Source organism: Tolypothrix campylonemoides VB511288_2, assembly GCF_045999855.1.
Classification (GTDB): Bacteria; Cyanobacteriota; Cyanobacteriia; order Cyanobacteriales; family Nostocaceae; genus Scytonema; species Scytonema bouteillei_A.
This window is the reverse complement of the sequence record NZ_JBFPMW010000004.1, coordinates 824833-882503: the sequence shown is the minus strand read 5'-3', so window position 1 is coordinate 882503 and position 57671 is coordinate 824833. Positions and strand designations below refer to the sequence as shown.

Below are 57671 nucleotides of genomic sequence, written 5' to 3'. Positions count from 1 at the left end.
CCACCCTCCCACTAGCGTAAGCGCAACTACCACAGCAAGCATGATGAAGCCGTTGACCTTGAACGCTGGAAATTCCTTGATTTTCTGTTCCATAGTTTTTATCAAATCAAATTTATATCAAAATGATATCATATTAGTATTAAGTCTCCAAAAGTACCAAACCTGCTAGTAAGATTGATGTCATAATTGTATAAATTTATGCATAATTGCGGGCGATCGCGCTTCTGCTCTCTGCAATCTGCCTTGCCCGAAGGGCTGGTCAAGAAACTTATTGCTATCCCGTCAATCAAAAACGAGTTTCTAGAGATCCTGCCTATCACCCTCGTGCTTACACTGATAGCTACCGCCAGGGACTTGCTAGTGGCCGAAAAGAGGAAGCTTACAAACCACGTACCTCTGGTGGTGAATTTGCTCGCGGTTTTGAGGACGGTTACTTTGGTAACCCATGGTTCTACACGCACTATCCGCTATGATGACTGAGGAATTTCCAACAAATCAATCTATATGACACAACTAACGCTGGTCATCGGCAACAAAAACTATTCGTCTTGGTCATTGCGTCCCTGGTTGGCTATGAGGCAATTCGGATTGGAGTTTAACGAAATTCGCATTCCTCTTGACACACCAGAGACGGCAGCACAAATGCAGAAATACTCTCCAACAAGAAGAGTTCCAGTGTTAATGCATGGAGATTTGACCGTGTGGGATTCTCTTGCCATCTGTGAATATTTGGCAGAAGAGTATCCCAATCTGCATTTATGGCCTCAAAAAAAAGCTGCACGAGCAATAGCCCGTTGTATCTGTGCGGAAATGCACTCCGGTTTTCCAAACTTACGGCAAAAGATGCCAATGAATTGTCGGAGTCGATTTCCTGGCAAGGGAATGACTTCTGAAGTGCTAAAGGATATTGACAGAATTAACAATATCTGGCGGGAATGCCGTCAAAATTTTGGAGCAGGGGGAAATATGCTGTTTGGCAACTTTACCATTGCTGATGCTATGTATGCTCCTGTCGTTTCGCGCTTCATAACTTACGGTGTGGAGTTAGATGCTGTTTGCAAAACCTATATGGAAGCCGTGTTAGCCCTACCTGCAATGCAGGAGTGGCTGAAAGCGGCTTCATTTGAGACGGAAATTATTCATGCTGAGGAGATTTATCAATAAGGATGAAACAAGGAATGAGATAATCAAACAAAGTGTAAGACTATGGACATTTTTTTTGAGATTTATAAAGACTTGCCGAGACAAGGACCGGGTAATAACGAATCAACTCGAAAGATGTTTTCACTGCTAACAGATTTACCACCCAGTCCATCTATTTTAGATGTTGGCTGTGGAACTGGTATGCAAACCATTGAATTAGCTAAATTGATAGATGGTAACATCACAGCTGTAGATAACCATCAACCCTATTTAGAACAATTAAACAACCAAGCTCTTGCTCAAGGATTGTCAGAGAAAGTTTTGACTGTTAATGCATCAATGTTTTCTCTGGAGTTTGAAGAGAAAAGTTTTGACGTTATTTGGTCAGAAGGTGCTATTTATATTATTGGTTTTGAAAAGGGGCTTCAAACTTGGCAGCCTCTTTTAAAAGCTAAAGGGTATTTGGTAGTATCGGAAATTTCTTGGTTGAAGTCCAATCCTCCTATTGAAGTTCAGAAATATTGGCAAGCTAATTATCCCAATATACAAACAATTGAAAGCAATCTGAGGATTGTGGAAGATTTAGGATACACAAAAGTTGGACATTTTGTTCTTCCTGAGTCTGGATGGTGGGATAGTTACTATACACCTTTAGAAACAAGAATAAGGTTGTTACGAGAGCAATACAAAGACAATGAAGCAATGAATAAGGAATTAGATAACTCTTTATTAGAAATAAAATTTTATCGCAAGTATTCTGACTGGTATGGATATGTTTTTTATTTAATACAAGTTCCTTAACTTGTGTTGGCAATTCTGTAAAATAAATCCCCAATCTGAATCTTTCCTTTAATGCCAACAGTTATACGACAAGGACAACAGAAAATTGACATCGACTTTAATTTAATTCCATATTATGGTGAGCCATCACCATTAGAAGCACCATATATTTATAGAAGTCAAGCGAAAAATGGTACTTGTTCTTTCTATGCTTATATTTTTAGAGATAGCCAAAGTTTTCGGTCTACTGACATTACCGAGAGCGCACTTTGAAAAACTTGAAGAAAAAAGCTCAGGCTCTTGGTTTAGAACTCATTCCTATTTCCCACTCCACCGAATGTGTTTCTTGAGAGTTAACAAGAAGTTACCGAATAGGAAGAATAATCTCAAATTCTGTTTGCTCTGATGGCTGAGATCGCACAGTTAAAGTACCGCCATGTTGTTGGATAATCGAATAGCTAACAAATAAACCCAGACCAGCACCACGACCGATGGGTTTTGTCGTAAAGAATGGGTCAAAAATACGTTCTTGAAGGCTTTTAGGAATCGTACTATCTGTATTAGAAATGGCAATTCGTAACCGTTCGGTATCCATAACTTTAGTGCGTATCTGAATTTGTGGGTTTTCACTACGTTTAGGATTATCTCGAATGGCATCAATCGCATTATTGATGATATTTAGGAAAACTTGATTCAACTGGCTAGGAGAACAAGTCACCAGAGGTAGGTTGCCATACTCCTTAACCACACGGACTTCAGGTTGATTTTCAGAGGCTTGCAAGCGATGTTGCAAAATTAACAATGTACTTTCAATGCCACTGTGTAAGTTTACAGCTTTCAATTCTGCTTCATCCAAGCGAGAAAAGTTGCGTAAACTCAAGACAATCTGACTGATGCGATCGCTGCCTACTTTCATTGATTCTAAAATTTGATTAACATCCTCAAACAGAAAATTCAGGTCAATTTCTTCCTTCTTAGCTTGAATAACTACACTAGGTTGGGGATATTCTTGGTGATACAATGTCAACAAACTCATCATGTCTGCAATATAACTTTTTGTATGGGTGATATTACCCTTGATAAAATTGACTGGATTGTTAATTTCATGAGCAATACCAGCTACGAGTTGTCCTATTGATGACATTTTCTCGCTGTGTATCAATTGCGCTTGAGTTTGTTGCAATTTTTTCAAGGTTTGCTCTAAATCTTGGGCTTTTTGGTTAAGAGCGTGGGTTTTTAGCTCTACCTCTGCTTCTAGAGTATGGGAATAGTTTTCGATTTGTTGATACAAACGGGCATTTTCTACAGAGATGGCGGCTTGGCTGGTGAGAAGTTGTAGAATCTCGATGCGCTCGCTACTAAAAGCACCCACAGCTAAGTTATTTTCTAAGTATAAAATCCCGACGAGTTTTCCTTGGCGACTAATGGGAGTACACAAAACTGATTTGGGATGGTGAGTTATGACATAGCGATCGCCTGCAAATTGTGGTGAATCACTTAAGTTTTCAAACACAGCTGTTTGTTGAATCCGCGCTACTGTATAAATCAAACTCTGGGGGATTTCTTGGTATTCAGCCAGGGGAATTTCTAAAGTTTTTGCTTGTTCTCCATCGGCTTGAGCGACGGCTATCAATTGTTCGTCTCGGCAAAGGATGAAATGACCGATTTGTGCGCCGGCATTAGCGATGGCAATCTGCATTAAGGTTGTTAACAGCTTTTCTAATTCAATTTCTTGGGAGATGGCTTGTGCCGCTTTCATCACCGTGGGAAAATCTAACCATACATTTTGGTTGCTATTGCTTTTAGTTACACCTCGCATCACAGTTGAGGCGATGGTTCCTTCGGATGTAATGGCAAAGTTAGTCGGTTCCAGAATAGCTGCCAGTAGTTGCGGATATTGTTGTTCTAAATGGGCAACTTTCGCTTTTGCACCCCAACGGGCGTAGCAGTAGTAGGCTTCCTGCATATAGCCTGAGGCCACCTTTTCCTTACCCCAAGCCAGGTAAAACTTAGCAGCGAGTTCGTTAGCTAAAGCTTCTTCTTGGATATATTCGTTAGCTTTAGCTCCAGAGATAGCCTTGTCGTATAGCTCAATAGCTTCTGTTTTCTGTCCTAATACCCGACATTTTTCGGCAGCAACCAAATCAACCTTGTGTTGATGATTCATAGGCGCGTAATTCGCCCAGTGCTGTAATTTATTTTGGTTTTGTTCCACGCGCTCGAAAACCTCTAAAGTCTCCTTTGATTCTGAATTTAAAAGTGCTAGATCTGCTAAAGAATCATAGAAGTAAAACCCAGTTTCAGCAACATGTCCAGTAGTAGATATTAAATAGTGTCTGGCTTTAAAGGCATTGTTTTGAGCTGATTCAATTTCTCCGAATAGATAGCAAAGTATCAGTTTATAAAAATAGAATAAACACAATAGAAAATGATTATTCTCAGCCAATAACAAAGTCAGTAATTCAGATTCTTGGAAAGCTTCTCCAGAAAATGTACAAGGATGGGCTGCACCACCAAGTAAATTTAAAAGTAATTGCCCAAGAGACCGACATCCCTGAGCTGACGTTAATTGGTTTAATTGCAGCAACCCATCACAATAAGTACGAGTCTCTTGTTCCAAGGTTACAAGAGGGTGACCGCACCAAAAAGAGTGGAGACAAAAACTGTAGATGCTATATCCTGCATACTCGTAATTTCCAACTTCTAGAGCAATTGTATAAGCCTCTTGCAGAAGTGAGAGGGTTTCTTTGAGGTGGAATTTGCGGTGTATGATAAATAATCCCGTCGTATGTAACACCACCGGCTTGATAGTTTTGGCATCGAGTTTGGAGACAACCTGAAGTGCCAATTGACCAAACTCGATCCCTGTTTTCACATCTTGCCGTATATTACAGCAAATGATGCCATAGCACGAATATGCAATGGCTGAAACGGATATATTCCCGTATTGAATAGATAGTTTGGCTGACAACAAAACCAATAATAGAAACAATAAAGGATCGGTGAAGTGCGCGACTGGTATGATGCTACTGATAATCTGCAAAATAGCGATTTTTTCTGCATCCGTCATCATCGGTAGGTTAATCAAATCCTGAATTTCCCTGCCTGCAATCAATTTTTCAACTTCTGCAATACTTTCTTGAATATCATTTTGTATAGGTGCTTGAGGAAAAGTTATTCCCAATTGTTGCAAAACTTTTTGAGCAATAGCAATGGCTTCAGTATTTTTCTTCCAGGAGACATTTGATTGAATCTTAATTCGATAAACATTGACCTGTTCTAATAAAGTTCGCGCTTGTTTAATGGTTGTCTCAATTAACTGTTCCATCGCCTCAAGATCACCGCATAAGCAAGCTAATTCAGCTGCTAATTCATGAAGTTCAAGAGTCATTTTATATCGCTGCTGCCAAGCATTTCCTCCTAGCAAAGCTAACCCGATATTGGCATATTCACGACCTGCTTGATAAGCAGTAGCAGTTCTGGCTTTATGACAGGCAATCAAATTAAGTTCGGCTAATTCATCTCGTTGTTTTTGTTCGGTAATTAAAGCAGTTCCATAGTTTAATTGATTGACTAGTTCAAAAATTCTGTCAACTCTTGACTCTGGGGATACTGTTTCGAGCAGTAGTTTTCCTATCTGGTAATGGGTTATTTGTTTTTGGTCATCAGCAATCAAAGAATAGGCAGCTTGTTGGACGCGATCGTGCAAAAATCGATAGGTTACATTTTCAATGTTGCTAGTATTTGCATCTACTCCATCAGAACTAAGATAAAATTTATACAATTGACTTTGCGGCAGAATTAGCCCTTCTTGTAAAGCCTTCCACAAAGCCGCCGCCGTATCTGTTTGCGAGCGCTCGCAAACAATACTCAAGGTTGCTAAGTCAAATTGATTGCCGATACAAGCAGCTAATTTCAGTATTTGTTGCGTTTCTTTTGGCAATTTCTGCAATTGCTGCGCCATAAACTCGACCACATCATCAGTGAGAGACAGCGTATTGATTTGAGCAATATCACATTCCCAATATCCTTGATTGCGATTGAAAGTAATCTGACCGTCTTCGTATAATGCTTTGAGAAACTGGGTGATAAAAAACGGATTTCCTTGAGTTTTGCGCTCAATTAATTGTGTCAGAGGACGCGCTCGCTGTGTCGTACAATGCAATGTATCTGCAATTAACTGATTTGTATCATTCAAGGCAAGAGGCGAAAGCGTAATTGTATTAACAGTCTTCTGGGCTTTCTTGAGTTCTGCCACCGTCAAGATGAATGGATGTGTCGGCGACACTTCATTGTCTCGATAAGCCCCCAACAAAAGTAAATAGCTGTTCTCCTGCATCAGGAGTTTAATTAACGCCAGCGAAGCTGAATCTGCCCACTGTAAATCATCCAGAAACATGACTAACGGATGTTCTTTTGTAGTAAAGACTGCAAGAAATTTTTGGAACAATAGATTAAAGCGATTTTGTGCCGCAGTTGGCGATATTTCTAACACAGAAGGTTGCTGACCAATAATTCGTTCTAGTTCGGGAATTACCTCAATCAAAATTTGTCCATTGTCGCCTACAGCTTGGAGAATCTTGGTTTTCCATTGTGCTAATTGTGCGTCTGATTCTGACAATAATTGTGTCATTAAATCTCGTAAGACTTGCACAAAAGCTGATAGAGGAATATTACGATTAAATTGGTCAAATTTTCCTTTGATGAAATACCCTTGCTGACGAGTAATTGGTTTGTGAACTTCATTGACTACCGCAGTTTTACCAATCCCTGAAAATCCTGCTACCAACATCATTTCAGATGTGCCGTTGGCGACGCGCTCAAAGGCATCGAGTAAAGTTTGGACTTCTGCTTCACGTCCATAAAGTTTTTCTTCGATCAGAAAGCGATCGTATACATCCCTCTGACCAATTTGAAAATTTATAATTTTACCAGTATCTTTAAGTTGAGATAAACAATTTTCTAAATCGTGTTTTAATCCTAAAGCACTCTGATATCTATCTTCGGCGTTTTTCGCCATTAATTTCATGACAATATCTGAAATTACCTGCGGAATATCTTCTCTATTACCTAATGCTTTTGGCATTTTGGCAATATGACAATGTACCAATTTTATCGGATCGTCACAAATAAATGGTAGCTCTTTTGTTAATAATTCATAGAATGTTACCCCCAGAGAATAAAAATCACTGCGGTAATCTATGCCTCGGTTCATCCTTCCAGTTTGTTCGGGTGAAATATAAGCGAGCGTTCCTTCTAAAATATTGGGACTTTTAATTTCTTGGGTTTCTTTAGGCAACAGAGAAGCGATACTAAAGTCGATGAGTTGAATTTGTTTTGTTTGGGGATGAATCAGAATGTTTGCCGGTTTGATGTCTTTGTGAATCACACAGTTTTGGTGTAAACCGTGGATAATATTGGTTAATTGGATAGCGATCGCTAAAAATTCACTCAAACACAGAGTAGTAGTTTTAATATATTCTCGTAAAGAAATTTCCCCTTTATCCTCCATTACTAAGATATAACCATTTCTGTAGGTTTCTAACGATAAAGGATGAATAATCCCAGGAATGTTAAGATTTTTGCTAATGGTGTATTGATTGCGAAATTGTAATAATTCGTTGAAGCTGGGATATTTAGATGTCAGAAGTTTAATGACTACTGCGAGCGGTTCTTGCTCTCGAATAGCTCGATATACTGAGGTTCTGGAGCCTGCATACAGTTGAGAGCTAATTTGATATCCGGGAATAAGAGGAATCTGGCTCGCAATAATCATTTATACTTAACCTTATGCTACAGTCTTATTTTTGCTTGTTAAAACTAGTATTCCCACAGAGTATCTTAGTTTTTAAGTAAATGCGGAAAATCAGTTTTCAACAGCAAAACATAAGCTGTTGTGCATTTTAGTTGGGTATTTACCCCTCTTCTGTTACTCTCCGAAAACATTTGCTATTTCTGAATTCTAGAGCTTTTGTATAACAAGCGATGTCTACGACGGGCTACGCCTACGTGCGATTCTTTTCTAATAACAAATACAACACCAATTTTTTTCTAATAGGGTAGTTTGTATTGATTGCCTCATGAGGCTTGTAGCAATCGCTTTTCCGGAAAGTGACAGAAGAAGGGTATGCAAGTGCGATGAATCTGCGTTTGGCTGCCCCTTTTAATTGTTGTGCAGTTTCTTTCAACAAGTGTTTAACTATACGTTTTTGTCACAAAAACGTAAAATCAAGCTTATTAGCCTGCGCAGGCAGGCTTTGTTTGTATAGCCTCACCCTTTTAGGGTGTAGGTGCAAGATGTAAGTTAGCTGATTTTCCCAGTAAAAACTCGCTCAGCAGGTCCGGTCATGTAAACCCGTTGGTCTAGTTCTGACCATTCGATTTCCAATGGTCCTCCGGGAAGTTCCACAGTCGCTATGCGATCGCATTTTCCTGTCAGTACCCCAGCCACCAATGATGCACAAGCACCCGTCCCGCAAGCTAAAGTTATACCCGCTCCGCGTTCCCAGACTCGCATTTTCACGTAGTCGCGACGGACCACTTCAATAAATTCTGTGTTTGTGCGTCGGGGAAATAGGGGGTGGTTTTCAAACTGAGGACCGATAACTTCCAGAGGAACAGCCGCAACATCTTCTACAAAAGTAATGCAGTGAGGGTTACCCATACTAACACAGGTCACATTCCAAGTTTTTCCTGCAACTTGTATCGGTCGATCGATAACTTTTTCATCATCGGGAGCGAGAGTCGTAGGAATTTCACCAGCCAGTAATTTTGGCAGCCCCATATCTACTCTAACTTGACCATCTAACATCAGTTGGGGCGTCATTACGCCAGCTAACGTCTCGATGGCATATTTGTCGCTTTTTCTCTGAGTTCCTTCCAAATCAGCGAGGAAAGCCGCCAAACAGCGAATACCATTACCACACATTTCTGGTTCTGAACCATCGGAGTTGAAAATCCGCATGGTATAGTCATTACCCTTTTCGCCAGGTAGTGCAAAAATGACACCGTCAGCACCGATACCAAAGTGGCGATCGCATAACTGAATTGCTTGTTCTGGTGTAATGGCGGGAGTGGATGACGAGCGATTGTCAATCAAGATAAAGTCATTACCCAAACCATGATACTTAGTAAATTCAATTGCCATTTTTAAAATCCTTGAATTATAAACGAAGGGTAAAGGATACAGGCTGAAGGATCGAGGATGAAAAATTTAATAAATCTCATCCTTCATACTTCATCCTTCTGACTTGATACTTCATACTTTAGATGACTATGATTACTGAATTTGATACCTCTCTCCCTAGTATTCGACAAGTACAAAACCTAATTAAGGAAGGTGCTGCTATCCAAATCAAACTGCTAACTGGTGACCTACTTACCGGGAAAATGATATGGCAAGACGTGCAGTGTTTGTGTTGTGTAGACGACCATAACCAGCACGTAACCGTTTGGAAGCAAGCGATCGCTTATATCAAACCCATGTAGAGACCGAGCATGGCTGGTCTTTACAGCACGTTTTTACAGCTTAATCCAGCAAGCTATCCATGGGAAGAAACTCCTTAAGTGCGTCAGCTTCACCAGCTTTTACCATTGGTACAGCCAAAGGCACTATAGTTTCCGGTGCAAGCAACTGCACGAGTTGATTGACAGCAACTAAGCTACCACATACTAAAACTTGGTCGCGAGCTTGTAAGTCCATACTGTCATTAGGAAAACGGATAAATTTTCCATCTCGTCGCATTGCCTGCACTTTGACTCCATACTGGTTGTGGATGTCCAAATCACCCAAAGTTTTACCAACCATTGAAGAATCCGTACTCACCGTAACCCATTGGCATGCGCTGTTTTCACCGGGAACAGCAACGTTTCCTTTGGCAAATTCATCCAATGCAGCAAACTCGCCATCAGAACCGACAATCAACAAGCGATCGCCCTCTTGCAATTTGGTTTCGACAGAAGGAAAGTCAATTTCTTCACCTCCTTCGCGGCGAATAGCCATCAAACTCACTCCCGTTAAGTAGCGCATATCGGCTTCTTCCAAGGACATACCAATGAGAGGCGAACCTGATGGTAGGGGATACCAGCGCTTGTTGAGGTCTTGAGTTGCTTGTTGCAAATCGCGAGAAACCTCTGAAGCAGTACGCGTGGGTCTGAGGTCTAAATAATGACTGTTGCGAATTTCTTGCATTTGTTGCTGCACGAGTGCAGGTGATAAGCCCACTTCTGTAAGAATGTAGGTTACCATTTCCAAACTCGCCTCAAACTCTGGTTGCACAACTTCTCGTGCGCCAAGTTGGTAGAGGACTTCAATGCTTTTATCATTAGTCGCACGAACAACCACATTGAGATCGGGAGATAATTCCAAAGCCCGTTTTAAGCAAAGACGAGTGCTCATGGGGTCGGGAAGTGCGATCGCCATTCCTCGTGCAGTATTTACCCCAGCTGTTTCTAAAACGTGAAGACTGACACAATTGCCGTAGACATAAGGAATTCCCGCATCCCGCAATTGCTGAATTCTTGTTTCCGACTGGTCAATGACAACAATAGGTAACTCGCGAGAAAGCAGTAACTTAACTAAATTTCGTCCCACTCGCCCATAGCCGCAAACCACTACATGATCTTTCAATGATAATTCTTTGGTAACTTCTAAAGGCTGACCCTCATCACTTAAAAACGTCTTTAGCCAAGGGACTGACTCTATCCAATCAAATAAAATCGGAACCGAACGCAGCACAAATGGGGTAAGTACCAGTGTCACCGCTGTTGTTCCCAATATCAATAAATATATTCGTCGGGAAACCAGCCCCAATGCTTGTCCTTCACTAGCAAGCACAAAGGAAAATTCCCCAATTTGAGCCAATCCCAATCCAGCAATTAACGCCGTTTTTAATGGATAACGGAACAATCTTACCAATGGTGTTATAATTATCAGCTTACCTACAAATACCAGTGCTACTAACCCCAGAATCAGTTCCAGATTGTTCCATAAAAATACTGGATCGATTAACATCCCGATGGAAGCAAAGAACAAACTGGCAAAAATATCTCTCAGTGGCTCCACGTATGATAAAGTTTGGTCGGCATATTCTACCTCCGAAATCATCAAACCTGCAACAAATGCTCCCATTTCGATAGAAAGCCCCAAGTACTCTGTAAGTAGGGCAATGCCCAAACACAGCGCCACCACTCCTAACAAAAATAATTCGCGACTTTCCGTGCGGGCTAGCAATTGTAACAAAGGTGGGATGAGCCAAATTCCAGCAACAACAGCACCAGCAGCAAATAACCCAATCTTTAACAGTGCCAGGAGTACCGCCACACCGATAGCTTCCCCTGGTTGATGAAGCGCTGGTAAGACCGCCAACATCAGCCCCAATGCCAAGTCCTGTACGATCAAAATACCCAGCATCACTTGCCCGTGGGGCGTTTCTGTTTCATTACGCTCCATCAAGCATTTTAGGACAACTGCTGTGGAAGAGAGAGACAAAATTGCCCCCAGAAATATACCTTTAGCCGGCAAAGTTGCCCAAGCCCCAGTCACCCCGCAAACCATAACGGTGACCAAAATTGTCAGGGCTATTTGTAGCCCACCACCCCCAAGAGCTATGTTTTGAACTTTTCTAAGTTCCGAAAACGAAAACTCCACACCTAGGGCAAATAATAGAAAGGCGACTCCGAACTGAGCCAAAGTTTCTACTTGAATGACTTCTTTGATCAGTCCCAGTCCGGCTGGTCCGACGACCATTCCGCCAATTAGATACCCCAATAAAACGGGTTGTCGCAAAAGCGCCGCCAGCAGACCGCCACAAGCAGCCACGGCGAAAACCGAAACTAAATCAACTATCAGCCTAAAATCTTCCTGCACAAGTTTTGAGACACACTGTTAAGACCTATTAACATTAAGGATACAAAGTTTTCTATCAGCCTGGATAGTTAATTGATGAAAGAGAAACTAGGGGCTCGGACAAGGGGGACAAGGTAGACAAGGGGGACAAGAAAGAATAATTTATCCCCAATCCCCACTGCTGATATAAATGCTGGCAATGGAGCTAGTACAAATTTACGTGCTCTGATGTGTCCTTTGTACGGGCTGAACGATTGAAAAAAACCAAGCGCGATCCTTATTTTTCTAAGATTTTCTATGCTAGAAACAACATGGAAGATAGGGAACTCCCTTTCTTTATAAGTTAGTCTGTTTCTCAACAGAACTATCCAAGTTGTTTTTCTCTTTGACAATGACCGTGTATAGCGTTAGCCATTTTCAGAACAAATCAAAAATCAACAGCCTTGTAACCAATGCTCTTGTTGGCATTTTTGCTGCTTTACCTGTTGTGTTTACCTCACCTGCACGGGCTTTACAAGTACAAGTTAGCCCGGAATCTCCTCAATTAGGAGACACCATATCGGTTATGGTCAATTTAGAGAATGCAGATCCCAGTAACAATGTAACCGTTACAAGTGGGGATGATAAGTACCCAGTATATGAAATTGCACCAAATCAGTATCGTGCTTTCATCCCTACGACACCATTGGAAACTCCTGGGAATAGAACTATCCAAGTGTCGGGAGAAGGGCAGGTGCAGAACTTGACATTACAAGTACGATCTCGCAAATTTCCCGTACAACGAATCAATTTACCTCCCGGAAAAGCAGGAGTCAACGCCACAGAACACGAACTTCAACGTGTTGCGGCTTTTAAAGCGTTGCAAACACCGGAAAAATATTGGCAAGGTCCTTTCCTAGCACCAAACAGAGGACGAGTTAGCACAATTTATGGCATACGTCGCTACTATAATGGTAAATTTGCTAAGGACTACTACCATCGGGGACTTGACTATGCAGGAGGCGCAGGTTCACCTGTTGTGGCTCCGGCTGCGGGCCGAGTCTCCTTGGTGGGTAGAGTCTCTGAAGGATTTCGAGTCCACGGTAATGTAGTTGGTATCGATCACGGGCAAGGTGTAACTAGCGTTTTTTTGCACTTGAGCCGCATCAATGTAAAGGAGGGCGATTTTGTTCAACCCGGTCAACTCATTGGTGCAGTCGGTTCAACAGGCGCTTCCACGGGACCCCATCTCCACTGGGGTTTGTACGTCAATGGTAAATCTATTGACCCAGTACCCTGGCGAAAACAAGAAGTTAAATAATAATTTCTCAAATGGTAACTTTTTGCGTACTATTGGCTCTTATTCGGGCAGAATAAGTAGGATTGGTACCGTCCCAACCTTGCTTGGATGGCTTATAAGATGATTAACATTATGAGTATAGAAAAAATTGTGGAACAAGCTCTCCAGGATGGTTATCTTACACCAGCAATGGAAGCAGAAGTCGGGCGAATTTGTGATAACGCTAGCGAACTGTCAATCGAAGAGTACATGGCGTTGGACCGACTGATGGGATCGCTTTTAACTGGCGAGGTCATGGCGGTACCGCGCAAACAGTTTATCAACGTCATGGAAGAATTGGTACTCACCGAGGCGATCGCTCGCGTCGCAGAAATTGAAGCGACTAGCGAAAGTTCTCTGGATGTCGGGGATATCGCCGCTTATGCCCTCAACCGCCTACCACCCCTGTACGCTACCACAGAAGAAGGTGCTACCTACCAGCGCCAACGGGCTAGAGCACAACTTCAGGAATTAATTGCTCAACAAGTTAATGAAGCAATTGCTCGCAGTCTCGATCGACCTACTGTTGGCAACACGCCGGTAGGAACTAGAAACACAAGCAATGAAGTTTTGCGACAGGTGAGCGCTTTACTTGAATCTTACGCACCCCAATTTGAGCAAAAAGGATGAAGTATGAAGTATAAAGTATAAAAAACTATTTCATACTTTATACTTCATACTTTCATTGCCTGACTTCTACTGGTGTTCCCAAGGCGACTTGTTTGTAGAGCAAGCGAACATCAGGATTACGCATACGCAAACAGCCATGAGATATGGCACTGCCTATAACTTGAGCGTCTGGGGTTCCGTGAAAGCCAATTTGATTTCGCCCATCTGTCCAAAAACCGATCCATCGGTCTCCTAATGGGCTATCAGTACCAGACGCAAAAATTTTACCCGTGATGGGGTGTTGCCAGATAGGATTGCGTTGTTTGTGCAAGATTTGAAACGAACCAGTGGGAGTTTCCCAACCTCTCTTACCAACACCTATTGGGTAACTCGCTATTACAGTCTCCCCACTATAGACGTAGACGCGGCGATCGCTTAAATCAACGACGAGTTGTCTGTTTTGAGATGCAGGATTTGTCGTTTGCTTTGAGGGCGCAAATGCGGACAGCAAAGTTATGCGATTTTGGCCATCTGCCTTTTGTCCTTGACCCTCTGTTCTCAAAGCTGTTTTGGATGTCTTTGCTAAATTGGATTGAGGGGTTGTAGAAGTTGTGATGCGCCAATGGACAACGAGAGATAGAAATGCCGTCCCAAAACAAAGAAGCATCACTATGCGCGTTAAAGAATCATTTTTTGCCATTGCCATTGTTTACCTTCTCCACCACATTCAACTCTTCGATTTTGCTGTGCATTAACCCCAGTCTAGCTTGAACTATCAAATCTCTTTATTAGTAAATTACACAGAAATACTGACAAATTTTTTATACGTTCATTCTATAGTTACAAAAAATTTATAAATAATTATCAGTTCCCTCATGAATTTCGCAATAGTCCTGGGCAAACTAGGGCTATGGAAAAGATTGTGCCACTGCTTCTATTTGAAAAACGTTGTTGAGAGAACTTTCACTCCCTGGAACTCTTTCAAAATGCAGCCATCAATCATTATTAGGTGTGGGTGGGAGAAAAGCTATGTTAGAAAAATTATTCTTAGCGGTTACAATTACTTTCTCTTTAAATCTGTTTTTGCAAGTTCACGTCCCGGACAGAAGCAGTTCACAGACTAATTACCAACAGCAAACAGAGACAACGCCAAACCTCGTAGTCAGGTTACCAAGGAAATAGGGATTGGGTATTGGGTAAGCTGTGTGCTACCTTTAAGTTTCTCAGGTTTACCGAGAGGGGGAAACCGGAGAGTGGGGGAGGGTTTGACTGATTTTTCCCCAGTTAAAAGGGTGCAATTTATATGCATGACAGCTTACCGGGGGTTGTAGGGGCTCGGACTCTTTGGTTTCGATGTTGGTGGGCAATGACCACCCAGCCCTTTTAACAAGAACAAATGAACTACTGGAACCCATCGTTAGATGTTGGTGCATTGCCCAGCCAAGGGCTCTACTAACTCCCAATCCCTAGTTCGCTCTTGGTTGGCAATGCCCACTCTATCGGTTACCAGTCACTGAAGTGTTACAGTCATAAATCCGTCACTCGCTCAGGGAACATCTTACCAATTAGAAGGTCTAATAGAAAGGGAAGATTTAAAGCCAGTGCGATCTATGAGTCAATCGATTCCTTTATCCTGGTCAACGGTTGATGCGAGGCTTCCTGAAGCGTCAGTGCAAGTTGACAAACTCTCAAATCACGACCTAATTCTGCGCTGTCAAGCTGGACTACGTCCGGATCGTGCTGCGTTTGCGGAATTGCTGCGTCGCTATCAATCTCAAGTTGACCGGGTATTATACCATTTGGCTCCTGATTGGCCCGATCGGGCTGATTTGGCTCAAGAGGTTTGGATTCGCGTTTATCGGAATATTAACCGATTACAAGAACCATCCAAATTCCGGGGCTGGTTGAGCCGCATTGCTACCAACTTGTTTTACGATGAGTTGCGGAAACGCAAGCGGGTTGTCAGTCCCCTGTCGCTGGACGCTCCCCGAGCGGTAGACGATGGCGAGATGGATTGGGAAATTGCAGGAGATACTCCCGGACCGGAAGAAGAACTGACCACTAGAGAATTTTACGAACAACTGCGTGAAGCGATCGCCGATTTGCCTGAGGTGTTCCGCACAACGATTGTTCTTAGAGAAATCGAGGGTTTGGCATACGAAGAAATTGCCGAAATCACCGGGGTCTCTTTGGGAACAGTCAAGTCCAGAATTGCTAGAGCAAGAGCGAGATTGCAATCTCAGTTGCAAAATTATCTAGATGCATAACCTTTGCACGGTTTGTCTTTTGGAAAATGACAAATCTCAAGATTTATTACGAAATGTAAAGATAGTCCAGAGAAAGTCAGTCAGCAGGGAAGAGTTGAGTAGTTTTCCTAAAATGTCCGCTTTGTTTACCCGTGTAGGAATTGGTAATTAGTGTTAAAATGACTACTGATTCTCAATTTAATGACCGCTCCCACTCGGCAAATCCTCAAAAAGATTTGCAATCCGGGGATGGCAGGCATACCAATGAATTAACGGGTGCTATAGATATGGTGAAGCGCGATCGCTTCGAGTTATTAAGTGCTTACCTCGATGGTGAGGTGACAGCTGCCGAACGCAAGCAAGTAGAAGAATGGCTGGATACTGACCTGACAGTTCAGTACCTGTATGCACGACTGTTGAAATTGCGGCAAGGAGTTAGAACTCTTCCAGTACCGCAGCAACAGTCCTCACAAGAAACAGCCGAACAAGTATTGGCACGCGTACAAAGGCGTTCTCGGCTCGTTTGGCTGAGTGGTGCTGCTGTGGCTGCGTGTGCGATCGGAGCAATGTCTGGTTTGCTAGGTGAATCGAGAATACCGCAATTCGCACAACAGCGAATAGAAAAAACTGCAGAAACACCAGCGGTGGTTGCTTCACCGCTGATGGTTGCTATCAACAACCCGGTGATTCCCATCCCAAAAACAGCAGAAGTGGCTCCCGAAAAATCGCTTCGCGAAGAGGTGCAACCACCAGACCTTCTTCTGGAGTTAGATGATATTAATTGAATGATGAATGATGAATGATGAATGATGAATTTTCAATTCATAATTCATAATTTAGAATTCATAATTTAGACCACCAACCATCAGGGAGAAAGATACCTCCTAGTTTGGTTGCTAGTTCTTCTTTCATTAAGTAGACCCAAGCCCAACCTAATGACTGTCCCTGTAAATCGTGGACTTCTATTTGTTGACGTATGTAAAGGTTTTCTGACTCGTCTGTTGCAGGGTGATAATCTTCGAGTTCGTCTAAGTCTGTTAAAACCTTAGCGTTAGCAAACGAAAGCAAATAACCGCGTACAGAACTATTGCCTGGTGCCATCGCAGGATATCCCACAGGCAGGGCAAACAATTTCCCCCTTGCGATCGCACTCACAGCATCTACAACTTTACCAGCACAATATCTGTCATAATTATCTTCACCTGGTTTGAGAGTGCCGTAAACGAAAACTTTTAACAAACCGGGATATGGAGTGTCTAATTTCACCATATTTTCTTTAAAACCGTTGCTGAGAAAGCTTCTGGGTTATTGAACTGAATAAAAAACATAAAATTATAACAGCAGATGAACGCGGATACACGCAGAAAGTATAAATAAATATCCGCTACGGATTGCGTGCATTTGCGGTTAAAATTCAAAATAAATCATATAAGCAATCGAATTCTCTGGCTACCATCTAAAATATGGAAGTAGACAAGGATTACAAATTGTAGTAGGAGTATTTTCGGTGGAGTCCCGATACAACCCGGCAGAAATTGAGGAAAAATGGCAAACAACATGGACAGAACAAGGCTTGGATAAAAAGCCAACAGAAAAGAACAAGCCAAAATACTACGCCCTGTCCATGTTCCCCTATCCTTCGGGCAGCCTGCACATGGGGCACGTGCGTAATTATACAATTACTGATGTGATAGCTCGCCTCAAACGGATGCAAGGGTATCGGGTCCTACATCCCATGGGTTGGGATGCTTTTGGTTTGCCCGCAGAAAATGCTGCGATCGACAGGGGTGTACCACCTGCTAAATGGACTTATGAAAATATTGCCCAAATGCGCCAGCAATTAAAGCGCTTGGGCTTCTCTATCGATTGGGATTGTGAAGTTGCTACTTGTTCGCCAGACTATTACAAATGGACGCAGTGGATTTTCTTGCAGTTTTTTAAAGCAGGTTTGGCTTACCAGAAAGAAGCGGCTGTTAACTGGGACCCCGTTGACCAAACTGTAGTGGCTAACGAACAAGTGGATGGCGAAGGACGTTCTTGGCGAAGTGGGGCAAAAGTTGAGCGCAAACTTTTGCGACAGTGGTTCTTAAAGATTACTGACTATGCTGAAGAACTGTTGAACGACCTCGACAAATTACCCGGTTGGCCCGAACGTGTTAAGTTGATGCAGGCAAACTGGATAGGTAAATCAACAGGCGCGTACTTGGAATTCCCTATTGTTGGGTTGGAAGAAAAAATCGGCGTGTACACCACTCGCCCAGATACAGTTTATGGTGTGAGTTATGTGGTGTTGGCACCAGAACATCCTTTGACACAACGTGTCACGACACCAGAAAATCAAGCCTCTGTGGAAGTCTTTGTCAAAGAAGTTTCCAATCAAAGCGAATTGGAACGAACTGCTGAGGATAAACCCAAGCGCGGTATTCCCACAGGTGGCAAAGCCATTAATCCATTTACTGGGGAAGAAATTCCCATTTTGATTGCTGACTACGTGCTGTATGAATACGGTACGGGTGCTGTGATGGGTGTTCCAGCACATGATGCACGGGATTTTAAGTTTGCCAAAGAAAAGAATTTACCCATCAAAGTCGTGATTGTGCCAGCAGAAGCAGCAGGCAAACCGACTTCAGAAGAAGGGCTGCACTCAGCATACACGGAACCGGGTATTGTTGTTAATTCCAAGCAATTTGATGGGATGGCATCCACAGATGCAAAACAAGCGATGGTGGAATATGCCGAACAGCAAGGTTTTGGCAAAGCAAGAGTCCAATACCGCTTGCGAGATTGGTTGATTTCAAGGCAAAGGTATTGGGGCGCACCCATCCCAGTGATTCGTTGTCCCAAATGTGGCATAGTCCCCGTTCCAGATGAAGATTTGCCTGTCTTGTTACCAGATAATGTAGAATTTAGCGGGCGCGGACCTTCTCCTTTGGCTAAGTTGGAAAGCTGGGTTAATGTACCCTGTCCAACTTGTGGAACCCCAGCATTGCGCGAAACAGACACGATGGATACTTTTATTGATTCTTCGTGGTATTTCTTGCGCTTCCCTGATGCGAAGAATGAAAAGCAAGTCTTTGACTCTTTAGAAGCGAATGACTGGATGCCAGTGGATCAATATGTTGGCGGAATTGAACACGCCATTTTGCATTTGTTGTACTCTCGTTTCTTTACAAAAGTTTTGCGCGATAGGGGCTTGTTGAACTTTGATGAACCCTTCCAACGCTTGTTGACTCAAGGGATGGTTCAGGGATTAACTTATATGAATCCCAATAAGTCTGGAAAAGATAAGTGGGTTCCTTCTCATCTTGTGAATCCAAACGATCCTCGCGATCCAGAAACTGGCGAACCACTGCAACGTCTTTACGCTACCATGTCAAAATCTAAGGGAAATGGTGTTGCACCAGAAGATGTGATCGACAAATACGGTATAGATACTGCCCGGATGTTCATCTTGTTTAAAGCACCACCAGAAAAAGATTTGGAGTGGGAAGAGACTGACGTGGAAGGTCAGTTCCGCTTCTTGAACAGGGTTTGGCGATTGGTTAGCGAGTATGCAAATCAACCAAGGGCAGTTGGCGATACTCAAACTCAACTGAGTAAACCAGAGAAGGATTTGCGACGGGCAATCCATACTGCTATCAAAGAGGTAACGGAAGATGTTGAGGGTGAGTATCAGTTCAACACGGCTGTGTCTGAATTGATGAAATTAAGTAATGCTTTGACTGAAGCAAGTTGCAAAAATTCACCAGTTTATGCAGAGGGTATTCAAACTTTAGTTGTCTTGTTAGCACCTTTTGCACCTCACATTTCTGAGGAATTGTGGCATCAATTGGGTAATGTGGAATCAATTCACACACAAGCTTGGCCCAAGTATGAAGAATCTGCTTTGGTTGCTGATGAAATCACCTTAGTGATTCAAATCAATGGCAAAAAACGTGCGGATCTTCAAGTTCCCGCCCAAGCTGATAAAGCTGAATTGGAAAAATATGCTCGTGAATCAGAAATTGTCCGGCGTCACCTTGAGGGCAAAGAAATTAAAAAGGTCATTGTAGTACCAGGCAAGTTGGTAAATTTTGTAGTTGGTTGATAGGTCGATCGACGTAAAAAATCGAAACACGACAACCCGGTTCCTTGATTGAGGAACCGGGTTTTTGATTTTGCATTTACGTCAGTTCGATGAAGTCAAAACAGACCGCATCACTGTTCTTTTTTACCTTGCATTTCCTTCTTGTTTCAAAAGGCAATTTTCTCAGCCTTTGCCATCCTCGCCTGGGGTGCTTTTTTAGTTATAAAATTTGTGACCTTGCAAATTGGTAAATACACTGAGATGTTGGGAGAAGGTCGTTGTTGCAATTTATGCTGATGCAGAGATGATATCTGGTTAAATTTATACACAAAAAAGTGCTTGGAGTTTTGCCCACCAAGCACTTCTTATGTATAGTTTATACCAATCCACTTGTTTGATGCAACATCTGAAACTCACAACGTATCCTAGATCTAGGAGGGTTGCGATTATAACTTGTGGCAAACATATGGTGAAGTGGTATCACTCCTTGCACTAATAAAGAATATCGCCTCTAGAATGATACGGGGAATGTAGTGAGTGACACTTTGTCAACTGACCCTAACTTCAAAGTCATTTGTTTAGCCAACTCTACGGATATAATTTTTAAAGGTTTATGCCTTGGCAGATAGACGTTAATATGCTGCTTGTATAATTTTAAATGCAAAATTGCATTTTTATTTTTAATTTTTGATTTTCAGTAAAATAAAACCCTAACTTTTTATGCCAACAAGTAAAGTCAGAAAAGCTGTGATTCCCGCCGCAGGTTTTGGCACTCGACTGTTTCCTGCGACTAAAGTTGTGAAAAAAGAACTTTTCCCCATTGTCGATCGCGATGGAAAGGTAAAACCCGTTATTCTAGCCATTGTTGAAGAGGCGATCGCGGGTGGAATTGAAGAAATTGGGATTGTCGTGCAACCGAGCGATCGCGATATTTTTGCAGATTTTTTCCAAAAACCAGTCAAACCAGAGCTTTTCAAGAAACTTTCTTTAGAAAATCAAGAATATTGCAGGTATCTCCAAGAATTAGGCAAGAAAATTACAATTTTGACTCAAGAAGAGCAAGAAGGCTACGGTCATGCAGTATACTGTGCCAAAGAATGGGTACAAGATGAAACATTCCTGCTCATGCTTGGAGACCACATTTACTCATCAGATATCGAAAGATCCTGTGCGCGTCAAGTTTTAGATGTCTACGAACAAGTCAATCAAAACGTTGTCGGATTAATAGAAATGCCAGAGACGATAATTCATAAAGCGGGTTGTGTTACAGGAGTTTGGCACTCCGTCAATGAGATTTTGACACTTACCCAAGTTTATGAAAAGCCATCTGTAGAATACGCAAGGCAGAACCTGCGCGTAGGAGGAATAGCAAAGGATCGCTTTCTGTGTATATTTGGGCTATATGTACTGACGTCGAAAATATTTGACTTTCTCGAAGAACATATTCAGAGCAATTTTCGGGAACGGGGTGAATTTCAATTGACATCTTGTCTTGAGCAATTGCGTCAAGATGAGGGAATCACAGGTTATATTATGAAAGGTAAAACTTTTGACATCGGTATGCCAGAAGCGTATTGGCAAACGATAATTGATTTTAGAGGTTAGGGCTTAGGGGGTGGGAGGTTAAGAATTTTGCGGTTTACTCGCAAATACGAATTTAAGAAATATGAAGTGAGAAGATAAAATTTCCGAAGAAGTTCTGATGTAACCGTAAGTCTTTTTAGATTAGCTTCAGTATGTGTAGGAAAGTTTACTGTATATGTCTCAAATATTGTTGTATATAGGAATTACTATTGCCCTGATTTTCGGATTTCCTATACTACTGACTGGTCTGATTACCGGGGTCATTTTTTTTGCTACCAGACAACTGCCAAAAGTAGCCAATACCTTTTTCCACTTGATTGCTCTTGGCAAAATTAAGGAAGCATATCAAAGCACTGCTTTGGAATTTCAAGATAACACTTCTCAAGCAGATTTGGTTGATTTTTTGCAAGCCAACTTTTTAATGAATTACAAGCGGGCTTTTTGGTTATCCCGTTTTTATAAAAATTATCAAAGTTGGATAGGAGGGAATATCATAACTCAATCTGGCACAAAGATACCAATCAAGGTTCATTTTATTAAAGAAAATGGATTTTGGAAGATTTACGCCCTAGAAAAATCTCAAAATGGTATTGTTAAAGACAGTCGAGAAAATTTAATACTGAGTGGCTTGATTGAAGATGGTACGCGTATAAAGCCCGTGATACCCACGGAAATGCAAGCAAAGCAACTTGCTTACGATACTTTAATGTCTTTCTATGAGACTGTAGAAACAAATAACTTTATACAATTTTACGATTCTATCTCATTTCTATGGCAACAGCAAACTAGCATTGTTGAACTTGAATCAGCGTTTAAAGATTTTCTAGGAAAAAGGTTTAGCTTATCAGGTATTGTTGCAGGTCGGATTCATTTCCTACAACCTCCAGATATTAACGAAAATAATTGGCTGCAGTTGCGCGGACAAGTTCCTGACGTTATAGGTTATCCCTCAATGCTGGACTTCGATCTCCAATATGTACGGGAAGAAGCTATCTGGAAACTAGTCAAAATTAAAATTAATGTAGAAAAGTTTAAAACGGAAGTGGTACACAATGGAAAAAGACCAAAATATCCCCTGCAAATAATTGATATCACTGATGAGTTAAAAACAGATTTTTGGGCTGATAGAAATTAATGAGGGTTATCGGTGTAGGACAGGCGTCTCACTTATCATTGTGAGTGCTTGGTCGCTTCTACTCAAATCTGGAAAATTGAGTGTTCAAGCTGTAGATAATAAGTGCGGATATCTCAATCCTGAGTAAAGCCCTGGTATTTGTAAGGTCTGAGTTTGGGATTGTTATCATCCCCAACCCTTCTATCGGGGGAGAAGGGAATCTATTTTTCCATGAATAGAAGACGATCGAGCGTCAAATTGTACAAGCTTTTAAATTTTATTTATGGAAATAGAAAGAAATTAATTTATAATTACCCGGTCACTGGTTAGTGTACGGCATTTTAGTTTTATCAGAGGTGAGCTAACAATGGCAAACGACGGACATTGGGCTTTGCTAAAGCAAGGAGTAAAAACGGTTTGGAATAAGTGGCGTAGGGAAAATCCTGAAATTAAACCAGACCTATCTAATGTCGCTGTGTCTAACATCAATCTCTGTGGGGCTAATTTTCAAGGAGTCAATCTGAGTGGAGCTAACCTCAGTGGTGCTGACTTGTCTCAAACAGATCTTAGAGAAGCGGATCTGAGTGGAGCTAACCTTGATGGAGCAAATCTTAGTGGAGCCAATTTGAAAGCAGCTAAGATTAACCGGGAAACCGCGATCGCTCAGAAGTGGTATTTAGTTTGGGAAATTCTCAACAAGGGAACAGGTAACCGCGATCTTAGCGAAGTGAATCTAAGTGGTGCTTACCTTAAAGGTGCTAATCTTTGTGGCGCTCATTTAAGTGGTGCTAACTTAAGTGGTGCTGACCTGAGGGAGTCTAAAATCAGGAGAGCAAATTTTGATGGGGCTAATCTCTCTAGGGTTAACTTAAGCGGCGCTGATTTGTACAGAACAAGTTTTTGTAAAGCTAGCTTTGACGGTGCTGAATTGGTTGAAACTAACCTCAGCGGGGCTAATCTCAGTCAAGCTAACCTCAAGGGAGCAAAATTAATTAGAGTTCAAGCACTAAACACAAACTTTTCTGAGGCGCTATTTACAGAAGCTTGTTTGGAAAACTGGAATATTAACACATCTACGAACCTTGATAATATAATCGCAGATTATATTTATCTACAAGAAACCAATAAAGAGCGTTGTCCTCTTTATGGAAATTTTTTGCCGGGAGATTTGACCGTAATTATCCGCAAAAACTTAGAAACAATCGATTTAGTTTTTTATCAAGGGATTGATTGGAAAGCTTTTTCTGATACATTTAAGAATGTAGAAATTGAAAATCAAGATGCACAATTAGATATTTTAAATATTGAAAAGAAAGAAAATGGTACTCTGACAGTACAGGTAAAAGTTTCTTCTAATGGAGATAAAATCAAAATTTATAACGATCTAATGCAAGGTTATGAAATTGCGTTAAAAGCCTTGGAAACATCGTTTCACAATCTAGTTGAAAATCAAGAAAAAGAAATTAATCGATTGTTTCATTTAATTTAGCTCAATCCAAAAGAAGCCTCACACCCGATCGCTTCGTGTTTGCAAAGGGATGTCAGCACAGCCATCAACATATTGAACCTTGGCAAAATGCAATAGGGTAGGACAGTCTCGAATCAACGCTTCAGAACTAGCCGAGTGCTCAACCAGGCTCGGCTAGGATGAATGAAGAATCCACCAGTGTAAAGGCAGTGGAGTGTCAATCAGAAAAACAGGAACATTGATAATCTTATAGAGATTTAGGAGTAGTTCTTTCCTATCTCAGATTGATAATTTATTTTAGAAAATGCATCTAACTAAAGATATATTTTCTAACCTGTTGTTGATTTCTCAATAATTGTAACAAAAGTGTGTTTTTTGATTTAGATAAGGTTACTCCATAGATGAGCGATACGTCAGTATAGCCGTTAGCGCTTACGCAATAGCAATCAGTTATTTAATTGATTCAATAAATCATTTATTCTAAGGAGACAACCGAAAAATTACGAAAGTTTCCATTGATTTAGTGTTTTTGCGCTATTGAGAAAAACACTCAGTCAATCAACAGCAAATTATTAATAAATGAACAAAAAATTCAAAGGGTCATTGCCAATTTTGTGAAGAAAGTTAACTAAAATTTAGATAAATTAGATGTATCAATGAAGTTAGAGTTTATATGCTTGATGTTATAAATAATTTTTTATGGACAAATCAGTTTATTCCTCACGGACATTGTTATCTTTGGAAGCCGGAATTGCTGGGATTGCATATTTTGAGCGATTCACTCACGGCTATTGCTTATTTTTCGATTCCAGCCATGCTTGTTTATTTTGTCAAAAAACGGCATGATGTTCCCTTTCATTCCATATTTTTGCTGTTTGGCTCGTTTATTGTTGCGTGCGGTATGACTCATGTCATGGATATTTGGACGCTGTGGTACCCGACGTACTGGTTATCCGGTCTGATCAAAGCGATCGCGGCTTTCATCTCCTGTGCAACAGCTTTGTCTTTATTGCCATTAATCCCATTAGCGCTAGCCCTTCCAAGTCCCGCACAATTAGAAGCAGCTAACAACCAACTGTTGAATGAGATAGGAGAACGCCAGCGAATTGAACTAAAACTGCGATCGCTTCTTGACGAACTGGAAATCAGGGTGGCTGAACGGACTCAAGAGTTAACGAAATCTTTAAAAGATTTATCAAATATTAAATTTGCTCTAGATGAATCTGCGATTGTGGCTATTACGGATCGGCATGGAATTATAACTTACGTCAATGATAAATTCTGCTCTATCTCAAAATACTCTATTGAAGAACTTGTGGGAAAAGACCACCGCATTATCAATTCTGGTTACCATTCTAAAGAATTTTTTAAGCAAATGTGGGCAACTATTTCTAGCGGGCAAGTTTGGAGAGGTGAAATTAAGAATGAAGCGAAAGACGGAACTAATTATTGGGTAGATACAACTATTGTGCCGCTTTTAAATGTGGATGGCAAATCATATCAATACATAGCTATTCGCAATGATATAACTGCTCGCAAGCGTGTGGAGTCAGAACTACAATCTGCGAACGAACAACTCAGTAACTGGGTCAAGGAATTAGAAACTCGCAATCAAGAAACTGCTCAAATGAGTAAATTAAGCGATATGTTACAAGCTTGTTTGAGCATTGAAGAAGCACATGAAGTGATTGCAAAACTAGTTCAACCCTTATTTCCAGATGTATCGGGAGGCGTGTTTATTATCAATCCCTCAAAACGGTTAGTTGAGGCGGTTGCGACTTGGGGCGATGCAAGATCTAGCATGAATCAGTTTTTTACACCAAATGAATGTTGGGCGTTGCGAAGGGGACAAGTTCATTGGATTGATAGTAGCAATTGCAACGTTCCGTGCAAGCACTTACACCAAAAATCGTGTATTGTAGAGTCCCTTTGCGTACCAATGATGGCGCAGGGAGAAGCAATGGGGGTACTGCATTTAAGATCCCAAATTCAGGGAAAACTGAACACTGCCAAACGAAATTTGGCAATCACCGTTGCGGAGCACATTGCTTTAGCACTAGCTAACATGAAGTTGCACGAAACCATCCAATATCAGAGCGTTCGCGACCCTCTCACTGGATTGTTCAACCGCCGTTACTTGGAAGAATCTGTAGAACGAGAATTTGCAAGAGCAGAACGCCAACAGCAAGCTTTATCTATTATCATGCTTGATGTTGACTACTTCAAACGATTTAATGACACATTTGGTCATAATGCAGGAGATATGGTACTGCGAGAATTAGGTACGTTCTTGCACAAACAAATTCGGAACAGTGATATAGCTTGTCGTTATGGAGGAGAAGAAATAATGCTCTTACTCCCAGAAGCATCTACTGATGTTGCTAAATCCCGTGCAGAAACTATACGCGAAGGTGTAAAGCATATATTGGTGGGACATCACTCTCAAGTGTTTGATGCTCTTACTGTATCCTTGGGAGTCGCAACGTTTCCAGAACATGGAAAAACACCAGAAACGCTTATAGCAGCAGCGGATGCAGCACTGTATCGCGCTAAGAAAGAAGGTCGCGATCGCGTAGTCTTAGCATCTTGAGAAAGAAAACCCTGCTAACCACTAACCACAAATCAATCTCTCGCTTCAATTGTTTCAGCTATTGCTAAACCGACTGTAGAAACTAACATGATAAAAATAATTGATGCTAAATCGACTATTACAAAGAACTGAAGCGCAGCATCAAATGATGTATATTGCATAATTAATAACCTTTGTTGTAAATACGACTTCCCAGATGTAAGGGTGTGGGAAAAGGTGCAGGTTAAAATAGAAAACTGCACCTTGTAGTAGAAATGAAAGTATCTTGCTTTCACCGAACACATCTATTAAGATAAACGGCAAAAATAAAGAACTTGTGGAGATCTTACAAAGTTTGCAACGCGCTCAGACGGGCATATAAGCCATTTTTGTCTTGTACTAACTCATCATGTCTGCCAATTTCAACAATCCTCCCTCCATCCATGACAATTATTCGGTCTGCATTGCGGATTGTGGACAGGCGATGGGCAACAACAAAAGTGGTACGATTTTTCATCAGGTGTTCGAGTGCTTCTTGAATTAAAGCTTCTGACGCAGTGTCTACAGAAGCTGTTGCTTCATCTAAAATCAAGACTTTCGGATTGCGAACTAAAGCGCGTGCGATCGCAAGGCGTTGGCGCTGTCCCCCTGATAGTTTTGTCCCATTTTCACCAATGAGAGTATCTAGTTCTTGGGGTAATTTGAGGATAAATTCACAAGCATTGGCATCTTCAATGGCTTGGTACAACTGCTGTTCGCTCACCCCAACCGAACCATAGAGAATATTCTCCCGTACAGTACCTTCAAAAAGAATAGTTTCTTGAGGAACCACTGAGACAAATTGCCGATAGGTTCTTAAGTCTAGGGAATCCATGTCTTGAGCATCCAAGAAAATCTTGCCTTTTGTGGGTCGCAGAAAACCAATGACAAGATTGAGCAGAGTGGACTTTCCTCCTCCTGAGGGTCCAACAATGGCGATGGTTTCTCCAGCATTGACTTTAAAGCAAATATTATCAATTGCCTTGCGATCGCGGTAGGAAAAACTCACATTATCAAACGCAAAATCTCCCCTGACTTGTTGCACCACGGATTTACCTTGATTTTTTTCTAAATCCGGACACTCTAAAATCTCACCTACAGAGCGCAACGACTCAAAACCAGTGCCTATTTGTGGCAAAACAGCAAGTATTTGTAGGATGGAATTGGCTAACGTGTCAAAATAACCGGTTAACAATATAACATCACCTGCCGTCACACCCATCTTTCCGGTGTAAGCCATGTAGGCAGCCGTTATCAGACACAAGGTATTGAATAGGCGGATAGTCACCCAACTACATGCACCGGTGAAGGCATTGATGCCATCTAACCGCATCGCTGCTTTTTTCACGGAGTTCAAACGCTGTTGTGTCCGAAGGATTTCTGTCTCTTCAACTCCATGCGCCCGCGTCACCGGCACAAGCTTAATCATCTCGATCAAATGAGAAGACATGACCTCCTTTTGCTGACGGAAATCATGATTGCAATTCTGAATCGGTTTTTTCAACACTTCTGCTAAAACTACAGATGTTGGGACTGTAGCTATAAAAAAGAGTAAAAACAAAGGGGCGCGAGTCGCAGTCACTGAAACAGCAACAAGAATAGTTAAGATTGCTGAGGGTACAAATTGAAAAATATGATTGGCAAGAAGTTGAATTTCTTCCACATCCCTCAACAGTTTCGCTTGCAATGCCCCTGTCGTGCGTTGTTTGTAAAAACCAATGGATAGTTGTTGCAACTGACGTGTCAGCGCGTCCCGCAACCTGGTTTCCATGTGACGGGTGACTGCACTTAAGGTCGTAATGTACAGATATTGCATGGGAATATTCTGTACCAGAGAGATAGCTAAAATAGCCCCATTTAACCACAGTTGTCCGAGGGTGTGTTCTTGGGGACGAGAAATAATATCAATAATGTTAGCGATAACAACTGGTCGAATCCAGTCCGGGCTGTATTTTATGATGTAGTACACCATTGCCAACACAAGCTTGCGCCAGTCATGGCGATATAGAAGAAGGAGCGTTTTGAAAGGAGCATCACTACAGTAGAAAGAGACAGGCAACCCTTGCGGAGGTTGCTGGTTATCTTTTCGATTTTTCATAAAGGTATAAATTTAGCTACTTAGTGATAGCAAATTCGAGAGCAATTTAGCTACAGTTTTGTAAATTTTTCAGTATTTTTCTAAGTAGGGTTTATCCATCATATGGATTTAAATGCTTTTACATAAGAGCTTTCTACACCCATCCGCGTTCGGCTCTGCGATCGTGCATAGTTATAAATTATATTTTTTATACGCAAATATAGTAGTTTGGCAAGTATTATATTAGTTTATATATAGTAGAAATACGCAATCTCTCCCTTAGAGATTCTCAATATAAGGACTCGCAAAATTCCTTGTGGTGCGGGATTGACGCATACCACTCATAAAGAACGTTGGTTTCTACACTTCCTCTACCCCGAACTCAGCGCCCTACTTGTTACAAGTCTTTGCTAAGACGCCATAGAATAATGTTGAGTTCCTCGCAGTAATATTGCCCATCTCCAGTTTCGGCTTCGCGATCGCATATCCAATTGAAAATCTTTCGTGCTCTTGCTAAAGCTACATTTGTTGATGGGTATATGCGGGGGCTCGGACAAAATACTTCTCCGTTGATGTGTATTGCGGCTATTTGCCAGTAATCACTTCTGTCACCTTCAGGGATAATTTCTACAAATCCGTCCTTATATGGTTCAATAATTCCCATACTGTTGTGCATATCACTTTTTCTTGAAGAGCAGTTTGTTTTTTAAAGCTTCTAGCTCTACTCTACAAACTGTCGGTCAAAATTTTAGTATCTGAAGTATAGCGAATCAAAAAACCGGCATCCTGCCCACCTACTGAGGTATTTTTTATGATATGTGGCGGGATTTGGTCATGAATAAAGACGTGTCATGGCACGGTTGTCACAACACGTCTCTACATTTAATTTCCGATTGGTGGTGCTAACGGCTGACGGGGTATACCACCTCCACCAATGCTATTCCGTCCGTTGTTGTCCACAACCTTCAAGGCACCAATAATCTTTGTCATGTCAGCTTGAAGGTCTTTATCGTCATTGAAGTGACGCCCCGTGACTTTTTCATATTCTTCTTCGGCTTCTCTATCCAAGCAGATGTAGTTGAAGTCCCAGCCTGAATCGTCAACGATGTAAGTACCATAGTCTTGCATTGCCTGGAAAATCTTTTTGCCTGCTTTGGTGGTCAGTCCCAAGCTTTCTGCAGATACATTAGGGGGAACAGCTAATAAAGAACCCATTACGAGCGCTGGATTCGAGCCTTTGTATTGACTTGATGCATAGGCATCAGCCACACGGGCTGGCCAGCGATAACCGGGGGTAGATGATGAGGGATTGTAATGCAACCACTTGCCCCAAATCACTAGCTTCAGTGCGTGACGAATAGGATTGTTATCTAGCAACTCGCCTTTACGAATACTACCACCAACACTGGACATTGCCGAGCCGCCATGTCCACCGCCAAGACCATCTCCATAAATGTCTTGCTCTCCAAACCAGTAGCCGTAAAGAGGGCCACCCTTTTCACATCGAGTGGTCACGTTAAACGACACTAAAGTTTTGCCATCTGGTTTCAAAAATGCTGAGGAATTGTTTGGAGTGAAACCCGGTCTTGCATCTGGAATGATGAAATCGTGAGGAACCCTCAATTGCTCTCCAGCTTTGGGATGCCACTGCGCCTGTTCCTGGGGTACAGTACCGCTACAGCGATTGCTGTCCCAACCACCTACCATATAAACATTTTGCAATTGGTCGGTCTCTTTAGTCACGACAAACCAGTCAGTGTCAACTCCAGCGCCTTTTGAACCAATATAAGCATCAACGTAATTTGCGTTTGAGCCAATTGGTACATTCCAAATACTGTCACAGGCAAAAGGCCACACGTGCTTATCACGTGGTTGACCGGGACCGCAGTTGTTGTTTGAGGTCGCTGGGGTTGCTTGAGCTGTGATGAGATTCTTGGTACCTTCTGTCACGCTTAAGCTGGATGGATTTTGGCTGCTAAAGCTGATTGCGGCGGTACTACTAAGCACATGGCTAATAACGGTAACGGTAATAGGGTCAAAAATAATCATTTGCCTCTTTTACTGAACTCATGGTTTGTTGAAACTCACACTTGGTGAGTTCTCGTACTCCAAATGTGGTAGAGGCTCAACCCTGAACAATTAATTTGACAGGATATTAGGCGCTGTACAAATCAGCCTTAGTCAGACAAACAAAACTCATTGTTTGCCACAGAGAACACAGCACCACTCGCCTAACTGGTATAGATTAAAGGTGAACGATCGCAATGGCAACCGTAATTACCGATGTAAAGAAAAAACTCCAGTTTAGTTTGAAGATTCTTGGACTCTCAAACCCAGAGCCAGTAAGCTTTATAGAATATAAACATATATTAATTTTTTCTCGAAGAAAAAATAAAAACTCATGAGTATGTTTCAAATGAGAACATCGGTAGCGTGCTCCTCAAGAAGTGTTGAATAGCCTCAAATTCGTCCAATATAGAAAAAATACCTTTGATATAGTTTGTTATCCGCTCAGTAGCTCGGATCGATCCACGTTAGCCTAGAGTATGACATATTTTATACTAAGCTAAATGTCTCATTGCTTCTTTAGTATTAAAAGGTACTTCATCTTTTTCAAGAACAGCATATACCCAATAGGAGTTGCCTGCATAGCCTTTTTGTGGTATCAACAGAAGAAATTCAGCTAATGGTTCCATATATCCTGGATCGGTATGTCTCCTGGTGTTGAAGATAATTTTATTTGGAATCCCATGAAATTTTTGAAATTCTAGTCTAGACCTCCGACCTCTTTAAGAAGTTGGGGATAGTGCAGGGTAGACCATTCAGCTTTTGCTAAAATCTTACAATGGGTTGGCAATCCAGGATTTCCAGTTCCAAAAAAGTCTCCTCCTTCTACCTTAATAGTTGCAGCATCTTCAAGCCAATCTAATATTTCATGCTCGCCATGAGAAAGAAAAATCAAAAAGTGGTAAGAACCATTGGCAAGTGGAAAATTATTGACTTTACATCTTACATAACCAGCATCAGGCTCCACAGTTATATTATCATTAGTAAAATTAGTCCGAAACAATAAAATCGTGTTACCTTTCTCATCTAAAAAATCAAAGCTAAAAACAACATTACTCAGAGGGTATCTTGTATTGTTTACGTAGCCAACTACAAAATAATAATCTTTACCTGACTGTAAGATATTAACTTCGTTTCCTTCTGTATCTAATATTTTGAAGCTAATTGCTCTGACTTTACCACAACCTTTGCGATCTGTTCGTTCAGCTAGAGAAGTTTCATACATGAGTTTGTGAGTTTTTTCTAAATAAGCCCCAATCGCCTCTTGTGCTCCACTGTCTGCATACAATTTGCCAGACTCAAGCACAATCCCTCGATTGCAAAGCGACTCTACCGCATTCATACTATGGCTGACAAATAAAACTGTCCTTCCCTCCTTAGCTGATACATCCTCCATTTTTCCCAAACACTTCTTTTGAAACTGTGTATCTCCGACTGCTAGCACTTCATCGACGATCAGTATTTCTGGTTCTAAATGGGCTGCAACGGCAAACGCCAAGCGCACGTACATTCCTGATGAATAACGTTTCACTGGCGTATCTAAAAACTGTTCAACTTCTGCAAAGGCAACAATTTCATCAAACTTGTGTTGAATTTCTGCCTTGCTCATTCCCAGTATGGCTCCGTTCAAAAAAATATTTTCTTTACCAGTTAGTTCTAGATGAAAACCGGTTCCAACCTCCAATAAACTAGCAACTCGACCTTTAATTCGGACAGTTCCTCGTGTCGGTTCTGTAATCCGACTCAGAATTTTTAGTAGTGTTGATTTTCCTGCACCATTTCGACCTATAATTCCAACGCGATCGCCTTGGTTAATTTCAAAAGATATATCCTTTAAAGCCCAAAACTCTTCACGGGCTAAATCGAACATCTCTTGCGAGGGGTTCAGCAATTTTTGACTCAGTACTCTTGCGCCATTGGTAATAAAATCGCGGAAAGTTTTGTACTGAGAACCTTCGTGCTGGTGACCCAGAATATACTTTTTGCTTAAGTTTTCCACTTGAATCACTTTGTCAGACACGCTTATCGACTTCCTCAAGTAAAATCGCTACATTCAGTTTACTTAGATCGTAGTAGCACTCAGCGCGAAGACAGCGCTACTACAAACTAAATGTTATGCCTGTACTCCAACTAAATCTCCAACTGCGACTTCTTTCTCAAACAAGCTCAAGGCGCGTAATGCTGCTTGATCCATATCATAGTATTTGTATTCAGCCAGCCGTCCGGCAAAAATGACTGTACCTTTGAGCTTTTGCACTTCTTTGAGATAGAGGTCATAACGCTCGCGATTTTCCTCACGCGGAATCGGGTAATAAGGATCGTTTTTACCCGGTACATAAGCTTGAGGATACTCCATAACCAATGTAGTTTTGGGTGACGTTTGCCCCGATAAATACTTTTGCTCGGTAATACGGGTAATATCGTAGTCGTTAGGGTAGTTCACTGTACCGACTTCTTGGTATTGCTCTTGGTCTAGGGTCTCAAAGTGAAAGCGCAAGCTGCGGTAAGGTAGCTCACCGTACATATAATCAAAGAAGGTATCAATGGGACCTGTATAAACCATCCGGTTGAATTTGATGTCGTTAATAACTTCACGATAGTCGGCATTCAAAAGTATCTTGATATTAGGGTGAGCCAGCATGCGGCGGAACATTTCCGTGTAACCGTGTTTTGGCATTGCTTGGTATGGATCTTGGAAGTAGCGGTTGTCGCGACTGATGTAAACTGGAACGCGTCCGGTAACTCCGCGATCGAGATCTTCTGGTTTGAGTTCCCACTGCTTGGCTGTGTAACGAGCAAAGATATTTTCATAAATGTAGTTAGCAAGAAACTCCAAATCTCCAATAGCCGTTTCCCGCAACTTAAGAATTGGCACTTTGACTCCAAAACCAAAGTGTTCTAAAAGCTGTTCCTCTAACTTTTCAGCGTAGCGAGGAGGAAAGAGAGCGTAGAGCGTATTTAAATTAAAGGGTAAGGGAACTTTCTTACCTTCCACAACAGCAAGTACGTGGTGGTAATAAGGTCGCCATTCAGTGAACTCAGAGAGATAATCCCAGACTTTCTTAGATTTTGTGTGAAAAATATGAGGACCGTATTTGTGTACCAAAATGCCATGTTCGTTGTAATAGTCATAAGCATTACCACCGATATGGTCTCGTTTTTCTACAATCAGGACTCGTTGTCCTAACTCGTTAGCAATTCTTTCAGCAAGAACACACGCAGAATATCCAGCCCCCACAACCAACCAATCTACTCTCATAGCATCTCTCCTTGTCTTAATTTGGATGAATTCAAAATTTAAAATCCCAAATCGTATTACTTCTGTGGTTCAAGGTAATTCTGCCAAAATCGCATAGTGGTGAAATCGCTAAAGGCTTTTTTCCACTCTGCATTGACACTAGACCATTTGGAAGAATGTCTGACAACCAAACTAACCCATTTTAATAAAATATTGAGACCTGCTTTTTGGTCTAATTCGTATTGATAAGAAGTAGGACTTGTTTCTAAAAGATAAATAATTCTTTTTTTGGCAAATCCTTTACAAATTGATTCACGTTCTTTCACGCCATCTCGAATAATAGTGCTTCGATCTGCAATGAGAAACTGTGGTAGTAAATGACCGTTGAGTGTTAATAAACTAATAACTTTCTGTAGAATGCCAATTTTACTTCTTGTATGATTTCCGATAATTGAACTAGAATCTAGTAGAGTTTGATTTTTATAACTTTTACTAAATTCAAAAATCTGAGAATGTAAGATCTCTGGGTCGTTACTTCTAATGAAATTTGGACCTTGCATGTAATCTTCAAAACCTTTGACTACCATTTCTGCAGTGTTGTAATCAAAGATAAACAAGTAATAAAGCAGACAGCGCGTAAATTTTTTAACTGTCTTAATATATTCAAATGAACTGTGAATGGAATTTGCTATTAAGTGATTGCGAGTGTAATAGTAAAAATCCCAAATTGGTCTTTTGGCATAAAAGGGTTCGTGCCAAACTGCTATAGAAGGAAAAGCAACTATGCCATTTTTCAAATATTCGTTAATTCTTAAACCAAATTCCATGTCATCTATTTTAATAAACAATGGCAGAGGTAATCCAATTTTTTCAACGATTTCCTTAGAAAAAGCAAAAAACCAAAATCCTCCATAATCTATGTTGTCTTCTGACAAAAGGGCATTTAGGGTTTTAGTGGTGCGTAAATCTAGGTCGTGCTTTAAAGGATAACCGGTGTATTGATTTTGTTCAATTTTTCCTTTGTGATTGATGGATTTATTATATATTGCTCCAGCTTCATACAAAATATGTTTTCTATTTAAATCCAACATACTACCTGCAACAGCAAAATCTTGCTTTGTATATTCATACAAAGCAAAAAGCCTGTAAATAGCTTCGCTATCTAACTCTATATCATCATCCATAAACAGGAAGTGAGTATAGTTACCTTCTTGTAACGCCTCAATGAGACCTTTAGTAAAACCACCACTTCCACCAACGTTTCGATTGGAAATCAGTCTAACTCTAAAGTCTTCAAATTCACTAGTGTTTAGAGTTTTTCCATTATCGACTACAAAAACTTTAAATTTTTTATCTTTTAAAAAACTATTTTGCAGAATAGTATTAACGGTTTTCTTTACATAGACTTCTTTTTTGAAAGTACAAGTGATAATAGCCAATGACACATCTCTAAACTTTTCTTGTTCTGTGACAACTAACCCTTCAGCAAATAAACCTCGTTCGCTGAGACAAGTAATTTCTAGATAAATTCGAGCGGCTTCTTGGTTCGGTTTGAGTTCTGGCAGTAATATTTTTACGCTTTCTGATAGTTGACAGCGCTCAATTTTTTCATTTAAGATGACTTCTTGGGTATTTGCATCTGTTTCTCGATAAGCAAGAATCTCAAAATCACCTTCGAGTTTTAGTAAGTAATAGAGTAAACTAAGATTTGTATATTTTGTGTAGAATTTTTCGTAAATTGAGTTAAAGTAAGTGTTAAAAGATAGAACACTGCCTTTACGTAGAGTAATGAGATTTTCTCCAGTAGAAAGATTGATGGATGTGTGTGTATCGAGCTTGAAGTATAAGTCAGATGTTTCAACTGTTTGAGGAAATTGAACTCGACTAATAACCTGCATGGGCTTCCTTCCTTTTACTTAATGTAGGAAATTCGAGACGGAATTGTGGGAAGAGAGGATTTGTACTACTTAGATAAATTGGTATTCCAGCGATAGAAAAAGTAGTATCTAAACATTCCTGGTAACTTTTCCCATAGCACAGGTAAAAAATTAGGGTTTAGTATAGCCTTAATCAATGCAGTTAAAAATCCACCTTCTTTAAATGCCTGTCTGACTCGGTAAAAAGCTCTAATTTGCTTCATAGTTTTCAAACGTTTTAATAAAGTCCGTTTTAGTTGTGGGTTTTCTTGAGTAAACTCTTGCTGTAAAAGAGACAAATTTGTTTTACAGGCTTGCTCGTAGAAATCAACGTATTCCTTCATTAAGGAGTTAATACGGATTTGATAGAAATAATAGGGTTCTGGTAGTATAATAAAACGACAACCCTTTAACAGACAGAAGAAAAAGAGAACGAAATCTTCTTCGTATTTCAAAGATTCATTAAATTTTAGATTTTGCTGAATTAGAAAGTTTAGCTTGATGAGAGGTTTTGTAATACTAAGGTATCGCTCTACAAAGTAAATCAGATCGATTTGTTTCGGCTTGTCTAAGTGTATTCTATTTTTTTGAAAAACTGTTATGCTCCAAGGAGTATCTTCCCCTTCTGGAATTAAATACAAATCATCAGCAACAAAGTCAGCATTTTCCTTCTCAGCTACCTGTAAAAGCCTTTCCAATCTTTTGGGCGCATACCAATCATCAGAATCAAGTAAGGCAATCCATTCACCTTTTGCCTCTTTTAATGCACGATTTCTGGAGTAGCTCGGTCCCTGATGTGATTCATTTACTAAAAGTTTGATGCGAGGATCGGAAAAGCTACTGACAACTTCTACTGTATTGTCCGTGGAAGCATCATCTACTACAATCACTTCAATATTCTGCTCGACTTGAGCTAAGGCTGATTCTATTGCTTTTTTTATATAGCGACTGGTGTTGTAAGCAGGAGTGATAATAGATACTTTTGGGTTGACAGACATATTTGATAAAGCCCTATATGAAATGAAAATTTTTACGGTTCTGTCTTTTAAACCTCCACCTACAAAAATGTGTTTGCATTGAGATATACTTGAGTGATAATATTTTTGATGTATATCTCTATAAATTGTTCACCGTTATCAACAGGTGTGATAGCACCGATAGGATTTATTGAACTTTAATTCAAACACAACTTAAACACGTTCAGTTTCATATCTGTGTCTTATATTAAATTAAATCATTGATGGTTGACAATTCGTTTATAGACTTTTGCGGTATCAGCAGCACATTTTGACCAACTAAAATTTTGCGATCGCGCAAAACCTTTTTGACGGAGTTCTTGAACTAAGTGACTGTCTCTCAGCAAGTCGAGCATCGCCTGACAAAGAGCATCTTCATCTTTTGGATCGACCAAGATACCTGCATCACCTACAACCTCTGGTAAGGATGTTGTATTGGAAGCGATAACAGGAGTACCGCAGCGCATGGCTTCTAAGAGAGGTAAACCAAAACCTTCGTAAAGAGAAGGGTAAATAAAAGCCGTCGCACCGCTATAGATGGCGCTTAAATCTTCATCAGCAACGTATCCAGTAAACAGCACTCTGGAACTGAATTGAGGAAAAAGGCGATCGATAGTTTCAACAGATTGAAAGCGTTGCGAGCCGACTAAAACCAAATTAATATTGAGATTGGGTTGCTCGGATAATAACCGCAAGAAACAACGAATTAGATGAGCTAGATTTTTGCGAGGTTCGAGTTGAGTCCCAAGACTTAAAAAGTAATCACCATCAGGAATACCATAGCGCTGACGAGCGGTATCTATCCGAGCAGAGTCAGTCACTCGATAAAAGCGATCGGTCGCCGCTAGTGGAGTGACGAACGTGCGTTCAAGTGGCATTCCCGTGTATTCGCAAAACTCTTGCTTGGTGTATTCAGAGTTACATACGACCCAATCTTGATGGTGGTTTATACTGTTAAGGACTTCCTGAAAATAAGGAATGAGAATTGGATTGACCATTTCAGGCATAATGATGGGAATAATGTCATGGACAGTAATAACTCTAGGTACACCTTTAGTCAATTCTTCAGAAGGTAATTTATGATAAGGGGAATGAATAATATCAAAGTTATTCTTATCAAAAGAAATATATGCATCAAACTTTCTTAGAAGTTTAAAAATTCCTCTAATGATGATGGCTTTTGGTAAAAACTTTGGCATTCTTTGAAATTCTTCAGACGAAAAAATAGGATATATTTCGTCGTAGAGACTTCGTAAATTGAGCCGGCTCTTCAAAAGATCGGTCGTTTTATAGGTATTTAAATAAGGTTCATTTTTTAAATAACAAGAAAAATCAAGAGCATTAAATAAAGAATTATCCGCACATATTTTGACTAATGATAGTTCAATATCATCTCTTTTATTGAGTTCATCCATTACCTCTTCAGTAACTCTGTAAACTCCACTCTTCCTATCGATGTGTTTTGCTTCAATCAACAAGCAAGTTATGTCATAAGCTACTCGAATTGTCATCTTAACTCCTAAAATTTAAAGAAACTTGTTTGCCTAGATGAGTTAACTAATATAATCTAAACAGCTACAGCTTTCTTGTAAGCTTTTACAGTTTCTCGAGCGCATCTCTCCCAACTAAAACGTTTTGCTTGCTCGATTGATTTCAAAGACATTGTTTCTCTTAAAGATGAATTGTTATAGATCTCTAATATGCTCTGACAAAGCCCATCTACATCCAAAGGGTCAAGCATAATAGCTGCATCCCCTACAACTTCAGGTAGGGAAGAGGTATTTGAACTAATAACTGGGACACCACATTGCATAGCCTCTAGTGGTGGTAGACCAAATCCTTCGTAAAAAGAAAGGTACGTGAAAGCAAGTGCGCCACTGTAAAGTGCAGCTAGGTCTTCATCAGCTACATATCCAGTTAGAATGACACGTTCCTTTGCTAAAGGAAAGTTGGCAACTTCTTCAAAAATCTTGTTGTAACTCCACCCTTTAGTACCTACTAAGATAAGATATAGATCTTTAATATTTTGTTCTTGAATCAGCTTTGCAAAACAGCGAATAACGTGGTCAATATTTTTTCGAGGTTCTAAAGTACAGAGGCTGAGAATGTACGCAGCATTAGGAATATGATATTTATTGCGGATACCGACAAGTTTTTCTGAATTCGAACAAGGATAGAAAACATCAGGTGCAGCAGCCAAATGGGTCACAAATACTCGTTCGGGGTCAATGTTTTTTAAATAGTTACATAAATCATTCTTGGTTGAGTTTGATACACAAGTCACATAATCTTCAGAATCAATACTGTTTAAGATTTTCTTTAAATATTCCTCATTATTGTGTTCAAATAAATTTGGATATAAAATGGGGATTAAATCGTGAACTGTCAAAAACTTTTTAACATTTTTAGATTCTTTTACTTGAGAAGTTAGGGCAAAGCAAGGAGAGTGAAAAACATCTGCATTTTGTAAAAGTTTAGCATTGAGGGGATGTATGTGTTTTTCAGCTAGTCTATTGGCTATTCTATAAAATTTTTTGAGAACTTTAAGCGGTAGTGTATCGTGTGATTTACTCAGCTTAATATTATAGTTGTACAGTTGTCTCGCAATAAATTCTTGTGGCTTTGAATAGGCAAGAGTTTTTTTTAAGAGTTTTTTATTATATGTCAAATAATCCAGGCATTCTACCAGCACTGGTAAATTTTGACTGACACAAAATTTTAAATTGATGTCTTTTAAACTTGCCAGCCCGCATGCCATATTTTCAACAACTCTAAACGTTCCGGTTCGATTGACAGGATCGTAATGGCCTATTCCAAGTAATGATATATCGTAAAGAATTTTCATTATTTTCTATTTCAAATATTCATGGCAGTTGAAAACTTAAGCGGATAGAGCGGTTTTGTAAGCAGCAAGTGTTTGTTGAGTACATTTTTCCCAACTAAATTTTTTTGCCTGCTCCAGAGATTTGTATGACATGGACTTTCGCAATCCGGGCTGGTTGTAAAGTTCAAGCAAGCTATGACAGAGCCCATCAGCGTCTTTGGGGTCAAGGGTGATTCCCGCATCACCAACCACTTCAGGTAACGAAGAGGTATTGGAGGTAATGACAGGAACACCACATTGCATGGCTTCCAAGGGAGGTAGACCAAATCCTTCATAGAATGAGGGATAAACAAAAGCGATCGCACCACTATAGAGAGCCGCCAAGTCTTCATCAGCAACGTAGCCTGTGGTAATAATGCGGTCTTTTAAGACAGGGTTTTTAGAGATTTCCGCAAAAATTTTGTCATACTTCCAACCTTTTGCCCCAACTAACACGAGATTTAAATCTTGAATCTTTTCTTGCTGAATGAGCTGAAGAAAACATCGAATGGTCAGGTCAATATTTTTCCGGGGTTCCAAGGTACTTAAACTGAGTATATAGGGTGCGTTTGGTATGTTATATTTACTGCAAGTGGCTTTAATGTGTTGGGAATCCAAGCAGGGATAGAAAAGTTTTGATGCTGCTAGATGTGTGACAAAAACTCTAGAAGGATCGATAATGCTTGAGTAATTGCATAAGTCATCTTTAGTCGATTGAGAAACACATAATACCCAAGACTCAGGATCTAAACTTGATATAGCTCTTTCAACTGTATCGTTATCCTGTAAGTCAAAAAATTCCGGATGTATAATTGGAATCAGGTCGTGTACTGTCAGAAACTTCTGTATGGGAGTTGCTGCTTTTCTTATGTCATCTGGAATTGGCTCATAAGGTGAATGATATATATCTGCTTCAGCAAGGTTATGCCATGAGATTGGTTTATACAAAGAGTTTGCAGTTTGCGTTACATAAGTCAAAACTTTTCTGATCGTCCTAAGCACTAATATATCAGGCAATAATTTTTGTGTCAGTGGAAGATTGTCCAGCTTTTGATTGAGTGGATGATAAACATTTTGTAACAATCGCCTAAATTTCAAATCTTTGCTCTGGTAACCTATTGGTACTCCTGCTAGTTCTGAATTCGATTGTAAGTAGTCGAGAACATCGAATAATATCTGAGGAGACCCTTGGGAGCAGAAAATTAAATCGCACTCATTTGAATTTTTTAGACCATAAGCTAGATTCTCAATAACTCTAAAAATTCCCGTGCGAGAGAGAGGATAGTAATACCCTGCACCCAGCAGAGTTATGTTGTATAAAACTTTCATAAGTTATTAACAATTACAGATCGACAACAGCTACCAAGCCAGTAGGTATTTTTCTATATGAAACTTTTTCTAGTATAGTAAGAAGTATTTTATAAATTATTTTTTTATACAAATGCCTCAAATGAGTTGTATTTGGTTTTAATATCATCTCGTTAACAAGTCCTTGAGTTGGAACAAACAGTTCTGAAAAAATATTTATCTTTGTACAACCATTACTTAAAAAAAGATTTTTTAATGAATTTTCTGTGTAGTTTCTTAAGTGAGTTTTATCTTGATAGTGCAAGAATGTTAAGTTAAACTTTTTCATTATTTCATCTTCTTGTGGTACTGCAACAATCAGTCTTTTAGAAGTTACTCTAATCAATTCTTTTATAGCAGCTTGGTCATCTATATGTTCTAAAACATCATAGCAGTAGGTACAATCAAACACTTTGTCAGGGAAAGGAAGATTAGTGATATCAGCTTGAATGTAAGTACCTAATTTTCCTTTTTGTCGTGCTACCTGCAAAAAATGCTCATATTTATCAACACCTGTTACTTCTAAATTCTTTTGAGACAAAAATTCTACATATGCACCTCCACCACAACCAGCATCTAAAATCTTTTTACCTATTAAATACTTGTCCAGATGAGACACGCGTTCTGGATTTAATTGACCGCTAACAGAAGACCAATTAAATTTTTCTGCATTTTCAATTGTATAAAGATTATTCATTTTATACTGACTCCAATAACGGCTAATGAAATTAATATCCTAATTTTCCGACATAAATTTTAGACATAACGTTAAAAAATTTTCTTTTAATTTTTTCTAAAAGGATCGCAAAATAATTATAAATCTTCCATTGAATAGTATCGCGTTTTCTCATATCATTACCTTCATAGTGATAATCAAATGTGTATTTGTCAGCAGTGACATTTCTAATCACGTTAGGTGGATGCTTTATTGTCCAAATATCATCTACTGGTAGTTTTGCCCAAGGACTTTTATGAAGAGCTTGTGTTGCATCCTCTCTAAAACCAAGATTTGATATTAGGTTTACGTTAGGCATCACTGACAGACCATTTTGGGTTAAACAGGCATAAGCCCATTGCCAATCCCAATCTTGCCTACGATTAAATACATGCTCAAATATGTCGATCCAAAACTTTTTTTCATAGTTATCTTCTATTAGAGCGCTTATTGCTTCCCTAGACTCCGGCCATGTTTCCATATTAGCATCGTAGTAATGCCAAGCTCTTCTCCAAGTTGCCCAACCCCATATATGAGCATATTTTGAAAAGTAATAGCTATAGTTAGTTCTACTTTGTCCTAGTTGAAAATTATCTCCACTAATCATCATTATTCTTTTGTCATGTCGATAGTATTCAAGTAAATCCTGACAAAAAGTAAAGAAAGAAGGTGCCGGAAGACAGTCATCTTCTAAAATAATTGCTTCTTCAACAAGCGAGAATACCCAGTTTAATCCACTTACTATTCGCTCTCTGCATCCTAAATTCTTGTCTGAGAAATTAGTTAAAACATCACAATCCCAATCTATTTTTTGAATAATTTCTCTGGTTTTACTACATTTTTCAGCTTCTTCAGGAGAGCGGGGACCATCTGCAATAACTAAAAGCTTTTTCGGTTGAGCTTCAGCAATTTTTTTAAATACAATATCTGTCAGGTCGGGACGATTAAAAATTATGAAAACGACTGGAGTTGAGAGAGACATAGCTACTTAGTAATTTGAAAATAGTTAATCCGTTGTAGAGAATAGCTAAAAATGACAAAATCTAATTTTTGAATTGAAATTTTCAGGACTAAAAAAAATTATTTTCTACAGAATTTTTAAGGTTATTTTTAAACTTAAAAATCCTGAAAATATTTATACTTCCGCTTTAAGGAGTTGTTCTACACGCCAGTTCAATTTAGGTCTTATAATTCCTGGAAGTTTTTCATTGAGAGGACCATGTCCTTCAACATCTTCAATAGAAAAACTTATGCAATAGGGAGTTGTTATGAGAGAAGTAGAGTAGGGTGGCACATCAGCTCCAAAATAAATTGAATACTTACCGCTATTTAAGGTATAACCAGGGAAAAAACACCGACTTACGTAAGTACCTGGGCTTTTTTCTAACTTTAACCAAGCTGTGGGATCGTTAGAACCACAAATAGGTAATCCTTCTGAGTTCTGCATAAAAAAGCCAATTCTTAAACCATTTAAAGGCTTTATGACTTCATATTTCAAATTTATAAAAAAGCCTTTACGACAATCAATTATAGAAGTATAATTACCTTCATCACTCGAAATATAAGCTTCAAGAAAGCGAAGTTCTGGAGATTGAGGAGCATCTTTTTGGTTCCAGATAATACGTGCCTCTGAACTACTATCCTCAGCTAGGTAACTACCGATCGCTGTTTCAATCTCCGCGTCCATCTGCAATTGACCGTGTTTCATGAGTATTGCCCGACTGCAAAGCGTTCTCACAGCTGCCATATTGTGACTGACAAATAAAATGGTTCTTCCCTCCCTACCGACATCTTCCATCTTGCCCAAACATTTTTTCTGAAATTGAGCATCTCCCACCGCCAGCACTTCATCTACAATCAAAATTTCTGGTTCTAAGTGAGCGGCTACTGCAAACGCCAATCTTACATACATACCTGAAGAGTAACGTTTAACAGGTGTATCTAAAAACTTTTCTATTTCTGCAAACGCCACAATTTCATCAAACTTGCGTTGAATCTCTGCTTTGCTCATCCCCAAAACAGCACCGTTTAAAAAAATATTTTCCCTTCCTGTCAATTCTGGGTGAAATCCTGTTCCTACTTCTAATAAACTAGCGACTCGTCCCTTAATCCGAATGGAGCCTCTGGTTGGTTCTGTAATTCTGCTCAAAATTTTTAAGAGCGTTGACTTCCCCGCTCCATTGCGACCTATAATACCAATGCGATCGCCTTGTTGAATTTTAAATGAGACATCCCTCAGCGCCCAGAACTCTTCTCTCCCTAAATTCGATTCCTTTTTCCCATTAGGTATTAGAGAACTAGCAACGAATTTTGCTGCATTGGTCATTGCTTCGCGAAACGTTTTATAATTCCCGGCTTTTTCTTGATGGGTAATAACGTACTTCTTAGCTAAATTTTCAACTTGAATGACTGTTTTTGACATCTACTTAACTCCTAACAACATTAAACTGAAATTTCTGAGACTGGTTTGATACTTGCTGTACGTGTTGGTGAATGTAGTCTACAAAAGGTTGATAGGCGGCTTCAGGAGAAAGCTTTTCGCGCACGTATCTATAAGCTTGTTCCTCCATCCATTGGCGTTTATCTGGATTGCTTAAAAGCGTATGCACTGCCATTGCAAAACCTTCAGCAGTATCTGCTACGAGTGTTGTTGTACCTACTGTGTCACCCAATCCCTGAACTCCCACACTCGTAGAAACACAAGCACGACCGTAGGACATTGCTTCCACAAGTTTAATCTTTAGACCGCTACCCGCTAGCAAAGGAACCAGACAAACTTCAGCAGCGCTGTACAGAGGTTTTATATCGTCTACCCTACCCAAAAGACGAACATTAGGAAAACTACCTTGAATCAACTGACACACGGTTCCGCATACATCAAGACTGCTTTGTGGGTTTAACTCTAAGATTTTTGGCCACACATTCTCCAAAAACCACTGTAGACCGTAGTAGTTGTGATCGACACGACTACCAACAAATAAGCAACGACCGGGGACTTGCTCGATCGCGTGAGAGTGACATTCCACAGATATAGGCATACAAATCACCTTACACTGCGGTGCCATTTCTTTAAAGAGGTTAGCATCTTCTTCCTGAATAGCTAACAGGAGTTGTGCTTTGCTCAACTCTAGAGTTTCTCGTTCCCGGTTCCAGCAAGTTTCAAAAGAAGTCAGCCCTAGTTGTTGGAATCGATCGCCTCTTTGGTGGCGTACATCGTGAGTTAGTATAGCTTTTACTACGTTCTTATCTAAAACAGGAAATTCTAAAACATTTGCCAAAAAGGCATAATTAGCGATGACAACATCAGGTTTGAATCGAATAAACTGTGAATTTATAAAATCGCTTTCCTCAGACATGATTGGAGCATCCCAAACATTAGAGGTGACTAAATACAGGGGCGTTAACTGTCGTTGCTCTCGGGCAGAACGATACATATTTTTCAGAGCTTCTGGCAATCTATCGTAAATTAATCGCAATGACTCAATCACCCAATCTGATATCGAGTTAAATCTCAGCAGAAGACGCCCTATCCTCAAATTATTCTTAACTGAAATATTAGCCAGTTTGAAGAAGTTAGGTGAAATTACACACCAAGGTGCTTTGACATGAAGCGATGGTGATGGATTTGGTATTATATATTTAATTTGAAAACCAACTTGTCGTAAGTAGCTTAGGAAATTTAGAATATAAGTAGCACTCCCTATTGTATTCTCTAGAGGAATTTCTCTGCTAACAATTAGAATTTTGATAGGTCGTTGAATACATTTTGATAACCCATTTTGTCCGCTCGTCATAAATCTTTTGACCTTATTATCCCTTATAGATATTTGAGTATAAAACTTTCCTTGAATGTCTGTAATGGTTTTCTTTCATGATTGTTTGAATTTGTTGTTTGGTTTGTTACTGAAAACTTAGAATGATATGGCGGTTTTGTAAGCAGTCAGTGTTTGTTGAGTACATTTTTCCCAACTAAATTTTTTTGCCTGCTCTAGAGATTTGTATGACATGGACTTTCGCAATCCGGGCTGGTTGTAAAGCTCAAACAAACTGTGACAAAGCCCATCAGCGTCTTTGGGGTCAAGCATGATTCCAGCATCACCAACCACTTCAGGTAACGAAGAGGTATTGGAAGTAATGACAGGAACACCGCACTGCATGGCTTCCAAGGGAGGTAGACCAAAACCTTCGTAGAAGGAGGGATAAACAAAGGCGATCGCACCACTGTATACAGCCGCCAAATCTTCATCCGCAACGTAGCCTGTGGTGATAATGCGGTCTTTTAAGATAGGATTTTTGGAGATTTCGGCAAAAACTTTGTCATACTTCCAACCTTTTGCCCCAACCAAAACGAGATTTAAATCTTGAATCTTTTCTTGCTGAATGAGCTGAAGAAAACATCGAATTGTCAGGTCAATATTTTTCCGGGGTTCTAAGGTACTTAAACTGAGTATATAGGGTGCGTTTGGTATGTTATATTTACCACACGTTGCTTCAATTTCTTGAGAATCCAAGCAAGGGTAGAAAAGTTTTGAAGCAGCTAAGTGAGTGACAAAAACTTTAGAAGGGTCAATAATGCTTGAGTAATTGCATAAGTCATCTTTAGTTGATTGAGAAACACATAAAATCCAAGACTCAGGATCTAAACTTGATAGAGCTTTTTCGACAGTATCCTTATTAAATTCAAAAAAATCTGGATGTATAATTGGAATTAAATCGTGTACTGTGAGAATTTTTTTTATAGGAGTTGCTGCTTTTCTTATTTCATCCGGAATTGCCTCATAAGGTGAATGATATATCTCTGCTTCAGCAAGACTGTTGGGTGTAATCGGTTGATAAAAGAATTCTACACTTTGCGCTACGTAAGTCAAAACCTTTCTGAGCGCCCTAAGCCTTAATATCTCAGGTGTTAGTTTTTGTGAAGCTGGAATGTCTGTCAGTTTTTGGTTGAGTTCTTGATAAACCTTGTAGAAACTTCGTCTAAATTTTACGTTTTTGCTGTTATAACTTAGAGGGACTTTCGCGAGTTCTGGATTTGATTCTAAGTAACCAAGAACCTCACATAATCTTAAAGAAATGCCATGCGTACAGAAAATTAAATCGCACTCTTGTGAATTTTTCAGACCATAAGCCAAATTCTCAACAACTCTAAAAATTCCCGTGCGACAAGGAGGATGATAAAATCCAGTTCCCAGCCATGAAATGTCGTACAAAACTTTCATACATCAAAAATCACACACCTAAATCACATCGGCAAAAGTGCGTTCCATCTTGCGGAAGTACCAAATACCACTCCACAAAAGTAGAGCCACAATCACTAAAGAGAGTGCAAAACCTGGTAAATATATCTGGGACTCACCGCCTAAAATAGCCCACCGGAAACCGTCAATAACTCCTACCATTGGGTTAAGTGAATACAGCAGACGCCATTGTTCGGGAACAATCTTGCTGCTGAAACCCACAGGCGAAATGTACAAACCAAACTGTACTAGAAACGTCACGATATAGCGGAAATCTCGGTACTCCACAGTCAAAGCTGCTAGCCACAATCCCACACCTATTGAAGCAGCAAAGGCAATGAGAATAAACAGCGGAAGTGTTAATATACGCCAATCTGGTATAAAATTGTACCATGCCATCAATGCTAGCAAAATCATACCCGAAATCATGAAGTCTACAAAGCTGACAATAACAGCACTTGTTGGTACAATCAGACGTGGAAAATAGACTTTAGAAAGTAAGTTTGCATTGTTAATTAGGCTGTTACTGCATTCGGTTAACGCGCTAGAGAAAAACTGCCAAGGTAACATAGCAGCATAGACGAGAATTGGGTAAGGCGCGTTGCCTTCACTGGGTAGCTTCGCTAAAGTACTAAATACAATTGTGAAGACTACCATCGTTAAAAAGGGTCGAATCAATGCCCATGCCATGCCAATTGCAGTTTGCTTATAGCGCACCAAAATATCGCGCCATGCTAGAAAATAAAAGAGTTCTCTATATCTCCAGAGGTCTTTCCAGTACTGGCTTTCAGTCCGACCTGCTTCAATAATAAGTTCTTCTCTGTTTGCTAACTTACCCGTGTTCATCAACTTACCTATTTTTTTGTTTTTCTAAATTAGACACAGTAAAATTCTTGGAAAATAAGCCGAACTGAAATTTCTGAAGAAACCATTATGTTGCTATTCATTTATTACTTCTTTTTTCTTAAAAACAAATCGACTTTTGGGAATATTTTGTTACCGCTCGCCAGTCACGGGTCTCCCGAGCCCTAACATACGCAGTCGCAGGGAATGGGTGAAGGTTCTCACTCCGTCGTAACCTTGCGAGCCAAAGAAACGTATCATTGCGATCGCCAAACTCAATCGCAGGTATTGTTCGGAAAACTTTACTGGTGAATAGTGTAATACAGCCTGCTCTCGGAAGTGAGCCGCTTTTTTGCAGTCTCCGTCATCTACAGCTACCCATGCTAATTTAAGAAACATATTGGCGTAACACCGATTTCTCAAATACAGCAGTTCTAGGGGAAGTGATTTAAATGTTTTTTCGATTACTTGGCGCAGATCCTCCACCATTTTCTGACGGTTTCTCGAGAAACTGTTAGGGAGTTGTCGGTAGCGGAGTAGAGGTTCTTTAACAACCATAATGGGATACTGGAGCGCAATGCGAACCCACATATCAAAATCAGGTGCATAATACAAGGTGGGGTCGAACAATCCGACAGTGTCAAAGCAAGAACGACGCACCATAGTAGAACTTCCACTAGAGATCATGTCATTTTCAAGAATCTTATCCCACGCCTTACCTTCAACATCGGAAGCAAAGACTCTTCCTGTGGGATTGTTATCCTTATCGACTAAGAGCGTCCAAGTATATACCAAACCGACTTCTGGATTTTCATCCAAGCAACGCACTTGTTTTTCTAACTTGGTTGGTTCCCACAAATCATCAGCATCTAGAAAGGCTATATATTCCCCTTGAGCGTTGTTAATTCCCGTATTGCGTGCTACGGATACGCGTTGGTTCTCTTGAGTCATCAGTTTCACTCGCGCATCTGTGACTTGAGAAGCCCATTCAACCACGTTATCTGTACTGCCATCATTCACAATCAATACTTCAAAGTCAGTGAATGTTTGCTTGAGAACGCTATCGACCGTTTCTGGCAGATAAGCCATAGCATTGTAGGCAGGAATAACAACAGTAACTTTTGGCATATTTTTTACCCCCTAATAAGAAATGCACGCAATTGCATACCAATGACTTCAGGCGCAAAGTATTCTTCTATTCGACGACGCGCACGCTTGCCTAACTCACGCCCCCAAGTTTCATCATCTAAAACTTTCCCAAGCGCGTCTGTCAGGGCTTTTACGTCTTCTCTTGGAACGACAATCCCACCAGAAACTTCGCCTCCTTCGAGGATGTCCGGTACACCCGGTGCATCAGCAGCGACAACAGGTAAACCACAAGCCATAGCTTCAAGAGGTGCGATGGGAAAGCCCTCTTGTCTCGATGAAAGGGTATAAACGTCAGCCGCCGACAGATAAAGTCGAAGTACGTCGCGAGAATTGACAAATTCGTCGCGCCACATAACACCCCGCAACTGCATCTTTGCAATACACTCGCGGAGTTTGTCCGAATCTGGTCCCGTGCCTACTAAAAGGAGTCGCAGATCCCGATCTGGACGCTCGCAACAAATTTGCTGCCAAGCTGATGTCAGAATATCTAAGCCCTTGCGATAAAAATCGATCCGACCGTGACATACCAAGACACGGGCATTGAGTGGTATATCAAGTGCAGCTCGTGCTTCATCTCGGTTTAAAGCATACCATGACATGGTATCCATTGGATCGAAAATCCTAGCTATCTTAAATGCTGGGAGCTTGTAGCGATCGCGCACTCGCTCAATTTCTTTTTGTGTAGAGATAATTACGCCCGTACATCCTCGAAACGCTATTTGTCGCAAAGGATACTCTAAAAAACTATGAGTCTTGTCGCCTCCTTGAAAAGTGGCAAACACTGGCAAACGCATCAATTGCCCTAAAAGTACGCAACTATCAAAGCGGGCGTACTCATACTCCTGACACAAAATCGCCTTACAGTCCTCACGCCTTATCTCTCGTGCAAGCAATGCTAACGGAGTAGACAAGTAAGTCCCCAAACTCTGGGCAATATTTTTCAACCTTGTCAGTAAGGAGCGACGAGTAACATTCGAGTCTTGGATATCTTTAAACGCCTGCCCTTCACCTGCACCATAAACACTGAGCGCTTTCCGTCGAACTGCACGGTAAGCCATATAGCTTTTAGGCGCAGGTATTACACATATTGTAGCACCGCTAGGGACGTGGGTAAAACGCGAAACTTCAGTAAAACGAGCAGAAATGCAGAACAATATTGTCCTGACACCCACTCTTTTCAAGGCTTTGATGTAGCCGAACATCCAGCTCCCAACAAACTCATGACAATAAGTCTCAAAAGAAATATCAATATGATCTAAAAAATCATCAATCAAATCCATACAATGCAATAACGCGATTGCGAGTTTTGCTTGCTCCTTTGAATCTAGCGGTTGCTGTTGAATTACATTATGCTTTTCCAGGCTTTTATAGTTCAACATTGTTTTAAGGATGGGAGAGTCGGAAATAGGGACACTTAGAGGGACACTTATACAGAATGAGTAGATTTCTCAATAATTTTGGAACTACGAATAGCAGTCAAACTTAAGATTTTACGACGCAAAGCATAAGCTAGTTCTAATAACTTGCTATAACCATTATTACCAAACAATTGCAATGCTCTTGTTGCCAAACTCAAACGGATGTACTCGCGAGAGTAACGTAGCTGAGGATAGTATACAAGAGCTGTGCGACTAAATTGAATCGCCCGCTTGTAATCTTTATCGTAACTTTGCAAAGCTTTCCACCCCAAACAGAGGTAAGCATAACCGTAACTGCGGTTTTTTAAATATAGTAACTCTTGAGACACGGAACAAAATGTCTTCTTTATAACAAAATCAAAGGATTGTTCCAGCACTGCCAAATTTTTAGACAAACTCGTAGGAATTTGTCTGTAGTAATAAAGAGGTTCTTTGATAACGGCAAAGGAGTAATGAGAGGAGATACGAATCCATAAATCCCAATCTTCAGCAAAGTGTAAATTAGGTTCAAATCCACCTGCTTTTTCCAAACAACAGCGACGAACCATTACTGAAGAACAAGCTATTTTATTTGACTCCACAAGTTCCTTCCAGACTTTTCCTTGTGCGGAAGAAGTCATGATTCTTCCTGTCAATTTCCCTTGAGAATCCACTAAAGCCATACTTGTATGTACCAAACCTATCTCTGGATTCTCATCCAAACAACGGGCTTGTTTTTCTAATTTGGTTTGCTCCCATAAATCATCAGCATCTAAGAACGCTATGTACTCCCCTTGAGATTTGGCAATACCCGTGTTTCGAGCAACAGATACGCCTTGGTTCTGTTGAGAAATCAATTTCACTCGCGGATCTGCTATCTCAGAAGCCCATTGAATTATACGATCCGAACTCCCATCATTAATAATTAATACTTCAAAATCGGTAAACGTTTGCTGTAAAACACTCTCCAAAGTTTCTGGGAGATATTGCATTGAGTTATATGCTGGAATTACAACGGAAACTTTTGGCATAAATTTTGTTACTAGTTGTTAGTTGTTGGTTGTTGGTTAGTGGTTGTTCTACTAACCACTAACCACTAACATAGAAGACACTGTTTTATGTGTCATGCGAATAATTTTTGCCGGATTGCCTGCAACAACAGCACCTATAGGAACATCTTTGACAACAACAGAACCAGCGCCAATCACTGCATTATCGCCAATTGTAATTTCACCGAGAATAACAACGTTAGCACCAATATCTACATTGTTGCCTATTTTTGGAGAACCACTAATTGACCCATCTAGGAGTTTTTTGTTCCCTATAGTTGTAGAATGTCTGAGAATGCAATTGTTCCCAATTATGGTTTCCTGATTGATAACTAGTCCCCGCGCATGATGTAGTTTTAGTTGTGCTCCGACTTGGGTATTCCAGGGCAATTCAACACCTAAAATCCAATCGACAAGTAGTAAATATATACCACAATAAAACTTTGATACCCAAGAAAAGGGAGTTGGTAAATAGCTAAGTTTTTGGGCTATCCGAAACATTAATAATATGAGACGGCATTTTAAGCTTGTGTCTTGATTGATTTTCCAATCTTGTAGTATGTCATTCATAAATTTATTCATATTTTTCACTCCAATTCCAACCTACGACTGCAAATAAAGCCCACCAGTAAAAGAAAAGAGTTGTATGACTCCAGATATTTTCTGTAATCATTCCTATAGGAAGAGATGCTAGAATAGCTAATAAAATAAAACACAATTCATATTGTCGGTTGTTACGAGGTGTTTGATACATTAACTGAATTAGACGGAATCCTTGAGCTAGGAAAAAGCCTATATAAGTCACAAAACCAAGAATTCCTCCCTCAATCATCGCCCTAATGTAGTCATTGTGTGGTAAGAATCCATTACCAGCGACTTGAACGCTCAAACCCAAACCGTAGCCTAAAAATGGATACTCTTGCCATCGGTTGAGTAGTAAATTCCACTGAGAAAGCCTCCAGTTAAAGCTATTATGGTCTCCCTCAGATAACAGTATTGCCCGTGATATATCAATATCGGGATTGAGAAGTGGTGTGTTGGCAATTGAAGCGAGGCGTTGTTGCCCAAATTCCGAACTGGCAAATAAGGCAATAACAATCCCAAAGAGCAATATTCCACCAATTAAATTCAGCAAGCTCAATCTCGGAGCAATCAAAACCAAGACAAAAACGGCAAGCATCATCAAGCTAAATAAAGACTTGGTACTGACAAACAATAAAGTCAGTATGCCAAGCAATACCAACCACAAAGCCCGATGCTGTACCCATTTCAGTTTCCACCATGTTAAACCAATAAACAATAACAAGAAGGTGACAAAGGTATTTGCCATACCAAAAGTACCTCTAATGCGCGCACCTTCAGATGCCAATGCACCAAAACCGCCTCCACCCCCACTAGAAAGCATGGGAGGTAGCAGCGAGGGCAGAAACATCTGCATTAACGCTACTGATACTGGTACAATGAGAGCTAAAAAAAGTCTGGAAACAAATTTCTCTGGCGAGATTTTATCCTTAAGCTGCATCACGAGTAAGTACACCATTGCCCAAGTTAACAAACGCACCCACTCCCGAATAGCTTCTGATAAAAATGGAGCCCCCAGCCCCAATGCTCCTAATGGTAAAAGTATGACCCACAGACTTTGTATTATCAGCCAACCCACAAAGAACCACCAAAACTTATCAACCTTCACTGGTTGACCTGTTAGTAACTTCACTGTTACATAAAGTATGGTGAGAGCGTCTACTGCGATCGCAAAAACAGCCGGTAATTGTAGAGACGAAAAAGCATCCAGAGAACTACGCAGGATTAATAAACCGATAACTGCTTGCTCAAACCGCGCAAAAAAGTAGAAAAGAATTGGGATTGCACACAAAGCCAATATCAGGTATAGGGGCTTGGTACCAACAAAAAATCCTATCGCAACACCAACCCCGACACCTGCTAACCCAATTAACAGCCCCAAATGATTGGAACGACTTGAGCTTTGATGCATCCACATTGTTATTTAGACCTCGAACTTGTCAATTGCCTTCGCGGTAGATAACCGTTAACAGAATACTGGTAGTATTTTTCCGTCTGATTTGTCATTCCATTGACCACAACTCCTAATACAGGTATGCGATTTCGCGTTAACTCCGATACACTTCGGGAAAGAATTTCCTTCAAAGTAAAGCCGGGACGTGTAACTAGCATGACTCCATCACTTTGTTTGGCGAGGGTTGCTGCATCAGCGCAGGCGCTGAGAGGTGGCGTATCTAAAATCACAAGATCGTAATTTTCAGACGCTTCTGCTACTAAAGACTTCATGGCAATTGACTCTAGCAACTGTGACGGGCGTCCGTGCAATTCCCCACAAGTCAGTACATCCAAGTTCTCAATATCTGTTGATTGCACTGCATCCGCTAGAGATATATCTCCTTCGAGCACATCACTCACCCCTGGTTTACCAGCCAGATTAAACAGCGTGTGTTGTTCCGGTCTTCGCAAATCTGCATCAATTATCAATGTCCGCCAAGACAGCATACCCGCTATAGCTGCTAGGTGCGAGGCGACGATAGATTTACCTTCTCCTGCAATGGAACTGCTGACAACAATCACCCGCATCCGATCGCTGCGAAACTCCAGGGTTTTAAAGAGCATGCGATATGGCTCAACCAAGCTCATATTATCTAAGAATCGTTGCGATGGTTCGAGAACGAGTGTCTTTGAAGGGAGTCTTGGCAGAACTCCTAGCAATGAGAGCTTGAGTAATTCTTCTGCTTCTGATGCATCGCGCAAGGTATTGTCCATCATTTCCAGAAGCAGTACTATGGAAGTGGCAAGCAACGTTCCCAATACAGTTGCAAGTACCAGTACCGCTGGTTTTTTGGGAGATGTGGCGGAGGTTGGGGGTTGAGCCTCTTCAATTATGCGGAGATTTCCAACCTGTTGCGCTTCTGCAATCCGTGCTTCCTCGTATTTACCTTGTAGCAATTTTAAAGTCTCTGCCGCTTCTTCTCGCTGACGCGTGAGAGGAGTTAGATTTTGCTGTTGAATTGGGAGTTGTGCAAGGCGAAGTTGGAGATTAGCGCGTTGAGTCTGAACGCTTTTCAGCTTATTTTCCACCGCCGTGCGTTCGATATCATTGGCAATGAGTTGGGCGGAGAAATTTTGGCTCACCTGGTCTGCGGCTACATTGTTGGGAGAAACTGGTCGCTCTCCAGAAGAGACGCGGTTGAGTCCCTGAATGTACAAGTTGCGAATGGTGTTTCTCTGATAAAGTAACGATCGCACATCTGGATGGTCTTCTGTATACTTTGCACGAGACTCAGCCAGTTTTGTTTCTAATTCTGTCAACTTAGTTCGCAGCTCTTTGAGTTGTTCGTCTTGACCGCCGCGTACAGATGCATAAGCACTTTTAAGGGCTGTCGCATTGGTAATTTGCCTCAGTGATGCATCTTGCGATCGCAACTCTCGCAATTGAGCAGACAAAGTCCGCTCCTGGTTTTCTAAAGCTGCTAGACTATCCACCAAACTCTCGCTTTGCTTGGTAAAAGAAATAATACCACTACTTCGCCTGTATCTGTTTTCGGTCAGTTCGGCATTCTCTAGTTTCTCGCGAGCCTTGGGGACTTCCATTTCCAAAAACTTCCGCACGTTAGCGGCTTCTTGGCGGATTGTATTGGCACTTTCTTCTTCCATTGCTCGAGCAACGGAATTTAGTAACTGAGCAGCAAGTTTTGGGTTTTTACTTTGATAGCTTAATTGCAGGATGTTAGTCGCAGGGACTATTTTCACTCCCAAACCTTTATTCAGGTCTTGAATTTTGACCTGAGTTGTGCTTTTGTAAGAACTTTTAAAGATTTGCAGGGCGCGGTTTAAAACTCGTTGGGACTTGACTAATTCCGCCTGATCGGCTAGCGGACTGGGACCACCTGGCGTATTTGAAGACACTTGCGATAGGTTGCGACCCAATTCAGAAACGCTTGTTTGCTTGCTATCAAGCATCAATCGCGCTGAAGCTTCATACTGACTTGGGGTAACTGCAAGGTATGCGATCGCACCACCAATCGTAGCCACAAACGCTGCGACAGCAGGTAAACTTCGCCTCTTTAACACTCCTAAAACAGATGAAACACTTTTTTCCATACAATACCTTCCTTGTTAGGCGTTGGTCGTTCTTCAGAAATAACCACCAACCACTTACTTTTTACCTAAAACCTCGGCTAACTCTGTTTGGTTTTGTTCCAATCCCCTCAAAGATGCAGGTGATTCTAGAAGTGTTTTGTAGAGGTTCAAGTTGTCAGTAGTAATGCGTTCCCAGCTGTAATTCAGTGAAATGTGCCTTTTTGCATGGACTGCCATGGATGCTATTTCATGAGGATGAGCGATTGCCCAATCCAAAGATTGAATGCAAGAATCCAAACTTCCAGTGGTAAAAAGCGTTCCTCGACTTCCACCGAGTAGTTGCTTGTGGGGAGGAATATCGCTAGCCAAAACTGGTACTCCTTCCCGCATAGCCTCCAACATGGCAAGAGGTAGCCCCTCTAGATCGGAAGGCAGAGCAAATAACCCCGCCCCCCGAACTATTTCCCAAAGACGAGGTCCTCGAAGTTCGCCTGCAAATACGATATTTCGGTTGTGAGCTATTTTTTCTAATAACTGTGAGGTGAAAGATTTGGTATCGCTTACACCTCCAGCCAAGACGAGTTTCCAACCCATGGGTTTCAAAGCATTAAAGGCATCTACCAGTAAATCGGGGCGCTTTTCCGGTACAAGCCTACCTAGAAACACAACATAGCGTCCTTTCTCAAGCCCTAACTGATTGCCATAGCCAAAGTTTGGATCTGACTGACCATAGCTAGCTGGCGCGTTGGGGATATAAACTGTATTCCTGCCATAGGTTTGCAAGAAATAGTTTTGCAGTGCATCCGAGACAACGACCAATCCGTGAGCAAAACGCACAGCTGCCTTTTCACCGGTTTGAATGACGCGAGTGGAAACACTACCCCACTTGGCGCGTTGCCAATCCAGACCCTGACAGGTTACAACAACTTTTGCAGAATTGATAACTCTTGGCAAACAAGTAAACAAAGATGGGCCGAGAGCGTGGAAGTGGATAATATCATATTTCTTGGCACTAACAGCCACCGCTCCCAAAGCTGAAGTGATAAAAGCATCGATACCTCTCAAGTTCAAACCCGGTACGGAAATGACTTGCACGCCCTGATAATCATAGCGTTCCAGCCACGAACAATCTGTGTAAGAGCAACGGGCAAATAAATCAACAGAATGCCCTTGTTTTACCATTCGAGGATAAACTTCCGCACAATAATGTTCAATTCCTCCTTGTTTGGGAGGTAAACCTTTAGCACCAATTACAGCAATTTTCATAAGAATTCAGTCTTTACCTGTAATCTGAAATGGGTTAGTAGCGGTCCGTTTAAATCAAGCGTTAAAAGTCTAAAAGGAGAAAAACTCCAGCACTTTTAACTATTCACACTCCCACAGCCAAACTCGCTTTTTGCTCCCAACGACTTAACATATCGCTGTAAACGTCACGAATTACTGTACGAGCTGCGTAGGGCTGCGCCTCACGCACGCACGCTTCTGCTGGATAGTCCTCTGGATGTATTAGAACTTTGCGTATAGCCTCTGCTAAACACGTCGGAGTCCTTTCCAAACAGACAATTCCACTTTTCACTCCAAGTAGCTTTGGAGTTTCACCACATTGAGTGGTCACTACTGGTGTCCCACTAGCAAGCGCTTCTAGAACGACCAAAGGTAACCCTTCATATTCACTGCTTAAAACAAAAACATTGCAGATACGATGCAGGTGTGCAATTTCCTTTTGGGTAACTGCTCCAAGCATCGTAACTTGACTGGATAGTCCTAATTTAACAAGTTCTGCACGAACATCTGCTGCTAGCTCTCCATCACCCGCAATTAATAAGTGAACGTTGGGATCGCTTAACGCCGCAATCGCACGTACAAG

45 protein-coding genes and 1 pseudogene (2 of these 46 only partly in view) are annotated in these 57671 nt (G+C 40.7%); 14 read left to right on the top strand and 32 right to left on the bottom strand.

Annotated features, from left to right (window positions below):
* Nucleotides 1-93: the 5' portion of an SPFH domain-containing protein gene (locus AB0756_RS16360; protein WP_038086976.1), read on the bottom strand. The gene continues 849 nt to the left of window position 1, outside the view; 93 of the gene's 942 nt are visible here — the first part of the coding sequence; the start codon lies at nt 91-93; its stop codon lies off the left edge, out of view.
* A gap of 113 nt (nt 94-206) precedes the next feature.
* On the opposite strand from AB0756_RS16360, the gene AB0756_RS16355 reads away from it, so the two are divergent.
* The 4 genes and pseudogenes from AB0756_RS16355 to AB0756_RS40035 form a co-directional block, all read left to right on the top strand.
* On the top strand, nt 207-473 hold the full coding sequence (locus AB0756_RS16355) for a hypothetical protein (RefSeq protein WP_050046157.1): 267 nt from the start codon (nt 207-209) through the stop codon (nt 471-473).
* A 31-nt stretch (nt 474-504) separates the two neighbouring features.
* The gene (locus AB0756_RS16350) at nt 505-1164 is read left to right on the top strand and encodes a glutathione S-transferase family protein (RefSeq protein ID WP_038086978.1); all 660 of its coding nucleotides are present in this window, start codon (nt 505-507) and stop codon (nt 1162-1164) included.
* 42 nt (nt 1165-1206) lie between these two features.
* A complete protein-coding gene (locus AB0756_RS16345) occupies nt 1207-1944 on the top strand; it encodes a class I SAM-dependent methyltransferase (protein WP_038086980.1) in 738 nt (245 codons plus the stop codon).
* A 72-nt stretch (nt 1945-2016) separates the two neighbouring features.
* Nucleotides 2017-2139 (top strand): annotated as a pseudogene (locus AB0756_RS40035) (ISH3 family transposase); the annotation flags it as partial.
* A 148-nt stretch (nt 2140-2287) separates the two neighbouring features.
* On the opposite strand, the gene AB0756_RS16340 reads toward AB0756_RS40035, so the two are convergent.
* Nucleotides 2288-7699: a trifunctional serine/threonine-protein kinase/ATP-binding protein/sensor histidine kinase gene (locus AB0756_RS16340; RefSeq protein WP_038086984.1), complete on the bottom strand. Its 5412-nt coding sequence runs from the start codon at nt 7697-7699 to the stop codon at nt 2288-2290.
* Nucleotides 7700-8227: 528 nt separating this feature from the next.
* Entirely contained in the window at nt 8228-9070 is an 843-nt protein-coding gene (dapF, locus tag AB0756_RS16335) for a diaminopimelate epimerase (protein ID WP_038086989.1), read from the bottom strand.
* Nucleotides 9071-9198: 128 nt separating this feature from the next.
* On the opposite strand from dapF, the gene AB0756_RS16330 reads away from it, so the two are divergent.
* Nucleotides 9199-9411, top strand: a complete 213-nt coding sequence (locus tag AB0756_RS16330; protein WP_038087103.1) for an Hfq-related RNA-binding protein — start codon at nt 9199-9201, stop codon at nt 9409-9411.
* 40 nt (nt 9412-9451) lie between these two features.
* On the opposite strand, the gene AB0756_RS16325 is transcribed toward AB0756_RS16330, so the two are convergent.
* Entirely contained in the window at nt 9452-11791 is a 2340-nt protein-coding gene (locus AB0756_RS16325) for a cation:proton antiporter domain-containing protein (RefSeq protein ID WP_038086992.1), read from the bottom strand.
* A gap of 370 nt (nt 11792-12161) precedes the next feature.
* On the opposite strand from AB0756_RS16325, the gene AB0756_RS16320 reads away from it, so the two are divergent.
* Together AB0756_RS16320 and AB0756_RS16315 are read left to right on the top strand one after the other, a co-directional pair.
* Nucleotides 12162-13070: a M23 family metallopeptidase gene (locus tag AB0756_RS16320; protein WP_050046158.1), complete on the top strand. Its 909-nt coding sequence runs from the start codon at nt 12162-12164 to the stop codon at nt 13068-13070.
* A gap of 111 nt (nt 13071-13181) precedes the next feature.
* Nucleotides 13182-13718, top strand: a complete 537-nt coding sequence (locus AB0756_RS16315; RefSeq protein ID WP_038087108.1) for a late competence development ComFB family protein — start codon at nt 13182-13184, stop codon at nt 13716-13718.
* Between the two features lie 52 nt (nt 13719-13770).
* Here AB0756_RS16315 and AB0756_RS16310 read toward each other — a convergent pair whose 3' ends face one another.
* A complete protein-coding gene (locus AB0756_RS16310; protein WP_038086995.1) occupies nt 13771-14403 on the bottom strand; it encodes a L,D-transpeptidase in 633 nt (210 codons plus the stop codon).
* A 904-nt stretch (nt 14404-15307) separates the two neighbouring features.
* On the opposite strand from AB0756_RS16310, the gene AB0756_RS16305 reads away from it, so the two are divergent.
* Together AB0756_RS16305 and AB0756_RS16300 are read left to right on the top strand one after the other, a co-directional pair.
* Nucleotides 15308-15964, top strand: coding sequence for a sigma-70 family RNA polymerase sigma factor (locus AB0756_RS16305; protein ID WP_038086999.1), 657 nt, complete (start codon nt 15308-15310; stop codon nt 15962-15964).
* A 158-nt stretch (nt 15965-16122) separates the two neighbouring features.
* Nucleotides 16123-16728: an anti-sigma factor family protein gene (locus AB0756_RS16300; RefSeq protein ID WP_038087003.1), complete on the top strand. Its 606-nt coding sequence runs from the start codon at nt 16123-16125 to the stop codon at nt 16726-16728.
* A 58-nt stretch (nt 16729-16786) separates the two neighbouring features.
* Here the strand turns inward: AB0756_RS16300 and AB0756_RS16295 are convergent, their stop codons facing one another.
* A complete protein-coding gene (locus tag AB0756_RS16295) occupies nt 16787-17212 on the bottom strand; it encodes a gamma-glutamylcyclotransferase family protein (protein WP_038087007.1) in 426 nt (141 codons plus the stop codon).
* A 238-nt stretch (nt 17213-17450) separates the two neighbouring features.
* On the opposite strand from AB0756_RS16295, the gene leuS reads away from it, so the two are divergent.
* The 5 genes from leuS to AB0756_RS16270 all read left to right on the top strand — a co-directional run bounded on the left by leuS (nt 17451) and on the right by AB0756_RS16270 (nt 26765).
* On the top strand, nt 17451-20030 hold the full coding sequence (gene leuS, locus AB0756_RS16290) for a leucine--tRNA ligase (protein ID WP_038087009.1): 2580 nt from the start codon (nt 17451-17453) through the stop codon (nt 20028-20030).
* 699 nt (nt 20031-20729) lie between these two features.
* Complete coding sequence (locus AB0756_RS16285) at nt 20730-21614, top strand: UTP--glucose-1-phosphate uridylyltransferase (RefSeq protein ID WP_038087012.1); 885 nt, start codon at nt 20730-20732, stop codon at nt 21612-21614.
* 154 nt (nt 21615-21768) lie between these two features.
* The gene (locus AB0756_RS16280; protein ID WP_050046159.1) at nt 21769-22728 is read left to right on the top strand and encodes a hypothetical protein; all 960 of its coding nucleotides are present in this window, start codon (nt 21769-21771) and stop codon (nt 22726-22728) included.
* A gap of 346 nt (nt 22729-23074) precedes the next feature.
* Nucleotides 23075-24196, top strand: a complete 1122-nt coding sequence (locus tag AB0756_RS16275) for a pentapeptide repeat-containing protein (protein WP_050046160.1) — start codon at nt 23075-23077, stop codon at nt 24194-24196.
* Nucleotides 24197-24848: 652 nt separating this feature from the next.
* Nucleotides 24849-26765: a sensor domain-containing diguanylate cyclase gene (locus AB0756_RS16270; protein ID WP_038087018.1), complete on the top strand. Its 1917-nt coding sequence runs from the start codon at nt 24849-24851 to the stop codon at nt 26763-26765.
* 32 nt (nt 26766-26797) lie between these two features.
* Here AB0756_RS16270 and AB0756_RS16265 read toward each other — a convergent pair whose 3' ends face one another.
* The 26 genes from AB0756_RS16265 to AB0756_RS16140 form a co-directional block, all read right to left on the bottom strand.
* On the bottom strand, nt 26798-26926 hold the full coding sequence (locus AB0756_RS16265) for a hypothetical protein (RefSeq protein WP_272899730.1): 129 nt from the start codon (nt 26924-26926) through the stop codon (nt 26798-26800).
* Between the two features lie 164 nt (nt 26927-27090).
* On the bottom strand, nt 27091-28881 hold the full coding sequence (locus tag AB0756_RS16260; protein ID WP_050046161.1) for an ABC transporter ATP-binding protein: 1791 nt from the start codon (nt 28879-28881) through the stop codon (nt 27091-27093).
* 376 nt (nt 28882-29257) lie between these two features.
* Nucleotides 29258-29536, bottom strand: coding sequence for a hypothetical protein (locus tag AB0756_RS16255; RefSeq protein ID WP_038087021.1), 279 nt, complete (start codon nt 29534-29536; stop codon nt 29258-29260).
* A 206-nt stretch (nt 29537-29742) separates the two neighbouring features.
* Nucleotides 29743-30909: a hypothetical protein gene (locus AB0756_RS16250; RefSeq protein ID WP_038087024.1), complete on the bottom strand. Its 1167-nt coding sequence runs from the start codon at nt 30907-30909 to the stop codon at nt 29743-29745.
* Between the two features lie 512 nt (nt 30910-31421).
* Nucleotides 31422-31556, bottom strand: a complete 135-nt coding sequence (locus AB0756_RS16245) for a hypothetical protein (RefSeq protein ID WP_272899729.1) — start codon at nt 31554-31556, stop codon at nt 31422-31424.
* A 71-nt stretch (nt 31557-31627) separates the two neighbouring features.
* Nucleotides 31628-32947 (bottom strand): ABC transporter ATP-binding protein, encoded by a 1320-nt coding sequence (locus AB0756_RS16240; protein ID WP_050046162.1) that lies wholly within the window; start codon nt 32945-32947, stop codon nt 31628-31630.
* A gap of 93 nt (nt 32948-33040) precedes the next feature.
* The gene (glf, locus tag AB0756_RS16235) at nt 33041-34186 is read right to left on the bottom strand and encodes a UDP-galactopyranose mutase (protein ID WP_038087027.1); all 1146 of its coding nucleotides are present in this window, start codon (nt 34184-34186) and stop codon (nt 33041-33043) included.
* 56 nt (nt 34187-34242) lie between these two features.
* A complete protein-coding gene (locus AB0756_RS16230; protein WP_038087031.1) occupies nt 34243-36063 on the bottom strand; it encodes a glycosyltransferase in 1821 nt (606 codons plus the stop codon).
* 65 nt (nt 36064-36128) lie between these two features.
* A complete protein-coding gene (locus AB0756_RS16225) occupies nt 36129-37079 on the bottom strand; it encodes a glycosyltransferase family 2 protein (RefSeq protein WP_038087035.1) in 951 nt (316 codons plus the stop codon).
* A 236-nt stretch (nt 37080-37315) separates the two neighbouring features.
* Nucleotides 37316-38608 carry a glycosyltransferase family 4 protein gene (locus tag AB0756_RS16220; RefSeq protein ID WP_408019888.1) on the bottom strand — a complete coding sequence of 431 codons (1293 nt, stop codon included), beginning with the start codon at nt 38606-38608 and terminating at the stop codon, nt 37316-37318.
* A 56-nt stretch (nt 38609-38664) separates the two neighbouring features.
* A complete protein-coding gene (locus tag AB0756_RS16215) occupies nt 38665-39942 on the bottom strand; it encodes a glycosyltransferase family 4 protein (RefSeq protein ID WP_038087038.1) in 1278 nt (425 codons plus the stop codon).
* A gap of 36 nt (nt 39943-39978) precedes the next feature.
* Entirely contained in the window at nt 39979-41289 is a 1311-nt protein-coding gene (locus AB0756_RS16210) for a glycosyltransferase family 4 protein (RefSeq protein WP_038087041.1), read from the bottom strand.
* A gap of 13 nt (nt 41290-41302) precedes the next feature.
* The gene (locus AB0756_RS16205) at nt 41303-42004 is read right to left on the bottom strand and encodes a class I SAM-dependent methyltransferase (RefSeq protein ID WP_050046163.1); all 702 of its coding nucleotides are present in this window, start codon (nt 42002-42004) and stop codon (nt 41303-41305) included.
* Nucleotides 42005-42035: 31 nt separating this feature from the next.
* On the bottom strand, nt 42036-43004 hold the full coding sequence (locus AB0756_RS16200; protein WP_038087044.1) for a hypothetical protein: 969 nt from the start codon (nt 43002-43004) through the stop codon (nt 42036-42038).
* A 153-nt stretch (nt 43005-43157) separates the two neighbouring features.
* Nucleotides 43158-44444 carry an ABC transporter ATP-binding protein gene (locus tag AB0756_RS16195; protein WP_038087047.1) on the bottom strand — a complete coding sequence of 429 codons (1287 nt, stop codon included), beginning with the start codon at nt 44442-44444 and terminating at the stop codon, nt 43158-43160.
* A 4-nt stretch (nt 44445-44448) separates the two neighbouring features.
* Nucleotides 44449-45816 carry a glycosyltransferase gene (locus AB0756_RS16190; protein WP_038087049.1) on the bottom strand — a complete coding sequence of 456 codons (1368 nt, stop codon included), beginning with the start codon at nt 45814-45816 and terminating at the stop codon, nt 44449-44451.
* A gap of 117 nt (nt 45817-45933) precedes the next feature.
* The gene (locus tag AB0756_RS16185; protein ID WP_038087053.1) at nt 45934-47241 is read right to left on the bottom strand and encodes a glycosyltransferase family 4 protein; all 1308 of its coding nucleotides are present in this window, start codon (nt 47239-47241) and stop codon (nt 45934-45936) included.
* A gap of 18 nt (nt 47242-47259) precedes the next feature.
* On the bottom strand, nt 47260-48105 hold the full coding sequence (locus tag AB0756_RS16180; RefSeq protein WP_038087056.1) for an ABC transporter permease: 846 nt from the start codon (nt 48103-48105) through the stop codon (nt 47260-47262).
* Between the two features lie 150 nt (nt 48106-48255).
* Nucleotides 48256-49230 carry a glycosyltransferase family 2 protein gene (locus AB0756_RS16175; RefSeq protein WP_038087060.1) on the bottom strand — a complete coding sequence of 325 codons (975 nt, stop codon included), beginning with the start codon at nt 49228-49230 and terminating at the stop codon, nt 48256-48258.
* A 5-nt stretch (nt 49231-49235) separates the two neighbouring features.
* Entirely contained in the window at nt 49236-50630 is a 1395-nt protein-coding gene (locus tag AB0756_RS16170; RefSeq protein ID WP_038087063.1) for a glycosyltransferase family 4 protein, read from the bottom strand.
* Between the two features lie 47 nt (nt 50631-50677).
* Complete coding sequence (locus AB0756_RS16165; RefSeq protein WP_038087065.1) at nt 50678-51679, bottom strand: glycosyltransferase family 2 protein; 1002 nt, start codon at nt 51677-51679, stop codon at nt 50678-50680.
* 51 nt (nt 51680-51730) lie between these two features.
* The gene (locus AB0756_RS16160; protein WP_038087066.1) at nt 51731-52279 is read right to left on the bottom strand and encodes a serine acetyltransferase; all 549 of its coding nucleotides are present in this window, start codon (nt 52277-52279) and stop codon (nt 51731-51733) included.
* Nucleotides 52272-53696, bottom strand: coding sequence for an O-antigen ligase family protein (locus tag AB0756_RS16155; protein ID WP_038087068.1), 1425 nt, complete (start codon nt 53694-53696; stop codon nt 52272-52274). Before AB0756_RS16155 ends, AB0756_RS16160 begins: the two co-directional genes overlap by 8 nt.
* Before the next feature lie 2 nt (nt 53697-53698).
* Nucleotides 53699-55825, bottom strand: a complete 2127-nt coding sequence (locus AB0756_RS16150) for a GumC family protein (RefSeq protein WP_038087070.1) — start codon at nt 55823-55825, stop codon at nt 53699-53701.
* 54 nt (nt 55826-55879) lie between these two features.
* On the bottom strand, nt 55880-57070 hold the full coding sequence (locus tag AB0756_RS16145; RefSeq protein ID WP_038087072.1) for a glycosyltransferase family 4 protein: 1191 nt from the start codon (nt 57068-57070) through the stop codon (nt 55880-55882).
* 103 nt (nt 57071-57173) lie between these two features.
* A protein-coding gene (locus AB0756_RS16140; RefSeq protein WP_038087126.1) for a glycosyltransferase crosses the window boundary here: on the bottom strand, nt 57174-57671 show its final stretch. It continues 720 nt past the right edge of the window; 498 of the gene's 1218 nt are visible here — the last part of the coding sequence; its start codon lies beyond the right edge, outside the window; the stop codon is at nt 57174-57176.

Coding starts and splice junctions, on each gene's coding strand:
- AB0756_RS16300 (WP_038087003.1), top strand. CDS start 16,123: ATGACTACTGATTCTCAATTTAATGACCGCTCCCACTCGGCAAATCCT.
- AB0756_RS16180 (WP_038087056.1), bottom strand. CDS start 48,105: ATGAACACGGGTAAGTTAGCAAACAGAGAAGAACTTATTATTGAAGCA.
- AB0756_RS16275 (WP_050046160.1), top strand. CDS start 23,075: ATGGCAAACGACGGACATTGGGCTTTGCTAAAGCAAGGAGTAAAAACG.
- AB0756_RS16175 (WP_038087060.1), bottom strand. CDS start 49,230: ATGCCAAAAGTTACTGTTGTTATTCCTGCCTACAATGCTATGGCTTAT.
- glf (WP_038087027.1), bottom strand. CDS start 34,186: ATGAGAGTAGATTGGTTGGTTGTGGGGGCTGGATATTCTGCGTGTGTT.
- AB0756_RS16270 (WP_038087018.1), top strand. CDS start 24,849: ATGCTTGATGTTATAAATAATTTTTTATGGACAAATCAGTTTATTCCT.
- AB0756_RS16165 (WP_038087065.1), bottom strand. CDS start 51,679: ATGCCAAAAGTTTCCGTTGTAATTCCAGCATATAACTCAATGCAATAT.
- AB0756_RS16220 (WP_408019888.1), bottom strand. CDS start 38,608: ATGACAATTCGAGTAGCTTATGACATAACTTGCTTGTTGATTGAAGCA.
- AB0756_RS16200 (WP_038087044.1), bottom strand. CDS start 43,004: ATGTCTCTCTCAACTCCAGTCGTTTTCATAATTTTTAATCGTCCCGAC.
- AB0756_RS16245 (WP_272899729.1), bottom strand. CDS start 31,556: ATGGAACCATTAGCTGAATTTCTTCTGTTGATACCACAAAAAGGCTAT.
- AB0756_RS16305 (WP_038086999.1), top strand. CDS start 15,308: ATGAGTCAATCGATTCCTTTATCCTGGTCAACGGTTGATGCGAGGCTT.
- AB0756_RS16260 (WP_050046161.1), bottom strand. CDS start 28,881: ATGAAAAATCGAAAAGATAACCAGCAACCTCCGCAAGGGTTGCCTGTC.
- AB0756_RS16230 (WP_038087031.1), bottom strand. CDS start 36,063: ATGCAGGTTATTAGTCGAGTTCAATTTCCTCAAACAGTTGAAACATCT.
- AB0756_RS16315 (WP_038087108.1), top strand. CDS start 13,182: ATGAGTATAGAAAAAATTGTGGAACAAGCTCTCCAGGATGGTTATCTT.
- AB0756_RS16255 (WP_038087021.1), bottom strand. CDS start 29,536: ATGCACAACAGTATGGGAATTATTGAACCATATAAGGACGGATTTGTA.
- AB0756_RS16205 (WP_050046163.1), bottom strand. CDS start 42,004: ATGAATAATCTTTATACAATTGAAAATGCAGAAAAATTTAATTGGTCT.
- AB0756_RS16210 (WP_038087041.1), bottom strand. CDS start 41,289: ATGAAAGTTTTATACAACATAACTCTGCTGGGTGCAGGGTATTACTAT.
- AB0756_RS16215 (WP_038087038.1), bottom strand. CDS start 39,942: ATGAAAATTCTTTACGATATATCATTACTTGGAATAGGCCATTACGAT.
- AB0756_RS16150 (WP_038087070.1), bottom strand. CDS start 55,825: ATGGAAAAAAGTGTTTCATCTGTTTTAGGAGTGTTAAAGAGGCGAAGT.
- AB0756_RS16265 (WP_272899730.1), bottom strand. CDS start 26,926: ATGCAATATACATCATTTGATGCTGCGCTTCAGTTCTTTGTAATAGTC.
- AB0756_RS16170 (WP_038087063.1), bottom strand. CDS start 50,630: ATGTTGAACTATAAAAGCCTGGAAAAGCATAATGTAATTCAACAGCAA.
- AB0756_RS16310 (WP_038086995.1), bottom strand. CDS start 14,403: ATGGCAATGGCAAAAAATGATTCTTTAACGCGCATAGTGATGCTTCTT.
- AB0756_RS16155 (WP_038087068.1), bottom strand. CDS start 53,696: ATGTGGATGCATCAAAGCTCAAGTCGTTCCAATCATTTGGGGCTGTTA.
- AB0756_RS16320 (WP_050046158.1), top strand. CDS start 12,162: ATGACCGTGTATAGCGTTAGCCATTTTCAGAACAAATCAAAAATCAAC.
- AB0756_RS16280 (WP_050046159.1), top strand. CDS start 21,769: ATGTCTCAAATATTGTTGTATATAGGAATTACTATTGCCCTGATTTTC.
- AB0756_RS16285 (WP_038087012.1), top strand. CDS start 20,730: ATGCCAACAAGTAAAGTCAGAAAAGCTGTGATTCCCGCCGCAGGTTTT.
- AB0756_RS16190 (WP_038087049.1), bottom strand. CDS start 45,816: ATGACGAGCGGACAAAATGGGTTATCAAAATGTATTCAACGACCTATC.
- AB0756_RS16295 (WP_038087007.1), bottom strand. CDS start 17,212: ATGGTGAAATTAGACACTCCATATCCCGGTTTGTTAAAAGTTTTCGTT.
- AB0756_RS16330 (WP_038087103.1), top strand. CDS start 9,199: ATGATTACTGAATTTGATACCTCTCTCCCTAGTATTCGACAAGTACAA.
- AB0756_RS16185 (WP_038087053.1), bottom strand. CDS start 47,241: ATGAAAGTTTTGTACGACATTTCATGGCTGGGAACTGGATTTTATCAT.
- AB0756_RS16345 (WP_038086980.1), top strand. CDS start 1,207: ATGGACATTTTTTTTGAGATTTATAAAGACTTGCCGAGACAAGGACCG.
- dapF (WP_038086989.1), bottom strand. CDS start 9,070: ATGGCAATTGAATTTACTAAGTATCATGGTTTGGGTAATGACTTTATC.
- AB0756_RS16340 (WP_038086984.1), bottom strand. CDS start 7,699: ATGATTATTGCGAGCCAGATTCCTCTTATTCCCGGATATCAAATTAGC.
- AB0756_RS16195 (WP_038087047.1), bottom strand. CDS start 44,444: ATGTCAAAAACAGTCATTCAAGTTGAAAATTTAGCTAAGAAGTACGTT.
- AB0756_RS16250 (WP_038087024.1), bottom strand. CDS start 30,909: ATGATTATTTTTGACCCTATTACCGTTACCGTTATTAGCCATGTGCTT.
- AB0756_RS16350 (WP_038086978.1), top strand. CDS start 505: ATGACACAACTAACGCTGGTCATCGGCAACAAAAACTATTCGTCTTGG.
- AB0756_RS16160 (WP_038087066.1), bottom strand. CDS start 52,279: ATGAATAAATTTATGAATGACATACTACAAGATTGGAAAATCAATCAA.
- AB0756_RS16225 (WP_038087035.1), bottom strand. CDS start 37,079: ATGTCTGTCAACCCAAAAGTATCTATTATCACTCCTGCTTACAACACC.
- AB0756_RS16145 (WP_038087072.1), bottom strand. CDS start 57,070: ATGAAAATTGCTGTAATTGGTGCTAAAGGTTTACCTCCCAAACAAGGA.